The organism is Nitratidesulfovibrio sp. (assembly GCF_040373385.1).
Taxonomy (GTDB): domain Bacteria; phylum Desulfobacterota; class Desulfovibrionia; order Desulfovibrionales; family Desulfovibrionaceae; genus Cupidesulfovibrio.
This window is the reverse complement of sequence record NZ_JBDXXH010000014.1, coordinates 1-43054: the sequence shown is the minus strand read 5'-3', so window position 1 is coordinate 43054 and position 43054 is coordinate 1. Positions and strand designations below refer to the sequence as shown.

31 protein-coding genes and 1 pseudogene are annotated in these 43054 nt (G+C 67.6%); 19 read left to right on the top strand and 13 right to left on the bottom strand.

From position 1 onward, the window contains the following. Nucleotides 1-240 precede the first annotated feature (240 nt). The 6 genes from ABWO17_RS16805 to ABWO17_RS16780 all read left to right on the top strand — a co-directional run bounded on the left by ABWO17_RS16805 (nt 241) and on the right by ABWO17_RS16780 (nt 7116). On the top strand, nt 241-1557 hold the full coding sequence (locus tag ABWO17_RS16805; protein WP_353120579.1) for a DegT/DnrJ/EryC1/StrS family aminotransferase: 1317 nt from the start codon (nt 241-243) through the stop codon (nt 1555-1557). 487 nt (nt 1558-2044) lie between these two features. After that, nucleotides 2045-2827, top strand: a complete 783-nt coding sequence (rfbF, locus tag ABWO17_RS16800) for a glucose-1-phosphate cytidylyltransferase (protein ID WP_353120577.1) — start codon at nt 2045-2047, stop codon at nt 2825-2827. Nucleotides 2828-3109: 282 nt separating this feature from the next. Next, nucleotides 3110-4219 carry a CDP-glucose 4,6-dehydratase gene (gene rfbG / locus ABWO17_RS16795; protein ID WP_353120575.1) on the top strand — a complete coding sequence of 370 codons (1110 nt, stop codon included), beginning with the start codon at nt 3110-3112 and terminating at the stop codon, nt 4217-4219. 24 nt (nt 4220-4243) lie between these two features. After that, a complete protein-coding gene (locus ABWO17_RS16790) occupies nt 4244-4693 on the top strand; it encodes a dTDP-4-dehydrorhamnose 3,5-epimerase family protein (protein ID WP_353120573.1) in 450 nt (149 codons plus the stop codon). A 173-nt stretch (nt 4694-4866) separates the two neighbouring features. Further along, complete coding sequence (locus ABWO17_RS16785; RefSeq protein ID WP_353120571.1) at nt 4867-6000, top strand: DegT/DnrJ/EryC1/StrS family aminotransferase; 1134 nt, start codon at nt 4867-4869, stop codon at nt 5998-6000. Nucleotides 6001-6150: 150 nt separating this feature from the next. Next, nucleotides 6151-7116, top strand: a complete 966-nt coding sequence (locus ABWO17_RS16780) for a glycosyltransferase family 2 protein (protein ID WP_353120570.1) — start codon at nt 6151-6153, stop codon at nt 7114-7116. Between the two features lie 185 nt (nt 7117-7301). On the opposite strand, the gene ABWO17_RS16775 is transcribed toward ABWO17_RS16780, so the two are convergent. The 5 genes from ABWO17_RS16775 to ABWO17_RS16755 all read right to left on the bottom strand — a co-directional run bounded on the left by ABWO17_RS16775 (nt 7302) and on the right by ABWO17_RS16755 (nt 15449). Then, complete coding sequence (locus ABWO17_RS16775) at nt 7302-8759, bottom strand: efflux transporter outer membrane subunit (protein WP_353120568.1); 1458 nt, start codon at nt 8757-8759, stop codon at nt 7302-7304. Next, nucleotides 8749-11838 (bottom strand): efflux RND transporter permease subunit, encoded by a 3090-nt coding sequence (locus ABWO17_RS16770; RefSeq protein ID WP_353120566.1) that lies wholly within the window; start codon nt 11836-11838, stop codon nt 8749-8751. Before ABWO17_RS16770 ends, ABWO17_RS16775 begins: the two co-directional genes overlap by 11 nt. Before the next feature lie 10 nt (nt 11839-11848). Continuing rightward, nucleotides 11849-13033 carry an efflux RND transporter periplasmic adaptor subunit gene (locus tag ABWO17_RS16765; protein ID WP_353120564.1) on the bottom strand — a complete coding sequence of 395 codons (1185 nt, stop codon included), beginning with the start codon at nt 13031-13033 and terminating at the stop codon, nt 11849-11851. A gap of 253 nt (nt 13034-13286) precedes the next feature. Continuing rightward, complete coding sequence (locus ABWO17_RS16760) at nt 13287-14561, bottom strand: arabinose transporter (RefSeq protein WP_353120562.1); 1275 nt, start codon at nt 14559-14561, stop codon at nt 13287-13289. A 21-nt stretch (nt 14562-14582) separates the two neighbouring features. Continuing rightward, nucleotides 14583-15449: an SDR family oxidoreductase gene (locus ABWO17_RS16755; RefSeq protein WP_353120560.1), complete on the bottom strand. Its 867-nt coding sequence runs from the start codon at nt 15447-15449 to the stop codon at nt 14583-14585. Between the two features lie 835 nt (nt 15450-16284). Here ABWO17_RS16755 and ABWO17_RS16750 point away from each other — a divergent pair. The 8 genes from ABWO17_RS16750 (at nt 16285) to mutY (ending at nt 25139) form a co-directional block, all read left to right on the top strand. Then, complete coding sequence (locus ABWO17_RS16750; RefSeq protein ID WP_353120558.1) at nt 16285-17472, top strand: FUSC family protein; 1188 nt, start codon at nt 16285-16287, stop codon at nt 17470-17472. Between the two features lie 41 nt (nt 17473-17513). Next, nucleotides 17514-17810 carry a SemiSWEET family sugar transporter gene (locus ABWO17_RS16745; RefSeq protein ID WP_353120556.1) on the top strand — a complete coding sequence of 99 codons (297 nt, stop codon included), beginning with the start codon at nt 17514-17516 and terminating at the stop codon, nt 17808-17810. A 147-nt stretch (nt 17811-17957) separates the two neighbouring features. Beyond that, a complete protein-coding gene (locus tag ABWO17_RS16740; protein ID WP_353120555.1) occupies nt 17958-18770 on the top strand; it encodes a ZIP family metal transporter in 813 nt (270 codons plus the stop codon). A gap of 218 nt (nt 18771-18988) precedes the next feature. Then, on the top strand, nt 18989-20959 hold the full coding sequence (locus ABWO17_RS16735; protein WP_353120553.1) for a heavy metal translocating P-type ATPase: 1971 nt from the start codon (nt 18989-18991) through the stop codon (nt 20957-20959). A 275-nt stretch (nt 20960-21234) separates the two neighbouring features. Continuing rightward, a complete protein-coding gene (gene glnH, locus ABWO17_RS16730; RefSeq protein ID WP_353120551.1) occupies nt 21235-21981 on the top strand; it encodes a glutamine ABC transporter substrate-binding protein GlnH in 747 nt (248 codons plus the stop codon). Between the two features lie 147 nt (nt 21982-22128). After that, on the top strand, nt 22129-22800 hold the full coding sequence (locus ABWO17_RS16725; RefSeq protein ID WP_353120549.1) for an amino acid ABC transporter permease: 672 nt from the start codon (nt 22129-22131) through the stop codon (nt 22798-22800). A gap of 183 nt (nt 22801-22983) precedes the next feature. Further along, entirely contained in the window at nt 22984-23712 is a 729-nt protein-coding gene (locus ABWO17_RS16720) for an amino acid ABC transporter ATP-binding protein (protein WP_353120580.1), read from the top strand. 140 nt (nt 23713-23852) lie between these two features. Then, nucleotides 23853-25139 carry an A/G-specific adenine glycosylase gene (gene mutY / locus ABWO17_RS16715; protein ID WP_353120547.1) on the top strand — a complete coding sequence of 429 codons (1287 nt, stop codon included), beginning with the start codon at nt 23853-23855 and terminating at the stop codon, nt 25137-25139. A 114-nt stretch (nt 25140-25253) separates the two neighbouring features. Here the strand turns inward: mutY and ABWO17_RS16710 are convergent, their stop codons facing one another. The 4 genes from ABWO17_RS16710 to ABWO17_RS16695 form a co-directional block, all read right to left on the bottom strand. After that, nucleotides 25254-27851, bottom strand: coding sequence for a hypothetical protein (locus ABWO17_RS16710; protein WP_353120545.1), 2598 nt, complete (start codon nt 27849-27851; stop codon nt 25254-25256). Next, a complete protein-coding gene (locus ABWO17_RS16705; protein ID WP_353120543.1) occupies nt 27851-29098 on the bottom strand; it encodes a glycosyltransferase family 2 protein in 1248 nt (415 codons plus the stop codon). Before ABWO17_RS16705 ends, ABWO17_RS16710 begins: the two co-directional genes overlap by 1 nt. A gap of 253 nt (nt 29099-29351) precedes the next feature. Continuing rightward, the gene (locus ABWO17_RS16700; protein WP_353120541.1) at nt 29352-30488 is read right to left on the bottom strand and encodes an ABC transporter ATP-binding protein; all 1137 of its coding nucleotides are present in this window, start codon (nt 30486-30488) and stop codon (nt 29352-29354) included. After that, nucleotides 30473-31777, bottom strand: a complete 1305-nt coding sequence (locus ABWO17_RS16695; protein WP_353120539.1) for an aminoglycoside phosphotransferase family protein — start codon at nt 31775-31777, stop codon at nt 30473-30475. Before ABWO17_RS16695 ends, ABWO17_RS16700 begins: the two co-directional genes overlap by 16 nt. A 410-nt stretch (nt 31778-32187) precedes the next feature. Here ABWO17_RS16695 and ABWO17_RS16690 point away from each other — a divergent pair, with 410 nt between their 5' ends. From ABWO17_RS16690 to ABWO17_RS16675, 4 genes are all read left to right on the top strand, one after another. Continuing rightward, entirely contained in the window at nt 32188-32529 is a 342-nt protein-coding gene (locus ABWO17_RS16690) for a TraR/DksA family transcriptional regulator (RefSeq protein ID WP_012613044.1), read from the top strand. 75 nt (nt 32530-32604) lie between these two features. Continuing rightward, nucleotides 32605-34599: a glycosyltransferase family 2 protein gene (locus tag ABWO17_RS16685; RefSeq protein ID WP_353120537.1), complete on the top strand. Its 1995-nt coding sequence runs from the start codon at nt 32605-32607 to the stop codon at nt 34597-34599. A 185-nt stretch (nt 34600-34784) separates the two neighbouring features. Beyond that, complete coding sequence (locus tag ABWO17_RS16680) at nt 34785-36152, top strand: protoporphyrinogen/coproporphyrinogen oxidase (RefSeq protein ID WP_353120535.1); 1368 nt, start codon at nt 34785-34787, stop codon at nt 36150-36152. Nucleotides 36153-36189: 37 nt separating this feature from the next. Next, nucleotides 36190-37260, top strand: coding sequence for a M24 family metallopeptidase (locus tag ABWO17_RS16675; RefSeq protein WP_353120533.1), 1071 nt, complete (start codon nt 36190-36192; stop codon nt 37258-37260). Between the two features lie 121 nt (nt 37261-37381). Here ABWO17_RS16675 and ABWO17_RS16670 read toward each other — a convergent pair whose 3' ends face one another. The 3 genes from ABWO17_RS16670 to ABWO17_RS16660 form a co-directional block, all read right to left on the bottom strand. Then, nucleotides 37382-37816: a GlcG/HbpS family heme-binding protein gene (locus tag ABWO17_RS16670; RefSeq protein ID WP_353120531.1), complete on the bottom strand. Its 435-nt coding sequence runs from the start codon at nt 37814-37816 to the stop codon at nt 37382-37384. A gap of 11 nt (nt 37817-37827) precedes the next feature. After that, nucleotides 37828-39750, bottom strand: a complete 1923-nt coding sequence (locus tag ABWO17_RS16665; protein WP_353120529.1) for a TRAP transporter large permease — start codon at nt 39748-39750, stop codon at nt 37828-37830. Nucleotides 39751-39835: 85 nt separating this feature from the next. Continuing rightward, nucleotides 39836-40843 (bottom strand): TRAP transporter substrate-binding protein, encoded by a 1008-nt coding sequence (locus tag ABWO17_RS16660; protein WP_353120527.1) that lies wholly within the window; start codon nt 40841-40843, stop codon nt 39836-39838. A 463-nt stretch (nt 40844-41306) separates the two neighbouring features. Between ABWO17_RS16660 and ABWO17_RS16655 the strand changes: the two genes are divergently transcribed. Then, nucleotides 41307-42728 carry a sigma-54 interaction domain-containing protein gene (locus ABWO17_RS16655; protein ID WP_353120526.1) on the top strand — a complete coding sequence of 474 codons (1422 nt, stop codon included), beginning with the start codon at nt 41307-41309 and terminating at the stop codon, nt 42726-42728. A 135-nt stretch (nt 42729-42863) separates the two neighbouring features. Here ABWO17_RS16655 and ABWO17_RS16650 read toward each other — a convergent pair. After that, a pseudogene (locus tag ABWO17_RS16650) lies at nt 42864-43054 on the bottom strand (sulfoacetaldehyde acetyltransferase); the annotation flags it as partial.

Sequence of the window (43054 nt, the reverse complement as noted above, 5' to 3'; positions counted from 1 at the left end):
CTTTTGAAAAAGGTTCCCTCCCCCGCACCCCCACCCTCCCAAACTTTTTAAATGGGGGTGGAGAAGAGGCCGGTGCTACCGCACACGCGCTCCGCCGCCAATACATGGAAACGAAGCCCCCTATTGAAAAGCTTTGGAAGAAGGGGGATGGGGTTCGGGGAAGGGGGAAGAAACCTTTCCCGAAAGGTTTCTTCCCCCTTCCCCGGTTACCTCTCATCTCTCCCCCCAAGGAGCCTGCATATGCTCGCAGCCATCACCCGCAAGCTGAAGGAACTGACCCGCATGCTGGGTACGCGGCCCTACTACGGGTTCGTGACCGGGCACGGCTACCTGACGGAGGCGCAGGTGACAGAGGTGCGGCGCGTGCTGGAATCGCCCACGCAGGCGGCGGGCACGGTGGCGGAATACGAGCGCCGTTTTGCGGCGGTGGTGGGCGATGGGCGCGGGCTGGCCACGGCGGGCGGGCGCATGGCGCTGTTCGCCACGTTGCGTGCCCTGGGCGTGGGCGCCGGGCACGAGGTGATCCTGCCCGCGTTCACCTGCTCGGTGGTGGCCAGCGCGGTGCTGCGCACGGGCGCGACCCCGGTGTTCACCAACGTGGACCCGGCCACCTTCGGCACCGACCCGAACGCGGTGGCGAAAGCCATCACCCCGAAGACGCGGGCCATCATCGCGCAGCACAGCTTCGGCATTCCCTGCCGGGTGGGAGAACTGCGCGCGCTGGCCGACGGCTGCGGCGCCGCGCTGATCGAGGACTGCGCCCTGACCGTGGGTTCCACGCGCGACGGTGTGGCCGTGGGCAACACCGGCGACGCGGCGTTCTTTTCCACGGACCATTCCAAGCCCATGAATACGGTGGTGGGCGGATTCTTCTATACCCGCGACGCAGGGCTGTACGACGCGGTAGCCGACCAACTGACCAACGCCCCCACCCTGCCGGAAGCCCAGCAGCGGCGACTGTTCGGCCAGTTCCTGCTGGAGCGGCGGCTGGCCCGGCCTGCCAGCTACGGCCTGTACCAGCTGGCCATGCTGGGCAAGTCGGTGCTGCGGCGGCTGTCGGACCCCGGCATGACCTTTCTGGACGACGACTACGTGGTGGAGCGCACGGGCGCGTACGCCTACCCGGCGCGCCTGCCCGCCGTGCTGGCGCGCATCGGGCTGTTCGAACTGGACCGCTGGCCCGCCGAGGCCGCCCGGCGCGAGGCGCTGCTGCAACGCTACCTGACCGCCGCCTACGGCACGCCGCTGGCCGCACACCTGCCCGCCGCCTATGCCGACCCGGCGCTGCGCATCGTCGCCCACCGGCTGGCCTTCACCCACCCCCGCGCCGATGCCCTGAAATCGCTGATGGATGCGCGGGTGCACACCGCGTGGACGTGGTTCATGGACCCCGTCGTGGGCGCGCGGGCGGGGCTGGCCTCTTTGGGCTATGCCGCCGGGGCCTGCCCGGTGTCGGAACGGGTGGGCACGCAGGTGCTGAACTGGCCGTGCGTGGTGGAACAGGGCGCGGAAGACATGCTGCTGGAGTTTTTTGCACAGGTGGCCCGGCAGGCGTAGGCGGAACGACGCGGAGACGGAACACGGACGTGGCGGATGCCGCAACACGCACCGCAATCCCCCGCCCCGCGCGAAAATCACGTGCCGCACCTATGGACAAGCGGCACGCGCAAGCGTATCTAGCACGCCACGTAGAAGGGCCGGAAATTCCGGTGGAAACGCGGCACGCCAGTGCGCCGCGCCGTCCCCTGAATGTCGGCCAGCCACCCGCGCGCGGAACGGAGGTTCCGCACGTCATCATGACGCCACCGCACCCATCCCATCCAGTACATCCGACCGGCAACGCAGCCGCATTCCACGGTTTTCATGGTCCCCGCAACGTGGGCCGCGCGTGCCGTGCGCAGCGTGCGGTCCGGCGCACCCCGGCCCCGGCGACATCGCCCGCGCCCGTTCGGGCGCACAGGGCAGAGGCCCGTTCCGCAACGCCGCGCGTTCTGCTATAACAATCCGGACGACGACAGCACATTACCCCATCACGAGGTATCGCATGAAGGTCATCATCATGTGCGGGGGCAAGGGCACCCGCCTGCGCGAAGAAACCGAATTCAAGCCGAAGCCCATGGTCGAAATCGGCGGCCGTCCGGTGCTGTGGCACATCATGAGCATCTACGCCCGTCACGGCCACAAGGACTTCGTCCTGCCGCTGGGCTACAAGGGCGAAGTGATCAAGCAGTATTTCCACGATTACCGCATCCGCAACACCGACTTCACCGTGGACCTTGCCACCGGCGCCATGACCACCCACGCGTGCAACAGCTGCACCGACTGGAAGGTGACCCTGTGCGATACCGGGCAGGAAACCCTGAAGGGCGCGCGCATCAAGCGGGTGGCCCAGCACATCGATACCGACCGTTTCATGGTCACCTACGGTGACGGCGTGTCGGACATCGACATCGACAAGCTGGTGGAGTTCCACAAGAAATCTGGCAAGATCGGCACCTTCACCGGCGTGCGCATGCCCTCGCGCTTTGGCGCGGTGCAGACCGACGCGGATGGCAACATCCTGTCCTGGCAGGAAAAGCCGGTGCTGAACGAATACATCAACTGCGGCTTTTTCGTGTTCAAGCGCGAATTCCTCGACTACCTGGACGAGGACGAATCGTGCGACCTTGAAAAGCAGCCGCTGGAACGCCTGGCCGCCGACGGGCAGCTGTCCATGTACCCCCACGAAGGCTTCTGGGAATGCATGGACACCCTGCGCGACTGGCAGAAGCTGAATGCCATGTGGGACAAGGGCAGTGCGCCGTGGGCCAAGGGATTTAAGATTTAAACTTCGCTGAAAAAGCGAATCGGGGAGGGGACCCTTTAAAAAGGGTCTCCCTCCCCGCACCCCTCCCCCCTAAATTTTTCATTGCGGGGGGGCAGGATGGCAGCCGTTAGGTGAACGCACCGCGCGAACCTTGCCCTAGCCGTTAGGCGCGCGTGCGAGCCTTACGGATAGGGACCGCAACGCACGGATGGCGATCGCAGAGCGGGCACAGCCCCCTGCCCACCGGAGACGCATAAAAAGCCTCCCACCGCCTTCCCCGTCGAGAATACGGAGAGACATACAATGTTTGCAGATGCCTATCGCGGCCGCAAGGTGCTGGTCACCGGCCATACCGGGTTCAAGGGGTCGTGGCTGACCGCGTGGTTGTTGCAGCTTGGCGCGGACGTGGCCGGGCTGTCGGTGGACGTGCCCACCAGCCCCGCCAATTTCGACGAGCTGGGCCTTGGCGCCCGCATCACGGACATCCGCGCCGACATCCGCGACCGCGCGGCGGTGTGCAAGGCCGTGGCCGACTTTGCGCCCGAGGTGGTCTTTCACCTGGCGGCGCAGGCCCTGGTGCGCAAGTCGTACGACGACCCGGCGGCCACCATAGAGGCCAACGCCATGGGCACCCTGAACATCCTGGAGGCGGTGCGCTGCACGCCTTCGGTGCAGGCCGTGGTGTGCATCACCTCGGACAAGTGCTACCGCAACGATGAATGGGTGTGGGGCTACCGCGAAACCGACCACCTGGGCGGCGAGGACCCGTACTCCGCGTCCAAGGGCTGCGCAGAGATCATCGCGCACTCGTACTTCCGCTCGTTCTTCAAGACCGGCGTGCGCTGCGCCACCACCCGCGCGGGCAACGTCATCGGCGGCGGCGACTGGGCGGCGGACCGCATCGTGCCCGACTGCGCGCGCGCCTGGGCCGAAGGAAAGGCCGTGCAGATCCGCAGCCCGTGGGCCACGCGCCCCTGGCAGCACGTGCTGGAACCCCTTTCCGGCTACCTGTGGCTGGGGGCCAAGCTGCTGCTGAACGAGCAGGGGCCGTTCCCCCTGTCGGGCGAGGCCTACAATTTCGGCCCGGCGGCGGACGTGAACAACACCGTGGCAGAGGTGGTGGACGCCCTTGCCCCCTACTGGACCGGCTTTGCCAGCGAAATGGACCGCGCCGGGCAGGCGGGCATGAAGGAATGCACCCTGCTCAAGCTGTGCTGCGACAAGTCGCTGGCGTACCTTGGCTGGCAGGCCACGCTGACCTTCACGGAAACCATCCGCTTCACGGCGGAATGGTACCGGGCGTTCTACACCCCGGCGGGTGCCGACCGACCCGACATGCACGCCTTCACCATGAACCAGATCGCGGAATACTCCGACAAGGCCCGCGCCAAGGGCTTTGGCTGGGCGAAATAGCGCCCCCGCGCAAAGGATGCTGCCGTGAACGCCACGACCATCGACGGGGTGCTGACGCTGGACCTGCGCGTCATCCCCACAGAGGGCGGCCCGGTGCTGCACATGCTGCGGCCCGATTCGCCGCTGTTCACGAGCTTCGGCGAGCTGTACTTCTCTGAAGTGGAACCCGGCGCGGTGAAGGCGTGGAAACGCCACACCCGCCAGACGCAGCACTTCGCGGTGCCCGTGGGGCGGATGAAGGTGGTCATCCACGACAGCCGCCCCGGCTCGCCCACCTTCGGCGCGACGGAAGAATTCCTGCTGGGCAGGCCCGACAACTACCGGCTGCTGCGCATTCCGCCGCTGGTGTGGTACGGGTTCACGGCGGTAAGCGAAACGCCCGCGCTGATCTGCAACTGCGCGGATTTGCCGCACGACCCCACGGAAAGCGAACGCGCCCCCAGGGACGCGCCGGAGATTCCGTACCGCTGGTAGCGGCGGGCAGAGGGGATGGCTGCCGCAGGCCGCATCCCACACCGGCAACACATACACGCACATCCCGGCCCCGTGGCGACCCGACCGGCCACCACGGGGCCTACCCCAAATGTCCCGCCCACAACCTGCCTCGCGGCGCTCCCGCGTCCGCGCCAACACCAGAGCGACACGCCATGACCACCCCCGCCTTGCGTCTTTCCCGGTCCATCGTGGGCCAGGCCGAAGCCGACGCCGTCAGCCGCGTCATCCTTGAAGACGGCTACCTCGGCATGGGCAACGAAGTGAAGCGCTTCGAAGAAGACATCGCCGCCTACCTCGGCGTGCCCGCGCAGAACGTGGTCACCGCCAACACCGGCACCGCCGCCCTGCACATGGCCGTGCAGGCCGCCGTGCAGTCGGGCGCGGAAGTGCTGGTGCAGTCGCTGACCTTCGTGGCCTCGTTCCAGGCCATCAGCGGGGCCGGGGCCGTGCCCGTGGCCTGCGAGGCCCTGCCGGAAACCTGCACCATCGACCTTGCCGACGCAGAGCGCCGCCTGACCGAGCGCACCGCCGCCATCATGCCGGTGCACTATGCCAGCAACCCCGCCGGGCTGGATGAAGTATACGCCTTTGCGCAAAGGCACGGCCTGCGCGTCATCGAGGACGCGGCCCACGCCTTCGGCTGCCTGCACGATGGCCGCATGATCGGCACCTTTGGCGACATTGCCTGCTTCAGCTTCGACGGCATCAAGAACATCACCAGCGGCGAGGGCGGGTGCATCGTCACCGCCGACCAGACCGTGGCCCAACTGTGTCGCGACGCGCGCCTGCTGTCCGTGGCCAACGACACGGAAAAGCGCTTCTCCGGCCAGCGCAGCTGGGATTTCGACGTTACCCGGCAGGGCTGGCGCTACCACATGAGCAACATCATGGCCGCCATAGGCCGCGTGCAGCTGGCCCGCCTGCCCGGCGAATTCGCCCCGGCGCGCATGCGCCTGACCGCGCGCTACCGCCAGCGGCTTGCCGGTGCGCCGCATCTGGCCCTGCTGACCACAGACCCCCGCGACGTGGTGGTGCCGCACATCTTTCCGGTGCGCATCCTGGACGACAAGAAGAATCATGTGGTGGACGCATTGCAGGCCAAGGGCATTCCCACCGGCATGCACTACAAGCCCAACCACCTGCTGACCTATTACGGCGGCGGCACGCAATCCCTGCCCGTCACCGAAATGCTGGGCCGCCAGTTGACCACCCTGCCCCTGCACCCCGGCATGAGCGACGCCGACGTGGATCTGGTGTGCGATGCCTTGCTGGAGGCGCTGGCGTAGGGGACGGTTTTTTTGACGCCTCCGGCGGGCAGGGGACGCTGTCCCCTGCACCCCTATCTTTTGTCTGCCAGCTTGAGGCAGACAAACACAACTTCCGACAACTCTTCGGAAAAGAACCGCCCCGGTTCCTTCCCCGAGAAACAAACTGCCATGACCGACACCGCCGCCCACTCCGCCCCTGCCGTCAGCGTGATCATGAACTGCCTGAACTGCGGCGAGCACCTGCGCGCCGCCATCGACAGCGTGTTCGCCCAGACCTTTGACGACTGGGAAATCGTGTTCTGGGACAACGGCTCCTCCGATTGCAGCGCAGACATCGCCCAAAGCTGCGGCGACAAGGTGCGCTACTTCCGCGCCGAGCGCACCGTGCCGCTGGGCGCGGCGCGCAACCTGGCCATTGCCCGGGCGCGGGGCGAGTTCATCGCCTTCCTTGACTGCGACGACCTGTGGCACCCGGAAAAGCTGGACCGGCAGGTGGCGCTGTTCCGCGCCAACCCCGCCGTGGGGCTGGTGAGCTGCGACACGGTGATGTTCAGCGGCGACAAGGAACTGAGCCGTCAGTTCCAGGCGGCCCCGCCCGCGCGCGGCAAGGTGTTCCGCGAACTGATGACCACCCAGTGGATTTCCATGTCCTCCGCCGTCATCCGCCGCAGCGCGCTGGACGCGCCGGGCATGGGCGGGCACTGGTTCGACGAGGCGCTGAACGTGTGCGAAGAGGCGGACGTGTTCTACCGCATCGCCTGGGACTGGGAACTGGACCACGTTGACGCGCCGCTGGCCCGCTGGCGGGTGCACGGCGGCAGCACCACCTTCCGCAAGTTCGCCCAGTTCGCGGATGAGACGGAAGCCATCCTTGCCAAGCACATCCGCATGTACCGCGACTACGAGCGGGATTACGCCGACCTTGTGGCGCTGCTGCGCCGCCGCGCCGCCTTCCAGCGCGGGGTGGCCCTGTGGCGCGAGGGCAAGGGGAGCGAGGCGCGGGCGGCCATTGCGCCGTATGCCGCATCGTCGCTGAAGTTCCGGCTGTTCCGGCTGGCCACGTTCCTGCCGGGCGGGATGTTTGATGCGGTGGCGGGGGTGTATTTTGCGCTGCCATCGTTTTTGAGGCGGTAGGGGGCGGCGCGGAGCTGACTCTACCTGAAACGGTGGAGAGTTGCGCCCTGACGGGTGCGGCTTCCACCAAGGCGCGCCTGCCGTCACGTTCACGCCCGATTTCGTCATATTGCGAAAGGGCCTGCCAAGCGGAATCTGCGGTTCCACCTGACAGGCCCCTCGCGCTCTCCCGCCAAGGCAGCCCGCTACTCGACCGCCGGGCGCTCTTTCCAGCCGCCGCCCAAGGCCTTGAACACATCGATCCGGGCAGAGCCGACCTGCTGATCGGCCGTCGCGACCTGCGCCCTCGCCCTGATCAGGCTGTCCTGGGCCGCAATCACGTCCAGATAGCTGACGGCCCCAGCCCTATACCGCTGTTCGGCCAGCCCAAACGCGTTCTCGGCGTGCGTTTGCGCCTGAACCAGGGCGTTGCGCTGCTCGACGGCGCCTTCATACGTGCCCAGTGACTGCTCGCACTCCTTGAGCGCCGTCAACACGACGCCGTCGAAACGGGCCAACGATGCCACACCTTGCGCCCTTGCCTGGGCAACGCGGCTTCGTGCCACGGTCATGTTCGGGAACGTCCAGGAAATCAGCGGCCCGAAAGCGAACGACACGGTACGGTCGCCTCTCAGGTCGTCGTTGCGCAGAAGGCTGGCTGAAGCGCCCAGCGCCACACGGGGATAGAGGTCGGCCACCGCCACCCCGATGCGCGCGGTGTCCGCGGATAACCGGCGCTCGGTCTGGCGAATGTCCGGGCGCCTGCGCAGCATGGCGGTACCGTCGCCGACCGGGATGACATCCGCGATGTCCGGCACCCTGTTGCAGGCACGCGCAGACTCGGGAATTTGCGAGGGCGTGCGGCCCATCAGAGCTGCCAATTCGAACAATGCCGCGTCCTGCCGCGCCTGAAGCCGGGGCACGCTTGCCCTGGCCTGGGCCAGCAGGGAGCCGGAACGCTCCACATCAAGCCGTGATGCGGAACCTGCGCGCTCCTGATGGCTGACAACATCCAGCGCCTGCTGCGCCAACTCGACGGAGGAACGGGCCACGTCAAGGGACGCGCCATAGGCACAGGCATCCACGTAGGCACGCGTCGTCTCGGCGGCCACAACCACCTTGACTCCATCGCAGGCTGCGGCAGTGGCCTCGGCATCACCGCTTGCCGCCTCCATTTCGCGCCTCACGCGTCCGAACAGGTCAAGTTCATAGGAAATGTCCAGGCCGCCAGTGTAGTTCCACTGCACGGGCGCTTGCCCTTGACCGTCCCAAGAGGTCTGGTCACGGCCACGGGTGACACCGGTGGTTACGGCGGTTGAGGGGAGCATGGCCCCACGCGCCTCTCCGTAAATCGCGCGCGCCCGGTCCAGGTTCGCCATCGCCACGCGCAGGTCGGTATTGGCGGACAAGGCTTCCTGCACGATCGCGTCGAGCGCGGGATCATCATACAGCCGCCACCAATCCGCAGGCGGCGGTGAACCGGCATCGACCTGCGAAGGCCGACTGACGAACGGACCAGCCGCCGTTTCAGGCAGGGCCGGGGCTTTGTAGTCCGGCCCGCTGGCGCAGCCGGTAAACGCGAATGCAAGGGTCAGGGCCAAAAGGGGCAAAAGGACGCCCGGCAGCGCCCGGCACACTGGACGACGGGGTACTTCATGCGACATGGGGTTCCTCCGTCGCTGCAAGTTCGCGGGAGCGCTGGTTTTCCACCGCCGCGCGATGGTCTCTGGCGATGAAGCTGTACACGGTGGGCAGGACGAACAGCGTGAAGAGCGTGCCAACCAGCATACCCATCACCACCACGATGCCGATCGAGAAACGGCTGGCGGAGCCCGCGCCTTCGGCAAACACCAGCGGCACCAGACCGGCGACCATCGCCGCCGTCGTCATCAGTACCGGGCGCATGCGAACGGCAGCCGCCTTCTCGATGGCTTCGATCCGGCTCAGCCCTTCATGCTGCTGGATGTGGTTGGCAAACGTAACCATCAGGATGCCGTGTTTGGAAATCAGGCCGATCAGCGTGACCAGGCCGATCTGGGTGTAGATGTTCAGCGTGGCGTAGCCCAGCCAGAGCGGCGCCAGTGCGCCGCACACCGCCAGCGGCACCGTGACGAGGATCACCAGGGGGTCACGCAGGCTTTCGAACTGCGCCGCCAGCACCAAAAAGATCACCACCAGCGCAAACGCGAACGAGACCAACAGGCGGTTGCCTTCCTGCACGAACTGGCGGCTGTCGCTGAGCCAGTCGACGCTGGTGCCGGCCGGCAGCGGCTGCGATTGCAGGAACGCCACGGCCTCGCCCATGCTGACGCCAGGGCGCGGCAGCATCTCCAGCGTGGCCGAGTTCATCTGGCCGAACTGCGTCAGGCCGTTGGCCTGGGGGCGTGTTTCCACGCGCGTCACCGTCGAAAGCGGCGTCAGCGCTCCGGAACCTGTCTTGACGTAGAAGCGGCCGAGGTCGTCCGGGGTCATGCGGTTGTCGCCGTTCACCTGCGGAATGACGTCGTAGGAGCGGTCGTGGAAATTGAAGCGGTTGACGTAGTTTTCACCCACCAGCACCGCCAGCGTGTCGGCAATGGCCTGCATGGTCACGCCCATCTCGCGCGCCTTGGCGCTGTCGATGGCAACGTGGGCCTGCGGGCTGTCGAACGCCAGGTCGTTCTGCACGTACAGAAACAACCCGCTCCCGTAAGCCGCAGCCTTGAGTTGCTCGGCCGTCCCGAACAACTCCGGAAAACCATCGGATGACCGCAGCACCATCTGTACCGGCAGCCCACCGCTGGAGCCAGGAAGCGGCGGAACCTGCACCGCCGTCAGCGTTTCTCCATCAATGCTCGCGCCAGCCGCCTGAATCTGCCCCTGAATCTCAACGGAAGATCGGGAACGCTCGGACCAATCCTTGAAGATCGCGCCGCCCAGCATCTGGTTCTGGCCGCGCCCGGTGCCGCCGATGTGCATGAAACTGTTGTCGAACTCGGGCAGCGATTCGAAAATCCTCTCGATCTTTCCGGCGTAGCGGGCGGTATAGCCGACACCGGCGTACTGCGGCGCTTTGGCTATGACGATGACCGCCCCCTGGTCCTCGACCGGCGCCAGTTCGTGGCGGATGCCCACGAACAGCACGGCAATGCCCCCCAGCACGGCCACGCCGAACAGCAGGACTGCCCCGCGCGCGGCCAGGGTACGCGCCAGCAGGCTCCGGTACATTGCCGTCAGCCGCCCCATGTAGCCTTCGACCAGTCTGGCCAGCTTCCCCTCGCCTTGCCTGGAATCGAGCAGCATCGAACTCATCACTGGCGACAACGTCAGCGCGACCACGCCGGAGACGACGACCGCACCCGCCAGCGTGAAGGCGAACTCCTTGAACAGCGCCCCCGTCAATCCGCCCATCAGGCCGATCGGCGCGTAGACGGCCGCAAGGGTGATGGTCATGGCGATGACCGGGCCGACAATTTCGCGGGCGCCGAGCAAGGCCGCGTCCGCAGGCGATGCCCCTTCCTCGATGTGGCGATGGATGTTCTCCACCACCACGATGGCGTCGTCCACCACCAGCCCGATCGCCAGCACCATCGCCAGCAGCGTCAACAAGTTGATCGAAAATCCGAAGGCCAGCATCAATGCCGCCGTCCCCACCAGGGAAAGCGGAATGGTGACGACGGGGATGACAACCGCACGGAACGCGCCCAGAAACACAAAGATCACCGCTATGACGATCACGATGGCCTCGACCAGGGTGTGCCTGACCTCTCCGATCGAAGCGTTGACGAACCGCGCCACGTCGTAGTTCGGCACTACCTTCAGCCCCGGCGGCGCCATTTCGCGGATGCGGGGGACCAATTCCTGCGCCTGTCTGGCAATGTCCAGCGGGTTGCCGTCCGGCGTCGGAAAAATCGCCGCAAACACCGCCGGGACGCCGGTGGCGAACGAGGCGTTGTTGTAGTTCTGGCCGCCGATCTCCACCGTCGCCACGTCGGCCAGACGCACCACGCCGCCGCGGGCGTCGGCCTTGAGCACCATCTGGCGGAAGTCGTCCACGCTGCGCAGGTCGGTCGCGGCGCTGATGTTGGTGACGGTCATTGGGCTTTTGAGCTGCCCCGGTGCGGCCTGCACGTTGTTGGCGCGCAGGGCGGCCGCGATTTCGCCCGCCGACAGCCCGCGGGCGGCCAGCTTCACGGGGTCGATCCAGACGCGCAAGGCCAGCGTCTGCCCGCCGTTGGTGTCAACCGATCCCACTCCCGGTATTCCGGCGAACAGGGGCAGGGCGACGCGGGTCACGAAGTCCGTCACCTGCGGCACGGTCAGGGTGTCGCTGTAGAACGCGACGTACTGGACGGCGGTGCCGCCCTCGGTGGATTTGCTGATGACCGGATCGGTCACGCCTGCCGGAAGCTGGTACTTGACCTGCTGCACCTTGGCGAGGATCTCGGTCATCGCCCGGTCCGCGTTGGCGTTGAGCACCAGCCGGGCCTTGATTTCGCTGCGCCCCTGGGTCGTCGTCGAACTCAGGTACTCGATGCCGCTGGCCGTGGCGATCGCCTGCGAGATGGGCGTCGTGACAAAGCCCTGCATGACCTCCTGGGTTGCGCCCGGCAGCGACGTGGCGATGTTGATGGTGGCGTTTTCGAGGTAGGGATACTGGCGCACCGGCAGGGAAAAGACCGAGGCCAGGCCGGCCAGCGTGATCAGCAGGCTGACGACCAGGGCCAGGATGGGCCGCCGGATGAAGATGTCCGTGATGTTCATGACTGTTTCCTCACCGGGAATTCGCGACGGGCTTGGACGCATCTGGCATGGACGCATCTGGCATGGACGCATCTGGCATGGACACGGCGTCCGCCGACGCGCCTGCGGGCTGATCGGGGTTGATCTTCACCCTTGCACCCGGCCGCAGCCGGTTCTGCCCCGCAACCACCACAATGTCGCCCGCCTTCACCCCCTGCGCCACCAGCACCTCCCCGCCCAGCCTGCGGCCCGTGACGACCGGAACGGCCACCGCCTGGCCGGTCCCCTGGGTGTCGGCATCCCGGACAAGCACGACGCTGTCGCCCGAGGCGGACGTCTGGATTGCCGTCAGGGGCAACACGATGGCGTCATCGGTCGTCGGCAGCATCAGCCTTGCGGTCGCGTACATGCCGGACTTCAACAGGTTGCCGGGGTTCGGCAGCGTGGCCTGGACAACGACATTACGGGTCTCGCCGTCAACGCGCGGCTCGATGACGCTGACCCTGGCCTCGAACGTCCGCCCTGGAACGGCATCCACCGCAACCTGTACCCGCGCGCCGGTCGCCAGCCTGGAAAGTTCCTGCTGGGGCAACGCGAAATTGACGTACAGCGGGTCGAGTTGCGTCAGCGTGGCAATGGCATCGCCCGCTCCAAGGTATTGCCCCACGTTGATGCGACGGATGCCAAGCTGTCCGGAGAACGGCGCCTGGATGTTCTTTTGCCGGATGCGCGCATCCAGTTGCCGGACGGCGGCCGCCGTCTGGACGGCTTCCGCCTTGCGCTGCTCCAGCAATTCGCGCGGCTCCGCCCCGCTGGACGCCAGATCCTGCGAACGCCGCAACTGCAACCGCGCGAAATCGGCCTTCGCCACCGCGGCGCTGCGGTCGGCCTGTTCCGGAGCATCGTAAAGCCGGACCAGCGTGACGCCTTGCTCGACGACCTGCCCGGCGGTGAAGTTGATGGCCGTCACCCGCCCGGGGGTATCGGGCGCCAGCAGAACTTCGCGCACAGCCTGCAAGCTGCCTACGGCCTGCAACTCGTTGGGCACGCTGCGGGGCCGGACGCAAATCGTCGATACCAGCGCCGGTGATTGCGTGCGGGGCGCGGCGGCCCCGACCCGGGACGCGCGCCACGCGAACAACAGGCCGAAGATCACGGCGACGCTGATCAGGCCGACGAAAAACGGCTTCATGTTTCCTGGCGTGGGGATATTCATGCGACCTCCAGCCGCCGGATACGGGACCGCAGGGCCATGCGCATGAGGGCGTACCCGTGCGACTTGTTGGATTTCCTCGAATACATGTCGTTTCCTTCAGGGCAATGCCTTTCTGTTTGACCGGCACGCTTCCGGACCTGCGCGCCGCGACGGACCGAATCTCCGGCCTTCCGGCGCGCGACCGGTCCCTCTGGCGGCATCTTCCGCATCGGCAGCGCGCCGCCTCTGTCTTTCACGCCCGGGTTGCATGGAATCAGGCACGGAGGGTCTTCTGCGACGTCGGGGTGACCAGCAGCACCAGGGCCACAACCAGCGACAGCGCGGCGGCAATCGCCCCGGCCAGATAGACCGCACCGATCCCCTCCGCACCGGCCAACGCGCCAGCCAACGGGCTGGTGACGCCAAGCGCGATGTCCAGGAACGCCACATACGCACCCATGGCGAGGCTGCGCGCCTGCGGGGGCGCGCGCCGCACGGCTTCGACGCCAAAGCCCGGAAAGGCCAGCGAGTAGCCAAAGCCGGTCAGCGCCGCGCCCCAGTGGGCGGTCAATGCGCCATCGGCCCCCCAGATCAGCCATTGCCCCGCCATTTCGATGGCGACGCTCACCAGCGCCACGCGCGCGCCGCCCAGTTTGTCCGGCAGGTGCCCAAAGAAAATACGTGCGCAGATGTACGCCAGCCCGAATGCGCTGAATGCCAGTGACGCGCCGCCCCAATGCCTGGCGGAGAACAGCAGGGCAATGAAGGCCGTGAACAGCCCGAAGCCCACGCTGCACAGCGCCAATCCCATGCCCGGCATCCACACGGAACCCAGCACCCTGTAGAACGGCGTGCGCCGCGTCGCCGTGGGCGGGACGGCGCGCGCCCCCGACGCTACGGCCATTGCCAGCAAGGGGACGAAGATCAGGGCGACGGCCACGCCCGCGAACCCCCACTGGCTGTCCACCGCCGCGCCGACAGGCGCTCCGAGCGCATACGCGCCGAAGATGGCAATGCCCACCCAGACCATCGCCTTGCCCGCGTTCTGCGGCCCCACCAGGCTGATGGACCAGCCCAGCGCCCCCGTGGCGACCAGGCTTTCGCCCAATGCCAGCAGTATCCGGCCCAGCAGCAGTATCCACACCGATGTGGCGGGCGTGGCGACAAAGGCCAGCGAGGCAAGGTAGGTCGCGCCGGAACAGGCCGCGAACAGATGCCCCGTCAGGACGGCGCGCCTGGCGCCGCGCATGTCGGCGAAATTCCCGGCCCAGGCGCGGGACAGCAGCGCGGCGGCAAACTGCGAACCGACAACCAGCCCGACGACCAGTGTTCCCATGCCCAGCGTTTCATGCAGATGCAGCGGGAGAACCGACATCTGCATGCCTATGGTGAAAAAGCTGACGAAGACCGCCAGGGTGACGGGAAGCAGCCTGAGAAAAACCCCGGAAGCGGCCGAAGCGGATGCGGACGGGGCATCCGCGTGGTGCGTTTGTTCTTTGCTCATGGTGGTGGTTGGAGAAAAGGGTATCGTGGAGATGGGCGACGCCATGGCGGCGCCGCCCCGCCATGGTCAATCGGCGTAATAGCCGGGCTGATCCAGGTCGGCGAGCAGATGCGGGCCTTGCGGCGTCCAGCCCAGCAGTGCGCGCGTGCGCGCGCTGGATACGGACATGTCCGCGCCAGCCATGTTGGCAAACCAGCCAAAGTGCTCGCGGTCACGCGGCGCGACGGGCAGGTTCAAGCGCCTGCCGATCAGTTCGGCAATCGCCTTGAAGGGCACCGCCTCGTCGGCGACCGCGTGATAGACCGGCTCGGTCACGCCCTGTTCGAGCGCAAGGCGATAGACGCGCGCGGCGTCCAGCCGAAACACGCCGGACCAGCAGTTCTGCCCATCGCCAATGTAGGCCGACACGCCTTTCTGTTTCGCCAGGCGAATCAGGAACGATACGAAGCCGTGGTCGCCAAGGCCATGCACGGACGGCGCAAGGCGCACTGTCGCCACGCGCACGCCACGTTCTGCCGAAGCCCGTGCCTCAGCCTCGGATTTGCGCGGCATCGCCGGGTTTGTCCGGGTCGCTTCAGTTGCTCCCCGCGGCAGGCCCGACAAGCCGGAAGTGACGAGCAACGGCCTGGCTGATCCGCTCAATGCGCTGGCCAGCGTCTCGATCACGCGCCGGTCCTGCTCGCAACTTTCCATGAATCTGGAAAAATCATGGTTGAACGCCGTGTGGACCACGGCATCCGCCGCCGCAGCAGCAGCGCGCAAGGCATCCGCATCGTCCAGGGTGGCGAGCAGGACCCCCACCCCCGTGGCCGCGAGCGCGGTCGCCTTGTCCGCCGAGCGCGCCAGCCCCGTGACCTGATGGCCAGCGCCGATCAATTCCCGAACCACGGCCGAGCCAACCCATCCGGTGGCTCCAGTGACAAATACGTGCATGGCGCACCTCCTGAATCAAGGTGCAGCCTGTCGGCGCTATGTGCTGCCCGGCTGCAAATGTGAATGTTTCGTCGCATTGGAAATATGCGATGAAATGCTCACATTTGCTATTCGCATTGCAAGCCGCGCCGTCCCGCCCCTTGTCGTCTGCCGGAATTCCGCAGAGTTCCTGAATAACGTCCCTCTGGTAGGCCCGTCTGTCCGAACCCGCCACGGCAATCAAGAAAGCCGCACTCAGGTTTCGGCTGGGGCAGGCACACTCCGTTTCACCCCGGTCCGCGCCACCGAAGCGACCAGAGCGCCATGATCCGGAGCATTGATGCAGCTGGCAGGGCGGCGACCCGGTTCAGGCGGCAAGGCGACGAGGGACGACAGACGTCAAAACCGCGCGCGGCACCCTTGAAGACGTTCGCAGGCCGCCCCGGAATGGCCGCAGCCACCTCGGAATGGCCGCAGGCCGTGGTTCGTCCTGCAGCGGGCCGGGGCGCGATACAGCCGGGATGCATCCGACGTTCGACAGCGCACCACAGCCTTTCCCTCCGCACTCTTTTCGCCCCTTTCCGCCCCTTTTCGCCCTTTCCGCCCCTTTTCGCCCCTTTTCGCTTGACCCGCGCACACGCAACCAGGCTATGGTCCACCAGAATCGGCCCTGCTTCCCCTTTCGCGCGCCGCGCACCGCGCGCCACACCGCTTGCCAGCCGTACGACCCCGGCGTATGTGGTGCCCTCCGGAGTTGGTCGGAACCGGCGCAGCCACGGAACCACGCCCGCTCCCGCGCCACACCGTTCCGTCCCGCACATCCTCAACCGCCGTCCACCCTGCGACCGAGACCACCATGCGTCGCCCCACCCTCGCCGACATTTCGCCCGCCCACATCCGCCACGGCATCAAGACCGGCATAGCCGCCGTTCTTTCCCTGCTGCTGGCCGACGTGCTGCACATCCAGTACGGCTACTGGGCCGTCATTTCCGCCGTCATCGCCATGCAGATGAACGTGGCCGAGGCCATCGAGATGTGCCTGTACCGGTTCATCGGCACGGTCATGGGGGCCGTGATGGGCGTTGCCGCCATCATGATCTTTCCGGACACGCCCATATGGAACGGTGTTTCGGTGTTCGTCACCACGGGGTTGTGCGCCTTTCTCACCCGTTGGGATCCGCGCTACCGCATGGCGGCCATCACCGTGAGCATCGTCATACTGGCCAGCGCGGGCCATGCGGAACGCATTGACGTGGGGCTGTTCCGGGTGCTGGAAATCGCCGTGGGCGTGGGCTGCGCCTTCGTGGTCACGGTCACCCTGTGGCCGGTGCGCGCAGCGGTGGGCCTGCGCCGCGACCTGGCCGCACAGGCGGAAAACTGCGCCGCCCACCTGGCCACCCTGGTGGACCGCTTTCTGGCCCGCCAGACCCACGTGCCCGCCGACCTGCTGGACCCGCTGGCACGCGCCATCCCGCGCAACCGCGAGCGCCTTTCCAAGGTGCGTCGCCACGAATCGCTGATCTACTTCTACGACAACCAGCCGCTGGACACCCTGTCCACGACGGTGGAACGCACCACCGACCACCTGCGGACCATGCTGCGCAGCCTGAACGCCTGCACGCCCGACGGGCACGACATCATCATGGCGCCGGAAATGCGCGACCTGGCGGAAACCGTGGCCCACACCCTGCGGCACATGGCTGCCATGACTACCGGCGTCACCGGTGCGCGACCCATCGGCGCACTGGCCGGATGGCTGTCCGCGTTGGGGTGGCGCCCCGGAAGCGGACCGGAAAACGCCCCCGAGTCACCGGTGTCGCCCGCCGCCCTGCTTGGCGCGGCCATGGCCCGCGCGGACGGGCGCCTGCTGGCCCTGCGCGAAGCCGGGGCCACCAGACGTTTCGACCTGGCCATGCTGACCCAGTTCTACGCCTTCTACTACGCCCTGCGCCAACTGGCCGAAGACGTGCAGGGCCTGGCAACGCGCATGGCCGGGAACGAGGACGACCACCTCGACACGGACAGCAACAACGCCACTCCCTAGCCCCCACGGCACACCCTTTCGCCCATCCCGCCGGAGGCCCCATGCCCGCCCCGATCATCGATGCCGCCGCCCTGTCCTCCCTGATCGAAGCCGTGGGCTACGTGGCCGGGCTGCTGACCTCGCTGGCCTACCTGCCGCAGGTGGTGCGCATTGCCCGCACCCGCTCCGCCAATGACATCTCGCTGCCCACCTTCCGGCTGCTGGCCGTGGGCGTTTCGCTGTGGCTGGTCTACGGCATCGGCATCGGATCGTGGCCGGTCATGGCCGCCAACGCCGTGGGCCTGGCGCTGATACTGGCCGTGATCTGGCTGAAGCTGCGCTATTCCCGCCGGGTGTAGACGGCAGGGGGCAAGGCAGGGGGCAAGGCAGCCGCCGCACCCGGCACGCCACCCCGTCCGCACCAGTGGACGGCACGCCATTTCCGGGTATACTCGGCGTATTGAAGCCTTCCGGCCGACTTCCCTCACCCCATCCGGAGACCGGGCATGTACACCGCCTTCACCGAGCTTTCCCCCGTCATCCAGGCCTTTCTCGCCGGTTTGTTCACCTGGGGCGTCACCGCGCTGGGCGCGGCCCTGGTGTTCCTGACCAAAAGCTTCTCGCGCAAGGCGCTGGACGTCATGCTGGGCTTTGCAGCCGGGGTGATGATCGCGGCCAGCTTCTGGTCGCTGCTGGCCCCGGCGCTGGAAATGTCGGAGCACCTGGGGCGCTGGTCGTTCGTGCCCGCCGCGATCGGCTTCGTGCTGGGCGCGCTGTTCCTGCGGCTGGTGGACATGCTGCTGCCCCACCTGCACCTGCACAACCCCATCGAACACGCCGAAGGGCTGCCGAGCACGTGGCAACGCTCCACCCTGCTGGTGACGGCCATCACCCTGCACAACATTCCGGAAGGGCTGGCCGTGGGCGTGGCCTTCGGTGCCGTGGCCGCAGACCTGCCCTCCGCGTCGCTGGCCGGGGCCATGGCCCTTGCGCTGGGCATCGGCATCCAGAATTTTCCGGAGGGCACGGCGGTATCCGTACCGCTGCGGCGCGAAGGCTTTTCGCGCATGAAGGCGTTCATGTTCGGGCAGGCCTCGGGCATAGTCGAACCCATCGCCGCCGTAATCGGCGCGGCGGCGGTAATCTGGGCACAGCCCCTGCTGCCCTATGCGCTGGCCTTTGCCGCCGGGGCCATGATCTTCGTGGTGGTGGAGGAAGTGATCCCCGAATCGCAAGGGTCGGGCTATGGCGACCTTGCCACCATGGGGGTCATTGCCGGGTTCACCCTGATGATGGCCCTGGACGTGGCGCTGGGGTAAGGGACACGGGGCAAAAGGACCTATCTCCCCCATCGGGCGGGCATGGCCGCCGCCCCGCAATTCCACCGTCCTGCCACTGCCTCGCCACCGCCTTGCCCCCTATTCCCTGCTTTCCTCTGCCGTTCCGGAATGTTACTCGTGCACAGAAAATACCTTGACGGTCAAACTATCTTGGACATAAAGAAGTTTGACCGTCAAACATTCTGGAGGCACACCCCGTGATCGGACGCTTCGCCTGCCCCGGCTCCTACCGTGAACTGATTTCCTCGCGCGAAACACTGCTCTGCCTGCTGGGCGGCATTCTGGCCGCCGCCTCGTGGATCGCGTCGCTTTCCGGCGCGCCCGCATGGCTGGCCGCCGCCCTGGCCCTGACCGGGGCCGCCGTCAACGGCCTGCCCATCGTCAAGGGCGCGGTGCAAGGCCTGCTGGAAAGGCAGGTCAACGTGGACGAACTGGTCTCCATCGCCCTCATCGCCTCGGTGGCGCAGGGCGAATACCTGTCCGCCGCCATCGTGGCCTGCATCATGAAGGCGGGTTCGCTGGTGGAGGGCTTCCTGAGCGATGCGGCCCGCCGGTCCATCAAGGCCCTGGCCGCCGTCACGCCGGATACCGCCACCATCGTCGAGCCGGACGGCCGCGAGCGCACCGTGCCCGCCGCCGAAGTGCGCGTGGGCCAGCAACTGCGCGTGCGCCCCGGCGAACGCATTCCCGTGGATGCGGTAATCCTGTCCGGCATCACCGCCGTGGACGAATCCTCCATCACCGGCGAACCGCTGCCCCGCTCGTGCACCACCGGCGACACGGTGCTGGCGGGCACCATGAACTACAACGGCGTCATCGTGGTCGAGGCGCAACGCGTGGGCGAAGACACCACCATCGGCAAGGTGGTGCGCCTGGTGGAAGAGGCGGAAGCCCACAACCCCAAGGCAGCCCGTCTGGTGGACAAGTACGCCCAATGGTTCACCCCGGTGGTGCTGGCCTGTGCCGCCGTGGCCTGGGCCGCCTCTGGCGAGACGTCGCGCGCCGTGGCCGTACTTATCGCCGGGTGCCCCTGCGCCCTGCTGATGGCCGCGCCCACCGCCGCCGTGGCCGCCGTGGGCCGCGCAGCCCGCGCGGGCATCATCGTGCGCGGCGGGCAGGCCCTGGAAAAGGTGGCCGCCGCCACCCTGGTGCTGTTCGACAAGACGGGCACCCTCACCTACGGGCGGCCCGAACTGGACGAAGTGCTGCCCGTGCCGGGCATGACCGCAGAACGCCTGCTGGCCCTGGCCGCCGGGGCGGAAGGCGGCGGCACCCACCCCATCGCCCGGGCCATCGTGGCCGGGGCCGAGGCGCGGTCCATCACGCCCGCCACGGCGGAAGGCGCGTTCACCGAGGTGGGCGTGGGCGTGCGGGCCACCGTGGACGGCCACGCCGTGGAAGTCTGCGGCGTCACCGCCGAGGTGGAGACGGAACTTTCCGATCGCGCGCCCGGTCTTGCGGCACCGCTGGCCGCCCTGCGGTCGCGTGGGGCCACGGCCCTGCTGGTACGCGTGGATGCGGCCCCCGCCGGGCTGCTGGCCGTCACCGACACCCTGCGGCCCGGCGCGCGCGCATCGGTCAGCGGGCTGAAGGCGGCAGGCCTTGCCCACGCGGGTATGCTGTCCGGCGACCACGAAACCGCCGCCGCGCGCATCGCGGCGCAGGCGGGCATAGACTACTGGCGCGCCGGGCTGAAGCCCGCCGACAAGCTTGCCGCCATCCGTACCCAGCAGCAGTCCGGGGCCACGGTCATCTTCGTGGGCGACGGCATCAACGACGCCCCCGCCCTGGCCGGGGCGGACGTGGGGGTGGCCATGGGCGGCGCAGGCACCGACGTGGCGCTGGAAACCGCCGACGTGGCCCTGACCCACGACGACATCGGTCGCCTGCCCTTTCTGGTGCGCCTTTCGCGCCGGGCCATCTCGCTCATCAAGATCAACATCGGCCTCGGCATGCTGTTCAACGCGCTGTCGATCCTGGGCAGCGGTTACGGCCTGCTCTCTCCGGTGATGGCGTCGGTGTTCCACAACGTGGGTTCGGTGATCGTGGTCATCTCGTCCGCCAGCCTGGCCTTCTTCGACGACGGCGAACCGGGCCAGCCCGCCTGCCCCGCACCCGCCGTCCCCGCTGCCCCCACAGTCCCCGCCGCCGGGGGCAAGGCTGCGTAGCGGCCATGCGCAAGACCGCGTAGCCGCAGCCTGTACTCCGCTACGACGCCACGGGCCGGAAGGGATCCCCCTTCCGGCCCGTTTTTCGTGCAGCAACAGGTGGACCCCTTGCACCAGCGGCTGATGCTCCCGTACACCAGCCGCTGACGCGGCCCGCCACCCTTGATTTCCCGTCCGGATTCTGCAATTCCTATCCGGTTCGCACGCACGCCGCGCGGACGCACCACGGGCCGTGCGCGCACCAGCGCACCAGCCGCAACAGACCGGAGGAACCCATGAAGCGTCTCATCCAGATCGCCCTCGGCCTTGCCCTGGTGGCCGCGCTGTGCGCCCCCGCCATGGCCAAGAAGCTTGTCGTCGCGCACGACACCAACTTCAAGCCCTTCGAGTTCAAGGGCGAGGACGGCAAGTACACCGGCTTCGACATCGAACTGTGGCAAGCCGTGGCCAAGACCGTGGGCGTGGAGTACGAATTGCAGCCCATGGACTTCAACGGCATCATCCCCGGCCTTCAGACCGGCAACATCGACGTGGGCATTGCGGGCATCACCATCAAGGCCGAGCGCCAGCAGGTGATCGACTTTTCCGACCCCTACTACGATTCCGGCCTGATGATCCTGGTGCGCGAAGGCGACACCGCCATCAAGTCGGTGGAAGACCTGAAGGGCAAGATCGTGGCCACCAAGACCGCCACGTCGTCCGTGGACTTCGTGAAGGCCAGTGCCGCCGCCAAGGAAGTGAAGCTGTTCCCCAACAACGACGGCATGTTCTTTGAACTGATGAGCGGCGGCGCCGACGCCGTGGTGTTCGACATGCCCGTGGTGAAGGAATTCGCCCTGACCGCCGGCAAGGGCAAGGTGAAGACCGTTGGCCCGCTGTACCAGGGCCAGTCGTACGGCATCGGCTTCCCCAAGGGCAGCCCGCTGGTGTCCAAGGTGAACGAGGCCCTGAAGAAGGCCAAGGCCGACGGCACCTACGACAAGCTGTACATGAAGTGGTTCGGCTACGCCCCCGGCAAGTAGCCCTGCCCCATTGCTGATGACGGCCATGGCGGGCATTGCGCCTGCCTGACCGCCTGACCGCCTGAACGGGCACGACGGGGATGGCCGCAGGGCCATCCCCTTGCCCGTTCCCGCACCCTCCCCGCGAGAATCACCCAAAGGCATTCCATGGCACTGGACTTCAAAGCAAGCGTCATGTGGGAAAGCGTACCCCTGCTGCTCGGCGGGGTGCACCTGACCATCATCATCACCCTGGGCGGGCTGGCCATCGGCTTTCTGGTGGGCACCGCCACCGGGCTGGCCAAGACCGCGCGCGGCAAACTGCCCCGCACCCTGGCCGACATATACGTAGAGGCCATACGCGGCACGCCGCTCATCGTGCAGGTGATGTTCCTGTACTTCGGCCTGCCGCTGGCCATCGGCATGCGCATTCCGCCAGTGACGGCGGGCATCGTCGCCATTGCGGTCAATTCCGGGGCGTACATCGCGGAAATCGTGCGCGGCGCCGTGGAATCCATCGACGTGGGCCAGACCGAGGCGGGGCGCTCCATCGGGCTTACCCGCATGCAGACCATGCTGCACGTGGTGTGGCCGCAGGCCTTTCGCCGCATGATCCCGCCGCTGGGCAACCAGTTCATCATCTCGCTGAAGGACACCTCGCTGCTGGTGGTCATCGGGGTGGGCGAACTGACCCGGCAGGGGCAGGAGATCATTGCCGTGAATTTTCGCGCCTTCGAGGTGTGGCTGACCGTGGCCGTGATGTACCTGGTGATGACGCTGAGCATCGCCCGCGTGCTGCGGGTATACGAACGCAGGCTCAACGCCCGCTTCGGCAGATAGGGGTTGCTTCCAAATTGTCCTTTCGCCCGTTGGCTTCGTCAAACTTCGTCTGCCATGTCAGTCGAATACGGTAAGAGTATACTCCTTCATGGCAGGCTCGTTTTCCTTGCCAACGAACAAAAATCCTACTTTGGAAACAACCCCTGGAAGGGGGATGACACCATGAAAACCTGCGAATCCCCCATGATCACGGTCCGCAACCTGCACAAGCGGTTCGGCCAGAACGAGGTGCTGCGCGGCATCGACCTTACCGTCTGTCCCGGCGAGGTGGTGGTGATCATCGGGCCGTCCGGCTCGGGCAAGTCCACGGCGCTGCGCTGCATCAACCGGCTGGAGGAAATCACCTCCGGCAAGGTCGTCGTGGACGGGCACGACCTGTACGACCCCGCCACCGACATCAACTACGTGCGCACGGAAGCGGGCATGGTGTTCCAGCAGTTCAACCTGTTTCCGCACATGAGCGTGCTGGACAACGTGACCCTTGGCCCCATCCGCGTGCGCCGCACCTCCCGCGCAGAGGCCAACCGGCTGGGCCTGGCCCTGCTGGAAAAAGTGGGCCTGGCCGACAAGGCCACCGCCTATCCGGACCAGCTTTCCGGCGGGCAGAAGCAGCGCGTGGCCATTGCCCGCTCGCTGGCCATGCAGCCGAAAGTGCTGCTGTTCGACGAACCCACCAGCGCCCTGGACCCCGAACTGGTGGGCGAAGTGCTGGAAGTCATGCGCGCCCTTGCGCTGGAAGGCATGACCATGGTCATCGTCACCCACGAAATGGGCTTTGCGCGCGAGGTGGCCGACCGCGTCATCTTCATCGACCAGGGCCGGATACAGGAAGAAGGCCCGCCGGACGAATTCTTTGGCGCGCCGAAAAACCCGCGCCTGCGCGAGTTTCTGAGCCGCGTGCACCACGCGTAGGCTGGCCTGATGTTTCAAGGGTGGGGGCTGGAGTCGATCCGGCGCCCACCTTGTTCGTCGCGCGGGCAAGCCCTCCGCACGACACCCCGTGCGTCTCCGCGCCTTGCCAGCCGCGCCGTGGGTGCGGTACATCCACGCCCATGCCCGCCCGCGACACCTTCCCCCATTCCGCATGCGCCAGCGCCGCCCCCGGCCTGCCGGACAATCAGCCGGATGCCCAACCGCACCAGTCCCCGCCCGACGCCGCACCCGCCCCCACGGCCCCCCGCAACCGCCCCGCTGCCCCCGCCGATACCGGCCAGCCCCGCGAACTGCCCACCGCCGCCTTTGCGGAAGCCTTTGCCCAGGCCCTGCTGGACTGGTTTGCCGTGCACAAGCGCCCGCTGCCGTGGCGGTTCGGCTACGAGCCGTATTCGGTGTGGATATCCGAGGTAATGCTGCAACAGACGCAGATGGACCGGGGTGTGGATTACTTCCTGCGCTGGATGACCCAATTCCCCGACGCGGCCAGCGTGGCCGCCGCCAGCGAGGACGAACTGCTCAAGGCATGGGAGGGGCTGGGCTACTATTCGCGGGTGCGCAATCTGCACAAGGCGGCAAAAGCCCTGGTGGAGCGGCACGGCGGCGAACTGCCCGACGACCCGGATGCCATCCGGGCGCTGCCGGGCATCGGCCCGTACACGGCGGGTGCCATCGCGGGCATCGCCTTCAACCGCGACGTGACCTGCATCGACGCCAACGTGGAACGGGTGCTGTCGCGGGTGTTCGACATCGACACCCCCGTGCGCGCCCAGCCCGCCGCCGCACGCATCCGGGCGCTGGCCGCCGCGCTGCTGCCCACGGGGCGCGCCCGCGACTTCAACCAGGCGCTCATGGAACTGGGCGCGCTGGTCTGCCGCAAGAAACCGCAATGCGCTTCATGCCCGCTGTCCGGCCTGTGCGAAAGCCTGCGCCTGGGCATTCCGCACGAGCGGCCCGTGCCGGGGCGCAAGCAGCCCATCACCCCGCTGGACGTAGCCACCGGCGTGCTGGTGCACGGCAATCGCATCTTCATCCAGAAGCGGCCCGATGAGGGCGTGTGGGCGGGATTCTGGGAATTTCCCGGCGGCTGCGTGGAGAAGGACGAAGTTCCGGACGCGACCATCGTGCGCGAATACGCCGAGGAAACCGCCTTCCGCATTGCGGTACGTGACAAGCTGGCGGTAATCCGCCACGGGTACACCACCTACCGGGTTACCCTGCACTGCTACCTGTGCGCGCTGGACGGGGATGTGCCCGAGGAACCGCCCGTGCCGCCGGTTCTGGGCGCGGCCACCGAGTACCGCTGGGTGCACTTCGCCGACCTGCCGCGCTTCACCTTTCCCGCCGGGCACCGCAAGCTCATCGACCAACTGACCACGGACCTGCGCTTCGCGCCGTACCGGTAGCGCATGCGCCGGGCCGCCCCTGGCCCCTCTCCGGCAGCCTCATTCTCCGCACCATGCCCCGCCCCCGCTGCCCCCGAAAGCCGCGCGCCGCCCGCAGGCAGCCCGGCGGGCACCCTACGGACGCCGGAACACCACGAAATGCTCCGTCTCGTCCACCATGCGCCATTCCCGCCGCACCCGCGCGGGCACGGAATAGCGGGTGCGCGCGTACCCGTCCGGGGACACGGTGTCCATCTGGTCGCGCTCCATGAACACCACCACGTCACGGTCCACCAACTGGCCGTACACCTCGTCCACCCGGCCATTGATCTCGCCGTCCTGCAACCATTCGGCAGACAGTGCGGGGCGGTCGCCGGTCAGCAGGTACGCCAGCGGAAAACCGGGCAATGTCTTGTAGTTGGCCCCGTATCGCGCGCGCAGGTCGCGCAGGTCGCGCAGGGTGCCCAGCAGAACGTCGTCCACCTTCACCCCGGTCAGGCGCGGGAACACCGCGCCCGCATCGTGCACCAGTTCGGCACGCGAAAGGGGGCGTTGCGGGAACATGTACGGGTACTGGTACCCGGCCCGGAACATGACCAGCCCGCAGGCCAGGGCCACCCACCCCAGCGTGGCCGCCCGGCCACCCAGGCGCGCGTGCACCAGCATGGCCGCCAACCACAAGGGGGCGGCGAAGAAGGCCGGGGTCTTGTAGCCCCAGCTGATGCCCGTGGACCACGCCAGCAGCAGGGCCGCGCCCAGCAGCACGGCAGCACGGCCCGTCGGGGATACGGCGGAAAAAGACGTATCGACCTCGGGTGGTGCGCCAGAGGCCGTCGCGTCAGGCGACCCCGTATCAGGCCGCACCGCAACGGGGGGCGCACCCTTCGCCGCCCTTCCGCCCGCTGCCGGAGCAACATCCGCCCCGGCTCCCACGGCACGGCGCCCCAGCAGGTCACCGCCAAACAGCACGCAGGCCGCGCCCACGGTCACCAGAAACAGCGGCCAGTCTGCCCCGTAGCCGATCCAGGTACGGGTGGCCGCCACCGTGTACAGGTAATCCCCCGCCAGCAGCAGCACGTACAGCACCAGCGGCTGCACGCCACCGCGCGGCCTGCCGTCCAGCACGGCCCACGCGCCCCACAGCAGCAGGGCCAGCGCTGGCAGGTGCAATTCCTGCGTCAGGTACAGCACGATGCCCGCCTGCAACGCCTCGCCCGGCCCGACCTGGCCGCTCAATCCGGCGGTCATGGCCCGGAAGGCATCCCACGCCCCGGCTGCATGCAGCAGCCCGGCAAACAGGACGAATGCCGCAGCCGTACCCGACACCGCCAGCCCGGCACCGCGCCAGTGCAGCCCGCGCAGCCGCGCGTACGGCCCCATTCCGCCTTGCAGGCACGCCCCCCCGCGACCGGCCACCAACGCGGCCACGGCCACCCCCAGCGGCATCAGCGCATACGACTGCTTGGTCAGCGCGCTGGCTGCGGCCAGCACCCCGGCCAGCAGCGGGTGCCCGGCCACCACGGCGTACAGCGCCCCGGCGCCGAACAGCACTCCATCCACCGTGTGCCACGGCATGGGCGGAAAGGAATGCACCGACCACACGAACCCCAGCGTGGCCAGCAGCGGCAGGGGCACGCCCAGGCGACGCAGGTCCACCGCGCGGGCAAGATACAGCGCGCCCAGCCACGAGGCTGCCAGCATTTCCACGTAGAACCCGGCCTTGCCCGCCAGCACGGTGACCCGCTCCGGCGTCAGCCACAGCCACACGGCATGCCAGTACAATGACAACGGAGGTTTGACGTAGAAGAAATCGCGGTAGGGCACCTCGCCCAGCAGGACGCGCCAGGCATGCCCGTAGAAGAAGCCGAAGTCGCTGGTGTCCATGCCGTGGGGCGCGTAGGCCACCACGTAGAGCACGGGCACGGCCACGGCCAAAACGTTCGCCAGCCGGGCGGGGGCGATGCATGCTCGCGTCACCCCATGCCCCGGATTGCACGTTGAACCGGATGCGTCCGCCGCACCCGTTCCCGCATCCCCGGCGAACGCATCGGCGCGCGCTCCAGCCGCACCAGCACTGCCCCGCCGCCGAAAACTGTACAGCTTGTGCCCCGCGAAATTGACCACGAACCCGGCCACGATGCCCGCCGCGTGGCAGCCGCCTTCCAGCGCACGGCCCATGACCGGGGCAAGCAGCGCGCCCGCCCCTTGCGGCAGCACGGCGCGCCATGCGTCCGCAGCATGCAGGGCCGGGCCCATGCCGCCTGCCGCTCCGCCCACGCCACCATCCGGGGGCACGGGCCACCCCGGCAGCAGCACCACCAACGCCTCCACCACCCGCAGCGCAGCCACGGACACCACCCACACCACGGCCATGCCCACGTGGGCCACCAGCACGAAGCGCAGGCACATGGCCGCATCCGGGCGCTGCACGCCGAAGGCCCGGCGGTACGACAGCAGGAACACGATGACCATGCCGGTGTACGTGGCCAGCAGCACCCCCGCCTCGAAGCCCACCAGTTCCGACCACGCGAAGCGCGACACGAAATTGGCCAGCGTGCCGATGACCGAGGCCTGAAGGTACAGGAAGGCCTGCCGGGTGATGGCGGCTTTCGGCGCCGGGTGCCCCGGCGCGATGATGGCGGGTTCCGCACCCGGCACCTGGGCCGGGCCGGATGGCTGGGCCGGGCCGGATGGCTGGGGAAGGGAAGGCTGTTCCATGGGGGTGCGCGGCATCAGGCGGGATGCGGGCCGGAATCGCCACCGGAATCGTCGCCGGGGCAGGCGCGGGAAATGCCCCGGCGGGAGGCCTGACAGGCTGACGGCGATGCCGGAGAGGACTGCCCCGCCAACCGCGCGCCACAGCAGGGGCAATATGCGGCGGCGGTGCCAGTGCCGCCCTTTCCGCCGCAGGGCACCCCACCGGGCGTGACGCCGTTGGCGGCATCCTTCCCGTCAAAGCCCACCCGCTGCCGCACCACGTACTGCGGGCGGCGCTTGACCTCTTCATACACCCGGCCCAGGTACTCGCCGATGATCCCCAGCGAGACCATGACCAGTCCGCCCAGCGTCAGCACGGTGACCATGTACGAGGCATAGCCCGGCACCTGCACTCCGGACAGCAGGGTACGCCCGGCGATGAGCGCCGCATACGCAAAGCCGGCCAGGGCCACCACCATGCCCAGGTAGCTCCACATGCGCAGGGGCAGCGTGCTGAACCCGGTGATGCCGTCGATGGCGAAATTCCACAGTTTCCACGGCTTCCACTTGCCCATGCCCACCGAACGCGGGGCACGGTCGAAGTGCACGGCCACCTGCCGGAAACCCACCCAGGTGTACAGCCCCTTGGTGAAGCGCACCCGCTCGGGCAGCGCATTCAGGGCGTCCACCGCCGGGCGCGAAAGCAGGCGGTAGTCGCCCGCGTCGGGCACGATGGGGTTGCCGCTCACGCGGTTGAACAGCCGGTAGAACAGCCGCGCGCTGACCCGCTTGCCAACGGTGTCGCTGGCGCGGGCGCGGCGCACGCCCACCACCACCTCGGCCCCTTCCTCCCAGGCGCGCAGAAAGTCGGGCAGCACCTCCGGCGGGTCTTGCAGATCCACGTCCATGGGCACCACGGCATCGCCGCACGCGGCCTGCAACCCGGCGGCCAGGGCCAGTTCCTTGCCGAAATTGCGCGAAAGGTCCACCAGCTTCACGCGGGGGTCGCGGGCGTGCTCGGCCAACAGTACATCCACGGTGCGGTCGCTGCTGCCGTCGTTCACAAAGACGAATTCGAAGTCGTAGGGTTCGCGGTCCACGATTTTCCGCACCGTGGAAAGGAAAAGGGGGACGGCGTCCTCCTCGTTCAGCACGGGCACCACCAGCGACACCGTGCGTCGGCATGCCTCCGCGCCCGGCACGCGGGCAGACGCGACAGCAGCGGCGGGGCTGGCGTCGGCATGTGACGTGAGCAGTGTTTCGTCCGTAGGGTGGGCCATCATGCATGGGACATAGCCCATCGCAACAATTCCGGCAATGCGACGAAAGTGTAGCGCTGCCCCATGGCGCACCGGGCAGCCGGAGCCGAACCGCGCGATACGCGGTGCGCGTGCCGTGGCCGTTGATCCGTTGCGGTGCGGAAAAGGACTGAGGGTGGCGGCACCCCATCCGGGACAGTTGGCGCGGCACTGCCTCACCGGGCATGGCAACGCGGCAACAGTGGCCGAAACAGCGTGATGCGGCAGGCCGGGCATGCTACGCCAGTTCCACACGCACCCGCGTCCCCGTCGGCATGTCCGTGCGCAGGGTGTGCACCACCAGTACCGGCACGCCGGGCAGGGGCACACCCTCCGCACGGGCCGGGGTCAGGGTCAGCCGGGTGACCTGCCCAGTGAACACGGCCCGCGTGACAACGGCGGCCCCGACCGGATCGGGGATGGCGGTCAGTCCTTCGGGCCGCAGGGCCAGCGGCGCACAGTCGTCGCCGCCACCGCACAGGCAGCCGCCCGGCAGGGGCAGGCCGAAGGCCGTGCACGCCGGACCATCCAGCACGTTGACCGGCCCCATGAAGCGCGCCACATCAAGCGATACGGGCCGGCCGTACAGTTCCGCCGGGGTGCCGAACTGGGCCAGCCGCCCGTGCAGCATCACCCCGATGCGGTCGGACACGGCGAACGCCTCTTCCAGGTCGTGGGTGACGCTGAGGGTAGTCACCCCGTAGCGGCGCACCGTATCGCGCACATAGGCGGCCATTTCCAGGCGCAGGGTGCGGTCCAGGTTGGCGAAGGGCTCGTCCAGCAGCAGCAGGGCCGGGTTGCACACCAGCGCGCGCGCCAGGGCCACCCGCTGGCGCTGCCCGGCGGAAAGGTGGGCCGGATAGCGGTGGGCCAGATCGCCGATGGCGAAGTCTGCCAGCATGTCCCCGGCCCGCGCCATGCGCTGGCGGCGGCCCAGGCCGCGCGCGCGCAGGCCGAAGGCCACATTGTCGTGCACGGTCAGGTGCGGGAACAGCAGATAGTCCTGGAATACCAGGATCACCGCGTCGTCGTGCCCGGCGGGCGGGGTGACGGTGAACCTGCCCGCATCGTACGGATGCAGCCCGGCCAGCACCCGCAGCAGGGTGGTCTTGCCCACGCCGGAAGGGCCGACAAGGCAGGCCATCTCGCCCTGGGCCAGATGGAAGGTGACCCCGCTGAACACCGCTTCTCCCGACGCGCAACGTCCGCCGCCCACGGCCCGATGGACGGATGGCGGCGACGGCGTGCGTTCTCCCCGCCGCCCGGCGGCAAAGGCCACTGCCCGGCCCACGGCGGCGGCCACCAGCCCCGCGCTGCCGGGCGCGGCGTCGCCCTCTCCGTACGAGGCGCACAGCCCCTCTACCGCAAGAACCATGCGATGTTCCCCAGATAGCGTTCAATGGTCCGAAAGGTGTCGGCATGGGCCAGCGCGCGCCCGCCGCCCGCGTATTCGTGCCAGGCCATCAGGCACCACGACAGGCCGCGCAGCAGCACGGCGCGCACCATGACGTCGGCCTTCGTCGCGCATTCCTCGGCGCCCGGCGCGGGTTGGCCCGCATCGCGCAGCGCCGCCCGGTAGTCATCCAGAAAGGCCGCGCGCGAGGCCGCGTCAAAGGTGAAATCGGTCTTCCACAGGGTGGTGGTGGCCGCCAGAAAGTGGCCCAGGTCCTGATACCGGGTGGTGACCACCGCCTTTTCCCAGTCCACCAGCCATGCACCGCAGGGCGCGGCGAACCCCGCGCGACCGCACGGTGCCGTCTCCGCGTCGCCGGGCACCAGGAAGTTGCCGGAGTTGACCTCGGTATTGGCGATGACCGGGGCTTCCCGTGCAAACAGATGGCGGGTATCCCCGGCCAGCCGGGCCACCCGGTCGCGGTAGGCCAACAGCGCCTGCCGCGCGGCATCCATGCGCGGGGCCAGCGGATGGCGGGCGTGCCGGTCAAGCAGGACCGAGCTTTCGGCCACGATGGCCGCCACCGGGTCCGGTTGCGCGGCCAGCACGCCACGTGGCAGCACATGCGGCACCGGACCGGGCGGGGGCAGTTCCACCGCCGGGGGCACCGGGGCCGCGTGCACGGCGGCGAACACCCGCGCGGCATGGCGGGCATCGGTGCGGTAGTCCAGCGGGCGGCCCGGCAGCCACTGCATCAGCAGGGCGCCGCCGCACAGGGGCGCTGGAGCGTCACCCGGCGGCGGGGCGCCGGGCGGATTCCCGTCGCCCCCCACCGCACGGGCGGGCAAGGGACAGGGGGCCAGGGCCAGCGGACGGGGGGTGGCCCCGCACCCGGCCAGGGCATGCAGCACCCGGTACTCGTAGGAAATCTGGTCGGCCAGTCCCAGTTGGCTGCCCGCAGCGCCTCCCCGGTTGACGCGCAGCACCACCGGCCCCGCCGGGGCGCGCACCAGCCAGTTTTCGTGATACTCCCCGGCGGCCAGGAAGGAGACGTCCGCTGCCGCTATGGGTTCGGACGCGGATTCGAGCCCAGATACGGACACGGGCACGCCCAGCGCGGCGGCCCAGGCATGGGGCGTGGCCGCGTCCGCCTCGCCGGGGGCGGTCTGCGCGGGGCCGGGCAGGCCACCGGGCATGGCCCCCGTCCCGGTTCCATACCCCTGCCGGGCCATGCGCCCGAGAAATTCCGCGATGGTGGCCGCCGTGTGCACATCCGCCTCCCGTGTCGATGCCCAGCCATAGCAGGAAGCCGCCGCCCGCTCAACGCGGCCATGCGCCCGCCACCCCGCTCCATCCGCGCGCGGCTACCGCGCGGCAAACATTCCTCGGCCATCCGTGGCCCGTCATGCGTCAAGGGGTTGGAAAGCGCGGGCAAATGGGGTAGGGCTGAAATCTCGTCCGGGATCCATGCGGACGAAGCTCCGGCAACCCATGACGCCGCCCCACGGTGGCGCCTGAACCGTGTCGGCTGGTCGGCGTGCGCCGGTCCGCCCCACGGTGGTTTCCTGCGGCGTTTCGCCCGGCGTCGCCGCGTCTTGTGCCGCGCATCGCGCGGGAGGACGCGCCGCGACGAAACAAGCAACCACCGCCCTTCCCGCTCGCCCCGGAAGAGAGCACCACGATGACGCCCAACGACAGACAAAAACTCCGCGAACGGATCGTCGCCGATCTCGCCCGCATCGCGCAGGACATCGAGGCCCTGAAGGAACTGACCAAGCCTGTTCCCCCCGGCGCGGACGGCATGGACGAAGTCTCGCGCATGGACGCCATCCAGAACAAGAGTGTCAACGAGGCCGCCCTGGCCCAGTTGCGCAATCGCCAGGTTGGCCTGGAATACGCCCTGAAGCGCATCGACGAGGACGACCCCGACTTCGGCTTCTGCGTGGAATGTGGCGAGCCCATCCCGCTGGCCCGGCTGATGGCCATGCCGGAAGCCAGCCGTTGCGTGAACTGCGCCGACTGATCCCGTCCCGCGCCCTTCGTTCGCGACCCTGACGGGGGTATCGGCCCTCGACGGACTACCTACAGGGACGACGCCATGCCGCACGCCTCCCTTGCCCTTGCCTGGCAGCGCCTGCCGCTGTGGCTGCGCATTCGCCTGACGCATGGCAGCGTGGGGTCCGTCCACCGGCTGCGTTGCGCGGCCGATGCCATCACCCGCTCGCAATCCCCCGCCGCTTCGCCCGCCAACACCACTGCCCCCGCAGGGCGTGACGACCTGCTGCGCACTGGTCGCGAACTGCTGCTGGCCGCGTGGGAAGACGACCCCTGCAACGGCCAGTTGGCCGGGCAGGTGCTGCTGCTGCATCAACGTTTGCCTTGGCTGCATCCCGCGCTGGCCGCGCTGCTGGCCGCCGTGCACGGGGCCTGGCGCCGCCCGGCGGACCTTGCCCGCTACGAACGGCTGGCCGCCCAGGCCGACTGGGTGCGCCTGCAACGCCATGTGGACGCCGAACGCGAACGCGACCCGGACAACCTGTTCTGGGTGCAGCAGGCCGTAGCCGTGGGCGAACTATCCGGCGACCTGGACTGGCTGGACGGGCACCTGCACCGGGCCGCAGCCCGGCTTGCCCCGTCTGGCGGATCTGCCCTGTCTGGCGGACCCGGCACGTCTGGCGCATCTCCCCTCGCCCCGCTTTTCGACCATCTTCACGGCTGCCTGGCGGCCAACCGCGCCTCATCCTGTGTGGGGCTTGCTGATGGCGGGGCCACCGCCGCCCGCCACCATGACGCCGCACTGGCCCATTTTCGCGATGCCGCACTGGCCGTGTCCGGCCTGCCTGCGTCCGCACCCACTGCATCTGATCGGTCGGGCACCGCCGCACCGGGCAGTGGCTGCTGGCTGGCCCCGGTGGAACATGCCGCCCACTGCCTGGTCCGCCTGGGCGATGCCCCCGCCGCCTTGCCCCTGTGGGACGCGGTGCTGTCCGCCCGGCCCTGGCACGTCAACCTCGCCCTGCGCGCCCACGACGTCTGGCGCGGCGTGGATACCCCGGATGCCGTACCCGCCGGGTCCACCGCCGTGCTGCTCTATTCGTGGAACAAGGCGCAGGAACTGGACACCGCCCTCACTCACCTGGCACCCGGCCTGCCGGACATGGCCCGTATTGCCCTGCTGGACAATGGCTCCACAGACGGCACCGGCGACGTGGTGCGCACCTGGGCCGACCGGTTCGGCGCGGACCGCTGCACCGCCGTGCACCTGCCGGTCAACGTGGGGGCCGCCGCCGCGCGCAACTGGCTGATGCACCTGCCCGAGGTGGCCGCCTGCGACTTTGCCGCCTATCTGGACGACGACGCCGCCGTGCCCGCCGACTGGCTGCGCCGCCTGGCCGGGGCGGTGCGCCGCCAGCCGGATGCCGCCGCCTGGGGCGGGCGCACCCTGGACTGGCATGCCCCGTATGTTGTCCAGTCCGCCGACCTGCACCTGACCGCGCACTTTCGCGCACCGGAAGGCACCCCGGCGGATCTTGCCGCCTTCGCCGACGACACCCCGCCCCCGTCAGGCAACGCTACGGGCAACAATGCAGGCAACACCACCGGCGAACCGCAACGCGACACCCTGTCGCCGGAGGTGGCCTTTTCCCCGGCCCGTGCACATGCACTGCCCTTTTCCGTCAGCGACCTGCACGCCCAGGTCACGGACATGGGTCGGTTCGACTACCTGCGGCCCTGCATCTCGGTGACCGGATGCTGCCACATGTTCCGCACCGCCGACCTGCTGGAGGCCGGGGGATTTTCCCTTTCGCTGTCGCCCTCGCAGTACGACGACCTGGAACACGACCTGCGCCGGGCCCGCGCCGGGCGCATGGCCTGCTACACCGGTTTTCTGCCCGTGCGCCACATGAAACGCAGCGGCAAGGCCGTGCGCATGGGCGCGGCGCAGTTCGGCAACGGCCTTGGCAACCGCTACAAGCTTTCGGGCATGTTCGACGCGGCCGAGGTGCTGGCCATGCGCCGCCGCGAGTTCGAGGCACTGGAACGCGACCTGCTGCGCAAGCTGGCGGCCCTGGGCACGCGCACGGGGGCCTGACGGCCGGGCTTGCCCGCGCAGGGGCCGTCAGGCACGATTGACCGGGCGGGCACATCGGCACACCTGACCCGGCTGCCCCGGCTGGACACATTGGGCATGTTGGGCCATCCCACCACGACCATCACGCCCCATCGGGGCATACGGCAACCGCGCGGACGCATCGCGCGCACCCCGCAGGACACTGCATGCACGTCAAATACCTGATCATCGGCGCAGGCCCCACCGGCCTTGGCGCGGCCCACCGGCTGGCGGAGCTTGGCGAACACTCCGTGCTGGTGCTGGAGCGCAACCCCTACGCGGGGGGGCTGGCAGCCAGCTTCCGCGATGCGGCGGGGTTCACCTGGGACATCGGCGGGCATGTGGTGTTCTCGCACTACACCTACTTCGACCGACTGGTGGAAAGCCTGCTGGACGGCCAGTATCTGGAGCACATGCGCATTGCGCGGGTGCGCATTGCCGAACGCTGGGTGCCCTACCCCTTCCAGAACAACATCCGCCACCTGCCGCCGGACATGCAGTGGGAATGCGTGCAGGCCCTGCTGCCCGGCCACCGGCGCGAAGAAGCGCCCACCAACTTCGCGGAATGGTTCGAATATGTCTTCGGTGCGGGCATCGCCAGACATTTCATGCGGCCCTACAACTTCAAGGTGTGGGCCACCCCCGCCGAGTTGATGAGCTATCAGTGGATCGGTGAGCGGGTCAGCGTCATCGACCTTGAAATGGTGCTGCGCAACCTGGTGCTGCAACAGGACAACGTGAGCTGGGGCCCCAACAACCTGTTCCGCTTTCCGCTGCACGGCGGCACCGGCGAAATTTTCACCCGGCTGGCCGCGCGCCTGGCCGACAAGGTGCGCCTGAACACCCCCGTGGCGTCTGTGGACCCCGCCGCCCGTGCCGTGCACACCGCCGACGGACAGACCATCACCTACGACAAGCTGCTGACCACCGGGCCGCTGGATATCCTGATCCGCGACCAGATCGGCGCGAGCCCCGCCGCCGCCATGGCGGGCGACGAGCTGCGCGCCGCCGCCGGGCAACTGGCCCGCAACGGGGTGTACGTGGCCGGGGTTGGCGTTGACGGCATGCGGGATGACGACACCTGCTGGATGTACTTTCCGGAATCCAACGCGCCCTTCTACCGCCTGACCAACTTCCACAACTACTCGCCCAACAACGCGGCCCGGCCCGGCCACCAGCGCGCCCTGATGGCCGAAACATCGTGGTCGGACCACAAGCCCGAGCAGTTGGACACCCTGATGGACAAGACCGTGGAGGGGCTTGTAAACACCTCCATGCTCCATCCGGACGAGCGGGAGCGCATCGCGTCGCGGTGGTCCATTGCCGTGGACTACGGTTACCCGGTGCCCACCCTGGGGCGCGACGCCGCCCTGCGCTGCATCCAGCCGTGGCTGGAAGCGCACGGCATATACTCGCGCGGGCGCTTCGGCGGGTGGAAATACGAGGCCGCCAACATGGACCATTCGGTCATGCAGGGCGTGGAATGGGCCGGGCGCATGGTGCTCGGCGAAGCGGAAACCACCTACAAGCTGTGACGCGGCCGCCTGACCGGCGACCCGATTCGAGACCACCATGAATGCACAACGCTACGAGGCGCGGCGCGACACCCTGCGCGCCGCCATGCGCGAAAAAGGCCTGTCCGCCCTGCTGGTCAGCTACGCGGCCAACCGGTTCTACCTTTCCGGCTTCGAACTGCACGACGAGCAGCTGAACGAGAGCGCCGGGTACCTGCTGCTCACCGCCGACGGCAACGACTGGCTGTGCACCGACCCCCGCTACCTTGACGCGGCCCGCCGCCTGTGGCCCGAAGAGCGCGTGTTCATCTATTCCGGCGACGCCGCCGGGCAGCTGAACACCCTGATCAAGGACAAGGTGCGCGGCACCGTGGGCTTCGAGGCGAAGACCACCACCCTGACCTTCTTCGACAAGTTTTCGCCCGGCCTTGCGCTGGAACGCGCCGACGGCATGGTCGAGGCGCTGCGCATCATCAAGGAGCCCGAGGAAATCGAGCTGATGCGCCGATCGGCCGCGCTGAACCATCGGATGATGGAATGGCTGCCCTCCGTCCTTGCGCCCGGCCGCACCGAAAAGGAAATTGGCTGGGACATCGAGAAATACTTCCGCGAAAACGGCGCCAGCGGCCTGTCGTTCCCGTGCATCGTGGGCGCGGGCACCAACGGCGCGCTGCCCCACTACCGCGCGGGCAACGCCGTGCTGACCGAAAACTGCCCCGTCCTGGTGGACGTGGGTGCCCGGCTGGACCTGTACTGCTCGGACCAGACCCGCACCTTCTGGGTGGGCGACACCCCGGCGGACCACTACCTGCGCGCCCTGGAACGGACCAAGACCGCACAGGCCAAGGCCATGGAAATCATGCGCCCCGGCCTGCCCGTGGCCGACGCCTACCGCGCCGCCCGCGCCCACTTCGAGGCGGAAGGGGTGGCCGCCCAGTTCACCCACGCGCTGGGGCACGGCATCGGCCTTGAAACCCACGAACCGCCCAGCCTGAACCCGCGCAACGAAACGGTGCTGCAACCCGGCATGATCGTGACCGTGGAACCCGGCCTGTACTACCCCGAATGGGGTGGCATCCGCTGGGAATACATGGTGCTGGTCACCGAGGACGGGGTGGAGATACTCTAGCCGCACACGTCCGGACACCACGCAAGGCAACTGCGCGAAAAGGCCGCCCCACCGGGGCGGCCTTTGTTTGCGTGCGTGGGCGCTGGGCACGTCTCACAGGTCATGCCCGCAGGCTCCGACCTCAGCCCGCCCCCCGTGTCAGGTCCAGCCGTTCTTCCAGCAGGCGGGCATACGTCCCCGCCAGCGCCGCATCGTCGGCGAGCGCACGCCCACTCACGGCCACCGCACCCACGCACCGGCCATCCCCCGCCAGCAGGGGTACCCCGCCGGGCAGGCTGGTCAGCAACGGATCGCAGAAGTCGGCCAGGGTCAGGCCGCCGTCGAGCAGCCGTTTCCTGAAGCCTTCCGTGGTGGCGCGCATGCGCGCCGCCGTGTACGCCTTGGCGATGACGATGGGCACCAGCCGTTCCGGCGCCCCGTCCATGCGGGCGAAGGCCAGCAGATCGCCGCTGCCGTCGGTCACGCACAGGCAGACCGGCAGGCCACCGTCGGCACGGGCAAGGTGTTCGGCCTCCATGGTGGCGCGCAACGCCTCGTCCAGCAGTATCGTGCGCATGCACCCCCCGCCTACAGCAGGCACAGCGAAATGGCCGGGATGTAGGTGATGGCCATGAGCAGCGCGATCATGGCCACCAGAAACGGCCAGGCCGCCCGCACCACATCGCCGATGCTGACCTTGCTGATGCTGCTGGCCACGAACAGGTTCACCCCCACTGGCGGCGTGATGAAGCCGATGGCCAGGTTCACCACCATGACCACCCCGAAGTGAATGGGATCCACGCCCACCTGCGTCACCAACGGCAGCAGGATGGGAGTGATGATCACGATGGCGGCAAGGGCCTCCATGAAGGTACCCACCCACAGCAGGAACACGTTGATCAGCAGCAGGATGGCGATCTTGTTCGCGGTCAGGCCAAGGATCAGCGCGGCGATGTGCTCTGGCACCTGCTCGATGGTCATGATGTTGCCGAACAGGGTGGCCATGGCCATCAGCACGATGATGACGGACGACGTCTGCGCCGATTCCACCATGCAGTCCCACATCCTGCGCCAGGTGATTTCGCGGTAGATGAACAGGCCCACGATCATGCCGTACAGCGCGGACACCGCCGCCGCCTCGGTGGGGGTCATGATGCCGCCGTAGATGCCGCCCAGCACGATGACCGGAACCAGCAGCGCCCACTTGGCTTCCCACATGGCCTGCATCACGGACCGAAAGTCACGGTGCCTCGTCTCGCCGCGCCAGCCGTTCTTCAGCGAGATGTGGTAGGCCACCGCCATGAGGACCAGCCCGCACAGGACACCAGGCACGATGCCCGCCAGGAACAGCTTGCCCACCGAAGCCTGCGCGGCCACGCCATATACGACGAAGGGGTTGCTCGGCGGAATCATCACGCCGATGCAACCAGCGGACGCCACCACGGCGGCCGCGAAAAACTTGTCGTAGCCGCGTTCGACCATGGCGGGGATGGTGATGCTGCCGATGGCCGCCACCGTGGCCGGGCCGGAACCGCTGATGGCGGCGAAGAACATGCACGTCACGATGGTGGCCAGCGCCATGCCGCCGGGCAGGGCGCCCACCAATTCATCGCCAAGGGCCAACAGACGGCGCGAAAGACCGCCCGCCCCCATGAACACCCCGGCCGCGATGAAAAACGGAATGGCCAGGATCGGAAAGCTGTCGATGGACACGAAGGCGATCTGCGCCAGGTACTCCAGTGGCAGCGTGCCCGCCCCGAGCACCGTGGCGATGGTGGCGAGCCCCAGCGAAAAGGCGATGGGCACCCCGATCAGCAAAAACAGCACGAAATAGCCGAACAGCAGCCACACCGCGCCCCACTGGTCGGACAGCAGCACCGGCAGGAACAGCAGCACGCCGCTGGCAACCCCGCCCGCCACGTCCAGCGCGGGCATGGTGCGTGCCTGCCGCAAGAAATCCTGTGCAGTGCGCAGGGTCATGAGGAAAAAACCCACCGGCAGGATCAGGTACGGAATGAAGTACTTGATCCCCATGGCGGGCGTGGTCTGGGGCATGGCGATCTGCATCTGCACGTGACCGAAGCCCATGTAGCAGAGCGCCCCCGTCAGCACGAGGGTGCACACATCCACCATGATCCAGGCCATGTCCTGCGCACGCTGCGGCAGCTTTGCGCACAGCACGTCCACGCGGATGTTGCTGCGCTTCATGATGGCCAGGGGAACGGCAAGATACGAAATCCAGATGAACAGATAGCGGGAAAGCTCCTCGGACCACACCGACCAACCGATGATGCGTTGCAGCCCCGCTTTCAACCCCTCGACGTCGACGAACCGGGCAAGAACGGCCACCGTGCCCGCGTCGTTGAGCATTTCGTTGATCGTGGCCATGGAATAGCGAAAGCCCGTCTGGTAGGTGATGGCCAGGATCATGGCCATCAGCCCCAGGACCAGGAAGGGCTTTTCCAGCCACTCGTTGGCGGTGGCCCAGGAGAAGGTGTTTCTTTCAGGCATGTGCATGATCTCCGGAAGGTGGCGGGCAGGCAGGGGAATGGGGGGGGAGGCTCGCCCCTCCCCCCGTCGGACCGGGCACGCAATGCTACTTCTGCGTGTCCTGCACGAGCTTGATCAGTTCGGCCGGCAAGGTGACGGAGTCCCACACTGGCCGGGTCAGCTTCCGGAATTCGTCGATTTCCGCGTCCGTGGCGTCGTGGATGGTGATGCCCGCCTTGACGAAACCTTCGCGGGCGGCCTTTTCGTTCTCGGGGTAGAGCACGTCGCGCTGGTACTGGGTGGCCTCGCGGGCGGCCTCGTTGATGACCTGCTTGGCGGCATCGGGCAGCGCGTCCCACCACGCCTTGTTGGCCATGGCGACCTGCATGCAGTAGTTGTGCGCCGAGGTGATGGCGTACTTCAGCACTTCATGGTGCTTGGCGCCGAACAGATGGGGAAAGGTGTTGCCTTCGGCGTCGATGGTGCCCTGTTGCAGGGCTGTGTACACCTCGCCCCAGGCAATGGGCGACGGATTGGTGTTCAGCGCCTTGGCCACGCCCACTTCCACGGGCGAATCGGTGGTGCGCATCTTCAGCCCGGCAAGGTCCGAGGCCTTGTTCAGCGGGCGCTTCACCGAAACGAAGTGGCGGTAGCCGTATTCCGCGTACATGACGGGTTGCAGGCCCACGCCGTTGGCCACTTTCAGGAAGTAGTCGTACAGCGCACCGCCCGGATCGATGGCGGCGTACAGGCTTTTCTGGAACTTGGGCGACGTGATGTACGGCAGGTCGAACACCGAGTACAGCTTGGAGAAGTTGGCGAGGTTCGGGGTCGAGCTCACGCCGATTTCCAGGGTGCCCTTTTGCGCCCCCTCCACCAGCACACGGTCGCTGCCCAGAATGGCGTTGGGGAACACCTGCACGGTGATCTTGCCGCCCGACTTTTCCGCGACCAAATCTGCGAACTTCTGGTACGCAAGGGTGATATGGTTACCCGGAGGTGTGGTGTGTGCCAGGCGGAACTTGATCTTCGGCCCGTCGTAGGCCGCCAGCGCGGGCGCCGCCAGAACAACCGTCATGAGGAGCGCGACTGCCAGCATGGCTGCTCTTTTCATGGATTCTCTCCTTGTGCTACACGGTTTACCATCATCGACCATGTGCATCACATGCCCATGACCGATGCGATACAGTCCATCCTGTTTGCATGGCACCGTATCCTTCATGCCTTTCCGCAACGTGCGTCCCCCCGGCCAGGGGCGGCGCGTTCTGGGCGAGTAAGCTGCAACCGACATGCCGCGCCTTGAGATTTTTGGAACAAAGCAAAAATATCGTGTAACTTTGCAGTACTATCAGCAAAAGCGCGGCGCGAGCCAATGCCTTTTCGGGCCCGCACCATGGAAAACCGTCCGTATCTCCAGACAGTTTTTTGCAATAGCGCCGGTTTGCCATACGCTTGTGCGAACAACTGGTGGCGAAGCGAAAAAAAAGCCCCAAAAAACAGTAGTGACTACTCGCAGCTATCCATGTTCATGTGCTTCCTGGCACGCAATGTAAAGCACTCCACAAACAGGATTACCCATGGCAAAAACACATGACACGATAGTCAACGAAGCAGTGACATCTTTGGTATTCGACCATTTGCCCATGGGCGTTCTGTATTGCGACTCCAGCTATGTGATCCGTTTCGCCAACAAGGCCTACGCAGAACTGCTGGGCAAGCGCCCACAGGATATTATTGGCAAAAACATCACGACGGTCATTCCCTCGTCGCGCGCGCCCGAAGTGATGGCCACCGGCAAGGCAGAGATGGGCGACCTATGCAGTATCCCCGGTCCCAAGGCTGACCAGAAGCTGGTGGTCAACCGCATTCCCGTGCGCGATGCCGCCGGATCGTTGGTCGGCATGATCTCGCAAGCCATTTTCAACGATCCCAGCGAATTGAAACGCCTTTCCAACAAGATAGAGCAACTGGGGCACAAGCTCAGCCAGTACAAGCGGCGCATGGCCGCCACCCTGCATGCCCAGTATTCGCTCACCAGCCTGCAGGGAGACAGCGCATCCATGCGCCAACTCAAGGACCGTCTGCGCAGCTATGCCCGCATGGACGCACCGGTTCTCATCCTGGGCGCCACCGGCACGGGCAAGGAACTGGCAGCCCATGCGCTGCACGCCGAAAGCACGCGCAACGCCGGGCCGCTGGTCAGCATCAACTGCGCTGCCATCCCAAAGGATCTCTTTGAATCAGAGCTGTTCGGGTACGTGCGTGGGGCCTTTTCCGGCGCCCACCACGGCGGAAAGATGGGGCAAATAGAATTGGCCGACGGTGGCACCCTGTTCCTTGACGAAATCGGCGACATGCCGATCCAGGCCCAGGCCAAGCTGCTTCGCGTGCTGGAAAGCCGCACCATCTGCCGGGTGGGCGCGGTGACGGCAGAACCCGTGGACTTTCGCCTCATTGCGGCCACCAACCGCAACATCAAGGACATGATCCAGGACGGCTCGTTCCGTGAAGACCTGTACTATCGCATCAATACCTTCATCATAGAGATTCCCTCGCTGCGCGACAGGGCGGAAGACATCCTGCCCCTGGCACACCACTTCCTTGCGCGCATGGGGCACGACGGCGTAACCTTCACCCCCGCTGCGGTTTCCGCACTGCAATCGTTCGAATGGCCTGGCAACATCCGGCAATTGCACAACGCCATCCTGCATGCCGCCACCATGCGCGAGGGCAACGCCATCGACGTGTGCGCCCTGCCCCCGGAAATTCGCCCGGCCCAAGCCGCCCCCGCCGCAGCCTGCCCGCCGCAGCAGGACCGGAACGGCCTTGCGGGCATCCTGGCCCACAGCGAAGCGGCGATCATCGAAGACGCCCTGCGCGAGCAGGGCGGCAATGTCACCAGGGCCGCATTTGCACTGGGTGTTTCGCGGGCCACATTGTACGAGAAGATGAAGAAGTACGGCGTACGGGCCGTGCGCACCCGCGACGGGCGAACGTAATCGGTCGAGCCTGCCTGTTTGCTTCGGCAATGCAACAGGCCCGCCCCATGGGGGGCGGGCCTGTCCTTGTCCCTGCCTTGATGCAAGGCGACGCCCGACGCAGGGTGCCGGGCGTCGCGGCGAACGCCCTGGCGGCTACTTGGGAAAGTGCCGCTTGTCCAGGTGTTCGTACTTGGGCAGGTGCCGGGTGGGCAGGGCCAGGGCGTCGCGCCGGAACGGCGGGGCCAGGCGGGTGCCGTCGGTCATGATCTCGATGACGGCGGGCTTACGGCTCTTGCGGGCGGCGTCCAGCGCGTCGGCCAGGTCGGCCTGGGTGTTCACCTTGT

Coding starts and splice junctions, on each gene's coding strand:
- ABWO17_RS16805 (WP_353120579.1), top strand. CDS start 241: ATGCTCGCAGCCATCACCCGCAAGCTGAAGGAACTGACCCGCATGCTG.
- rfbF (WP_353120577.1), top strand. CDS start 2,045: ATGAAGGTCATCATCATGTGCGGGGGCAAGGGCACCCGCCTGCGCGAA.
- rfbG (WP_353120575.1), top strand. CDS start 3,110: ATGTTTGCAGATGCCTATCGCGGCCGCAAGGTGCTGGTCACCGGCCAT.
- ABWO17_RS16785 (WP_353120571.1), top strand. CDS start 4,867: ATGACCACCCCCGCCTTGCGTCTTTCCCGGTCCATCGTGGGCCAGGCC.
- ABWO17_RS16780 (WP_353120570.1), top strand. CDS start 6,151: ATGACCGACACCGCCGCCCACTCCGCCCCTGCCGTCAGCGTGATCATG.
- ABWO17_RS16775 (WP_353120568.1), bottom strand. CDS start 8,759: ATGTCGCATGAAGTACCCCGTCGTCCAGTGTGCCGGGCGCTGCCGGGC.
- ABWO17_RS16770 (WP_353120566.1), bottom strand. CDS start 11,838: ATGAACATCACGGACATCTTCATCCGGCGGCCCATCCTGGCCCTGGTC.
- ABWO17_RS16765 (WP_353120564.1), bottom strand. CDS start 13,033: ATGAATATCCCCACGCCAGGAAACATGAAGCCGTTTTTCGTCGGCCTG.
- ABWO17_RS16760 (WP_353120562.1), bottom strand. CDS start 14,561: ATGGCGTCGCCCATCTCCACGATACCCTTTTCTCCAACCACCACCATG.
- ABWO17_RS16755 (WP_353120560.1), bottom strand. CDS start 15,449: ATGCACGTATTTGTCACTGGAGCCACCGGATGGGTTGGCTCGGCCGTG.
- ABWO17_RS16750 (WP_353120558.1), top strand. CDS start 16,285: ATGCGTCGCCCCACCCTCGCCGACATTTCGCCCGCCCACATCCGCCAC.
- ABWO17_RS16745 (WP_353120556.1), top strand. CDS start 17,514: ATGCCCGCCCCGATCATCGATGCCGCCGCCCTGTCCTCCCTGATCGAA.
- ABWO17_RS16740 (WP_353120555.1), top strand. CDS start 17,958: ATGTACACCGCCTTCACCGAGCTTTCCCCCGTCATCCAGGCCTTTCTC.
- glnH (WP_353120551.1), top strand. CDS start 21,235: ATGAAGCGTCTCATCCAGATCGCCCTCGGCCTTGCCCTGGTGGCCGCG.
- ABWO17_RS16725 (WP_353120549.1), top strand. CDS start 22,129: ATGGCACTGGACTTCAAAGCAAGCGTCATGTGGGAAAGCGTACCCCTG.
- ABWO17_RS16720 (WP_353120580.1), top strand. CDS start 22,984: ATGATCACGGTCCGCAACCTGCACAAGCGGTTCGGCCAGAACGAGGTG.
- mutY (WP_353120547.1), top strand. CDS start 23,853: ATGCCCGCCCGCGACACCTTCCCCCATTCCGCATGCGCCAGCGCCGCC.
- ABWO17_RS16710 (WP_353120545.1), bottom strand. CDS start 27,851: ATGCCGCGCACCCCCATGGAACAGCCTTCCCTTCCCCAGCCATCCGGC.
- ABWO17_RS16705 (WP_353120543.1), bottom strand. CDS start 29,098: ATGATGGCCCACCCTACGGACGAAACACTGCTCACGTCACATGCCGAC.
- ABWO17_RS16700 (WP_353120541.1), bottom strand. CDS start 30,488: ATGGTTCTTGCGGTAGAGGGGCTGTGCGCCTCGTACGGAGAGGGCGAC.
- ABWO17_RS16690 (WP_012613044.1), top strand. CDS start 32,188: ATGACGCCCAACGACAGACAAAAACTCCGCGAACGGATCGTCGCCGAT.
- ABWO17_RS16685 (WP_353120537.1), top strand. CDS start 32,605: ATGCCGCACGCCTCCCTTGCCCTTGCCTGGCAGCGCCTGCCGCTGTGG.
- ABWO17_RS16680 (WP_353120535.1), top strand. CDS start 34,785: ATGCACGTCAAATACCTGATCATCGGCGCAGGCCCCACCGGCCTTGGC.
- ABWO17_RS16675 (WP_353120533.1), top strand. CDS start 36,190: ATGAATGCACAACGCTACGAGGCGCGGCGCGACACCCTGCGCGCCGCC.
- ABWO17_RS16670 (WP_353120531.1), bottom strand. CDS start 37,816: ATGCGCACGATACTGCTGGACGAGGCGTTGCGCGCCACCATGGAGGCC.
- ABWO17_RS16665 (WP_353120529.1), bottom strand. CDS start 39,750: ATGCCTGAAAGAAACACCTTCTCCTGGGCCACCGCCAACGAGTGGCTG.
- ABWO17_RS16660 (WP_353120527.1), bottom strand. CDS start 40,843: ATGAAAAGAGCAGCCATGCTGGCAGTCGCGCTCCTCATGACGGTTGTT.
- ABWO17_RS16655 (WP_353120526.1), top strand. CDS start 41,307: ATGGCAAAAACACATGACACGATAGTCAACGAAGCAGTGACATCTTTG.